The sequence below is a fragment of the Burkholderia sp. BCC0506 genome (assembly GCF_902833145.1).
In the GTDB taxonomy this organism is placed as follows: Bacteria; Pseudomonadota; Gammaproteobacteria; order Burkholderiales; family Burkholderiaceae; genus Burkholderia.
Window position 1 is genome coordinate 224,876 of sequence record NZ_CADFEN010000008.1, and the last position, 55,997, is coordinate 280,872.

54 protein-coding genes (2 of these 54 running past the window's edge) are annotated in these 55,997 nt (G+C 67.1%); 23 read left to right on the forward strand and 31 right to left on the reverse strand.

The features are described from left to right. A protein-coding gene (locus HWX62_RS20155) for a serine hydrolase (RefSeq protein ID WP_175931211.1) crosses the window boundary here: on the reverse strand, nt 1-236 show its start. 1,186 nt of this gene lie to the left of the window's left edge; 236 of the gene's 1,422 nt are visible here — the first part of the coding sequence; the start codon lies at nt 234-236; its stop codon lies beyond the left edge, outside the window. Between the two features lie 243 nt (nt 237-479). On the opposite strand from HWX62_RS20155, the gene HWX62_RS20160 reads away from it, so the two are divergent. The 5 genes from HWX62_RS20160 (at nt 480) to HWX62_RS20180 (ending at nt 4,627) form a co-directional block, all read left to right on the forward strand. Further along, nucleotides 480-899: an HIT family protein gene (locus HWX62_RS20160; protein WP_175931212.1), complete on the forward strand. Its 420-nt coding sequence runs from the start codon at nt 480-482 to the stop codon at nt 897-899. A gap of 254 nt (nt 900-1,153) precedes the next feature. After that, nucleotides 1,154-1,324: a hypothetical protein gene (locus HWX62_RS20165; RefSeq protein WP_175931213.1), complete on the forward strand. Its 171-nt coding sequence runs from the start codon at nt 1,154-1,156 to the stop codon at nt 1,322-1,324. Between the two features lie 155 nt (nt 1,325-1,479). Next, a complete protein-coding gene (locus tag HWX62_RS20170; protein ID WP_175931214.1) occupies nt 1,480-2,139 on the forward strand; it encodes an isoprenylcysteine carboxylmethyltransferase family protein in 660 nt (219 codons plus the stop codon). Between the two features lie 376 nt (nt 2,140-2,515). Continuing rightward, entirely contained in the window at nt 2,516-2,953 is a 438-nt protein-coding gene (locus tag HWX62_RS20175) for a hypothetical protein (protein ID WP_175931215.1), read from the forward strand. 837 nt (nt 2,954-3,790) lie between these two features. Continuing rightward, nucleotides 3,791-4,627 (forward strand): bifunctional allantoicase/(S)-ureidoglycine aminohydrolase, encoded by an 837-nt coding sequence (locus HWX62_RS20180; protein ID WP_175931216.1) that lies wholly within the window; start codon nt 3,791-3,793, stop codon nt 4,625-4,627. A 223-nt stretch (nt 4,628-4,850) separates the two neighbouring features. Here HWX62_RS20180 and HWX62_RS20185 read toward each other — a convergent pair whose 3' ends face one another. Both HWX62_RS20185 and HWX62_RS20190 read right to left on the reverse strand, forming a co-directional pair. Continuing rightward, nucleotides 4,851-5,558: an Imm50 family immunity protein gene (locus HWX62_RS20185; RefSeq protein ID WP_175931217.1), complete on the reverse strand. Its 708-nt coding sequence runs from the start codon at nt 5,556-5,558 to the stop codon at nt 4,851-4,853. Nucleotides 5,559-7,017: 1,459 nt separating this feature from the next. Next, nucleotides 7,018-7,812, reverse strand: a complete 795-nt coding sequence (locus tag HWX62_RS20190; RefSeq protein ID WP_175932184.1) for an aminoglycoside phosphotransferase family protein — start codon at nt 7,810-7,812, stop codon at nt 7,018-7,020. 242 nt (nt 7,813-8,054) lie between these two features. Here HWX62_RS20190 and HWX62_RS20195 point away from each other — a divergent pair, with 242 nt between their 5' ends. After that, nucleotides 8,055-10,190, forward strand: coding sequence for a PBP1A family penicillin-binding protein (locus tag HWX62_RS20195; RefSeq protein ID WP_175932183.1), 2,136 nt, complete (start codon nt 8,055-8,057; stop codon nt 10,188-10,190). An 8-nt stretch (nt 10,191-10,198) separates the two neighbouring features. After that, the gene (locus HWX62_RS20200) at nt 10,199-10,810 is read left to right on the forward strand and encodes a trimeric intracellular cation channel family protein (protein ID WP_175932182.1); all 612 of its coding nucleotides are present in this window, start codon (nt 10,199-10,201) and stop codon (nt 10,808-10,810) included. Between the two features lie 46 nt (nt 10,811-10,856). Here HWX62_RS20200 and HWX62_RS20205 read toward each other — a convergent pair whose 3' ends face one another. The 9 genes from HWX62_RS20205 to HWX62_RS20245 form a co-directional block, all read right to left on the reverse strand. Then, on the reverse strand, nt 10,857-11,687 hold the full coding sequence (locus HWX62_RS20205) for a heme ABC transporter ATP-binding protein (RefSeq protein ID WP_175932181.1): 831 nt from the start codon (nt 11,685-11,687) through the stop codon (nt 10,857-10,859). A 19-nt stretch (nt 11,688-11,706) separates the two neighbouring features. Further along, on the reverse strand, nt 11,707-12,795 hold the full coding sequence (locus HWX62_RS20210; RefSeq protein ID WP_175932180.1) for an iron ABC transporter permease: 1,089 nt from the start codon (nt 12,793-12,795) through the stop codon (nt 11,707-11,709). 15 nt (nt 12,796-12,810) lie between these two features. Further along, nucleotides 12,811-13,680, reverse strand: a complete 870-nt coding sequence (locus HWX62_RS20215) for a helical backbone metal receptor (protein WP_244136075.1) — start codon at nt 13,678-13,680, stop codon at nt 12,811-12,813. A 44-nt stretch (nt 13,681-13,724) separates the two neighbouring features. Further along, nucleotides 13,725-14,816, reverse strand: coding sequence for a ChuX/HutX family heme-like substrate-binding protein (locus HWX62_RS20220; protein ID WP_175932178.1), 1,092 nt, complete (start codon nt 14,814-14,816; stop codon nt 13,725-13,727). Between the two features lie 49 nt (nt 14,817-14,865). Then, nucleotides 14,866-17,136: a TonB-dependent hemoglobin/transferrin/lactoferrin family receptor gene (locus HWX62_RS20225; protein ID WP_175932177.1), complete on the reverse strand. Its 2,271-nt coding sequence runs from the start codon at nt 17,134-17,136 to the stop codon at nt 14,866-14,868. Nucleotides 17,137-17,366: 230 nt separating this feature from the next. Next, the gene (locus HWX62_RS20230; RefSeq protein ID WP_175932176.1) at nt 17,367-17,594 is read right to left on the reverse strand and encodes a hypothetical protein; all 228 of its coding nucleotides are present in this window, start codon (nt 17,592-17,594) and stop codon (nt 17,367-17,369) included. A 121-nt stretch (nt 17,595-17,715) separates the two neighbouring features. Next, entirely contained in the window at nt 17,716-18,099 is a 384-nt protein-coding gene (locus HWX62_RS20235; protein WP_175932175.1) for a DUF6232 family protein, read from the reverse strand. Between the two features lie 124 nt (nt 18,100-18,223). Beyond that, nucleotides 18,224-18,484: a DUF2866 domain-containing protein gene (locus HWX62_RS20240; RefSeq protein ID WP_011548992.1), complete on the reverse strand. Its 261-nt coding sequence runs from the start codon at nt 18,482-18,484 to the stop codon at nt 18,224-18,226. Nucleotides 18,485-18,702: 218 nt separating this feature from the next. Further along, entirely contained in the window at nt 18,703-19,860 is a 1,158-nt protein-coding gene (locus HWX62_RS20245) for a porin (RefSeq protein ID WP_175985215.1), read from the reverse strand. A gap of 309 nt (nt 19,861-20,169) precedes the next feature. On the opposite strand from HWX62_RS20245, the gene HWX62_RS20250 reads away from it, so the two are divergent. Continuing rightward, the gene (locus HWX62_RS20250) at nt 20,170-20,976 is read left to right on the forward strand and encodes a MetQ/NlpA family lipoprotein (RefSeq protein ID WP_175932173.1); all 807 of its coding nucleotides are present in this window, start codon (nt 20,170-20,172) and stop codon (nt 20,974-20,976) included. Nucleotides 20,977-21,129: 153 nt separating this feature from the next. Here the strand turns inward: HWX62_RS20250 and HWX62_RS20255 are convergent, their stop codons facing one another. From HWX62_RS20255 to HWX62_RS20280, 6 genes are all read right to left on the reverse strand, one after another. Further along, nucleotides 21,130-22,245, reverse strand: coding sequence for a succinylglutamate desuccinylase/aspartoacylase family protein (locus HWX62_RS20255; RefSeq protein WP_175932172.1), 1,116 nt, complete (start codon nt 22,243-22,245; stop codon nt 21,130-21,132). Nucleotides 22,246-22,469: 224 nt separating this feature from the next. Further along, nucleotides 22,470-23,252 (reverse strand): ABC transporter substrate-binding protein, encoded by a 783-nt coding sequence (locus tag HWX62_RS20260; RefSeq protein WP_175932171.1) that lies wholly within the window; start codon nt 23,250-23,252, stop codon nt 22,470-22,472. A gap of 225 nt (nt 23,253-23,477) precedes the next feature. After that, nucleotides 23,478-24,398 carry a LysR substrate-binding domain-containing protein gene (locus HWX62_RS20265; protein ID WP_175932170.1) on the reverse strand — a complete coding sequence of 307 codons (921 nt, stop codon included), beginning with the start codon at nt 24,396-24,398 and terminating at the stop codon, nt 23,478-23,480. Nucleotides 24,399-24,590: 192 nt separating this feature from the next. Next, nucleotides 24,591-25,184, reverse strand: a complete 594-nt coding sequence (locus HWX62_RS20270; RefSeq protein WP_175932169.1) for a hypothetical protein — start codon at nt 25,182-25,184, stop codon at nt 24,591-24,593. Nucleotides 25,185-25,396: 212 nt separating this feature from the next. Further along, the gene (locus HWX62_RS20275) at nt 25,397-26,785 is read right to left on the reverse strand and encodes an NCS2 family permease (RefSeq protein WP_175932168.1); all 1,389 of its coding nucleotides are present in this window, start codon (nt 26,783-26,785) and stop codon (nt 25,397-25,399) included. A 530-nt stretch (nt 26,786-27,315) separates the two neighbouring features. Further along, entirely contained in the window at nt 27,316-27,993 is a 678-nt protein-coding gene (locus tag HWX62_RS20280; RefSeq protein WP_175932167.1) for a TetR family transcriptional regulator, read from the reverse strand. Nucleotides 27,994-28,041: 48 nt separating this feature from the next. Between HWX62_RS20280 and HWX62_RS20285 the strand changes: the two genes are divergently transcribed. Next, complete coding sequence (locus HWX62_RS20285; protein ID WP_175932166.1) at nt 28,042-28,707, forward strand: O-methyltransferase; 666 nt, start codon at nt 28,042-28,044, stop codon at nt 28,705-28,707. Nucleotides 28,708-28,829: 122 nt separating this feature from the next. Here the strand turns inward: HWX62_RS20285 and HWX62_RS20290 are convergent, their stop codons facing one another. The 7 genes from HWX62_RS20290 to HWX62_RS20320 form a co-directional block, all read right to left on the reverse strand. Beyond that, nucleotides 28,830-29,348: a DUF3455 domain-containing protein gene (locus HWX62_RS20290; RefSeq protein ID WP_175932165.1), complete on the reverse strand. Its 519-nt coding sequence runs from the start codon at nt 29,346-29,348 to the stop codon at nt 28,830-28,832. Between the two features lie 138 nt (nt 29,349-29,486). Next, on the reverse strand, nt 29,487-30,449 hold the full coding sequence (locus tag HWX62_RS20295) for a cyclase family protein (protein WP_175932164.1): 963 nt from the start codon (nt 30,447-30,449) through the stop codon (nt 29,487-29,489). A 20-nt stretch (nt 30,450-30,469) separates the two neighbouring features. Further along, nucleotides 30,470-31,585, reverse strand: coding sequence for an alkene reductase (locus HWX62_RS20300; RefSeq protein WP_175932163.1), 1,116 nt, complete (start codon nt 31,583-31,585; stop codon nt 30,470-30,472). 69 nt (nt 31,586-31,654) lie between these two features. Beyond that, a complete protein-coding gene (gene dkgB, locus HWX62_RS20305) occupies nt 31,655-32,461 on the reverse strand; it encodes a 2,5-didehydrogluconate reductase DkgB (RefSeq protein ID WP_175932162.1) in 807 nt (268 codons plus the stop codon). Nucleotides 32,462-32,611: 150 nt separating this feature from the next. Next, nucleotides 32,612-33,562, reverse strand: coding sequence for an LLM class oxidoreductase (locus tag HWX62_RS20310; protein WP_175932161.1), 951 nt, complete (start codon nt 33,560-33,562; stop codon nt 32,612-32,614). 13 nt (nt 33,563-33,575) lie between these two features. After that, nucleotides 33,576-33,899 carry an adenylate cyclase gene (locus HWX62_RS20315; RefSeq protein ID WP_175932160.1) on the reverse strand — a complete coding sequence of 108 codons (324 nt, stop codon included), beginning with the start codon at nt 33,897-33,899 and terminating at the stop codon, nt 33,576-33,578. 29 nt (nt 33,900-33,928) lie between these two features. Continuing rightward, nucleotides 33,929-35,131, reverse strand: a complete 1,203-nt coding sequence (locus tag HWX62_RS20320) for an MFS transporter (protein ID WP_175932159.1) — start codon at nt 35,129-35,131, stop codon at nt 33,929-33,931. Between the two features lie 101 nt (nt 35,132-35,232). Between HWX62_RS20320 and HWX62_RS20325 the strand changes: the two genes are divergently transcribed. Then, nucleotides 35,233-36,174, forward strand: coding sequence for a LysR family transcriptional regulator (locus HWX62_RS20325; protein ID WP_175932158.1), 942 nt, complete (start codon nt 35,233-35,235; stop codon nt 36,172-36,174). Nucleotides 36,175-36,244: 70 nt separating this feature from the next. On the opposite strand, the gene zwf is transcribed toward HWX62_RS20325, so the two are convergent. Beyond that, nucleotides 36,245-37,720: a glucose-6-phosphate dehydrogenase gene (gene zwf / locus HWX62_RS20330; protein ID WP_175932157.1), complete on the reverse strand. Its 1,476-nt coding sequence runs from the start codon at nt 37,718-37,720 to the stop codon at nt 36,245-36,247. Between the two features lie 199 nt (nt 37,721-37,919). Between zwf and HWX62_RS20335 the strand changes: the two genes are divergently transcribed. Both HWX62_RS20335 and HWX62_RS20340 read left to right on the forward strand, forming a co-directional pair. After that, nucleotides 37,920-38,498, forward strand: coding sequence for a TetR/AcrR family transcriptional regulator (locus tag HWX62_RS20335; RefSeq protein ID WP_175932156.1), 579 nt, complete (start codon nt 37,920-37,922; stop codon nt 38,496-38,498). Between the two features lie 153 nt (nt 38,499-38,651). Next, nucleotides 38,652-39,527, forward strand: a complete 876-nt coding sequence (locus HWX62_RS20340) for an SDR family NAD(P)-dependent oxidoreductase (protein WP_175932155.1) — start codon at nt 38,652-38,654, stop codon at nt 39,525-39,527. Nucleotides 39,528-39,639: 112 nt separating this feature from the next. Here HWX62_RS20340 and HWX62_RS20345 read toward each other — a convergent pair whose 3' ends face one another. Next, complete coding sequence (locus HWX62_RS20345) at nt 39,640-40,350, reverse strand: IclR family transcriptional regulator (RefSeq protein ID WP_175932154.1); 711 nt, start codon at nt 40,348-40,350, stop codon at nt 39,640-39,642. A 165-nt stretch (nt 40,351-40,515) separates the two neighbouring features. Between HWX62_RS20345 and HWX62_RS20350 the strand changes: the two genes are divergently transcribed. The 10 genes from HWX62_RS20350 (at nt 40,516) to HWX62_RS20395 (ending at nt 51,619) form a co-directional block, all read left to right on the forward strand. After that, the gene (locus HWX62_RS20350; protein ID WP_175932153.1) at nt 40,516-41,214 is read left to right on the forward strand and encodes an RraA family protein; all 699 of its coding nucleotides are present in this window, start codon (nt 40,516-40,518) and stop codon (nt 41,212-41,214) included. Continuing rightward, complete coding sequence (locus HWX62_RS20355; RefSeq protein ID WP_175932152.1) at nt 41,214-42,161, forward strand: hydroxyacid dehydrogenase; 948 nt, start codon at nt 41,214-41,216, stop codon at nt 42,159-42,161. The genes HWX62_RS20350 and HWX62_RS20355 overlap by 1 nt, the downstream gene beginning before the upstream one ends. A gap of 21 nt (nt 42,162-42,182) precedes the next feature. Next, complete coding sequence (locus HWX62_RS20360) at nt 42,183-43,112, forward strand: SMP-30/gluconolactonase/LRE family protein (protein ID WP_175932151.1); 930 nt, start codon at nt 42,183-42,185, stop codon at nt 43,110-43,112. 91 nt (nt 43,113-43,203) lie between these two features. Further along, nucleotides 43,204-44,583, forward strand: a complete 1,380-nt coding sequence (locus tag HWX62_RS20365) for an MFS transporter (RefSeq protein ID WP_175932150.1) — start codon at nt 43,204-43,206, stop codon at nt 44,581-44,583. Nucleotides 44,584-44,629: 46 nt separating this feature from the next. Further along, nucleotides 44,630-45,781 (forward strand): porin, encoded by a 1,152-nt coding sequence (locus tag HWX62_RS20370; protein WP_175932149.1) that lies wholly within the window; start codon nt 44,630-44,632, stop codon nt 45,779-45,781. A gap of 10 nt (nt 45,782-45,791) precedes the next feature. Next, nucleotides 45,792-46,838, forward strand: a complete 1,047-nt coding sequence (locus HWX62_RS20375; protein WP_175932148.1) for an amidohydrolase family protein — start codon at nt 45,792-45,794, stop codon at nt 46,836-46,838. Beyond that, complete coding sequence (locus HWX62_RS20380) at nt 46,835-48,115, forward strand: MFS transporter (protein ID WP_175932147.1); 1,281 nt, start codon at nt 46,835-46,837, stop codon at nt 48,113-48,115. The genes HWX62_RS20375 and HWX62_RS20380 overlap by 4 nt, the downstream gene beginning before the upstream one ends. Further along, the gene (locus tag HWX62_RS20385; RefSeq protein WP_175932146.1) at nt 48,112-49,350 is read left to right on the forward strand and encodes an MFS transporter; all 1,239 of its coding nucleotides are present in this window, start codon (nt 48,112-48,114) and stop codon (nt 49,348-49,350) included. The genes HWX62_RS20380 and HWX62_RS20385 overlap by 4 nt, the downstream gene beginning before the upstream one ends. 11 nt (nt 49,351-49,361) lie before the next feature. After that, complete coding sequence (locus HWX62_RS20390; protein ID WP_175932145.1) at nt 49,362-50,684, forward strand: MFS transporter; 1,323 nt, start codon at nt 49,362-49,364, stop codon at nt 50,682-50,684. 2 nt (nt 50,685-50,686) lie between these two features. Further along, a complete protein-coding gene (locus HWX62_RS20395; RefSeq protein WP_175932144.1) occupies nt 50,687-51,619 on the forward strand; it encodes an amidohydrolase family protein in 933 nt (310 codons plus the stop codon). Nucleotides 51,620-51,810: 191 nt separating this feature from the next. Here the strand turns inward: HWX62_RS20395 and HWX62_RS20400 are convergent, their stop codons facing one another. From HWX62_RS20400 to HWX62_RS20410, 3 genes are all read right to left on the reverse strand, one after another. Then, nucleotides 51,811-52,605: an SDR family oxidoreductase gene (locus tag HWX62_RS20400; protein ID WP_175932189.1), complete on the reverse strand. Its 795-nt coding sequence runs from the start codon at nt 52,603-52,605 to the stop codon at nt 51,811-51,813. 61 nt (nt 52,606-52,666) lie between these two features. Next, nucleotides 52,667-53,521, reverse strand: coding sequence for a type 1 glutamine amidotransferase domain-containing protein (locus HWX62_RS20405; RefSeq protein WP_244136069.1), 855 nt, complete (start codon nt 53,519-53,521; stop codon nt 52,667-52,669). Between the two features lie 9 nt (nt 53,522-53,530). Continuing rightward, a complete protein-coding gene (locus HWX62_RS20410; protein ID WP_175932187.1) occupies nt 53,531-54,244 on the reverse strand; it encodes a type 1 glutamine amidotransferase domain-containing protein in 714 nt (237 codons plus the stop codon). Nucleotides 54,245-54,365: 121 nt separating this feature from the next. On the opposite strand from HWX62_RS20410, the gene HWX62_RS20415 reads away from it, so the two are divergent. Then, entirely contained in the window at nt 54,366-55,274 is a 909-nt protein-coding gene (locus HWX62_RS20415; RefSeq protein WP_175932143.1) for a LysR family transcriptional regulator, read from the forward strand. Between the two features lie 513 nt (nt 55,275-55,787). Here HWX62_RS20415 and HWX62_RS20420 read toward each other — a convergent pair. After that, nucleotides 55,788-55,997: the 3' portion of a hypothetical protein gene (locus HWX62_RS20420; protein ID WP_175932142.1), read on the reverse strand. It continues 414 nt past the right edge of the window; only the last 210 of its 624 coding nucleotides appear in the window; its start codon lies beyond the right edge, outside the window; the stop codon is at nt 55,788-55,790.

Below are 55,997 nucleotides of genomic sequence, written 5' to 3' on the forward strand. Positions count from 1 at the left end.
GGATCGAGCGACGGCCGCACCAGTTTCAGCAGCGGATGGACGCCGGCCATGATGTCGACGTCGATCACGGACGCGGCCGGGCGGCCCGATACGAACACGCCCGAACACAGCGCCTTGGCCGCATAGCCGGTCGCGATCGGCGCGAGCCGGGACAGCATGTAGCCCGTGTAGCCGATCGCGGCGACGAGCGCGAGCGCGACACCGCGCAGCATCAGCTTCTTGAGAGGGATCGTCATGCGCGAAGCGTCCTCGGTGGCGTGCCGGCCGGCAACGATCCGGCAGTGTCGCAGGTTCGGGCGATGCGTTGCAATCGCTGCCGCGTGACGCATGCTGACGGCCGCATGCGTTTGCGCCGCAGCGCGCCCGGCAGGTCGGCCGGCGTCGCGCGTCGGGCGAGTTGATATCGGGCCGGCCATCGGCCGATAATCGTCCGGCATCGCCCTCCCAATCCCTCTATCCAACCGAGACCGGAAAACGCCATGTCCTACGACGACAACAACCCGTTCGCGAAAATCCTGCGCGGCGAACTGCCGTGCGTGAAGGTCGCCGAAGACGACGCGACGCTCGCGATCATGGATCTGATGCCGCAGGCCGACGGTCACGTGCTCGTGATCCCGAAGGAGCCGGCCGCGCAGATCTTCGAGCTGTCCGGCGATGCGGCCGCGGCCGGCATCCGCATGACGCAGCGCGTCGCGGCGGCGGTGCGCGCGGCGCTCGAGCCGGACGGCGTGTTCATCGGCCAGTTCAACGGCGCGGCGGCCGGCCAGACCGTCCCGCACGTGCACTTCCACGTGATTCCGCGGTGGGAAGGTACGGAACTGCGGATGCATGCGCGGGATGTCGCCGATGCGGCAACGCTCGAAGCGCTCGCGCAGCGCATTCGTGCCCGCTTCGTGTAACAGCGCGACTCACTCTCGGCGCAGCGATTGCCCACCGGCCGGCCGCTGCGCGGCCCGAGCCTGTTTCAGCGGTCACGCGAGGTAACACGTGTAACCGCCCGGGAAACTCGGCCGGCCAGGCCCGGCGCTAGACTCCGCGCATTGTTTCATCGAGCGACGGGAAGGGCGGATCGCCTCTTCGTGCCGGCCGCCCGCTGGTGCGGCGGCGCGGCCCTCGCGAGGTGCCATTCGTCTTTCGCGCCGGGAACCGAGCCATGTCCAGACTTCTCATCACGCTTGCCCTGATCGGCGGCCTGTCCGGCTGCTACGTCGCGCCGCCGTACGGCTACGCGCCCGCGCCGGCCTACTACGGCTACGGCTATGCGCCCGCGTATTACGCGCCGCCCGTCACCGTCGGCATCGGCGGGCACTTCCGCATCCGCTGACCCGTTGCAGCGCGCCGGCCTCGGCCGTACGGGCCGGTCGGCCGCGTTCGGCCCGGTGACGCGCGCGCGTCTGCGCGCCGCATGACGGCGGCGCCCGGCACCCGGTGTGCGCGGTTCCTATACTTCACAGGAAAGCGCATCCCCGCGAGGCCGTCATGGCAGTCACCCCGAAGGTCATCGTTCTGTCGAGCCTGTCCACGCTCGTCTATCTCGGGCTCGCCGTGCTCGGCAGCGGCGGGTTCGCTGCATTCTTCTCGCATCCGCAGTTGACCGTCGTCGCGATCGCGACACTCGCGATGGCCGTCGTCGCATTGTTCACCGAAGGCAACATGAGCAGCGGCGAGCGCGAGAGTCGCGACAACCGCTGGGTGCTCGCGGCGTTCGCGGTGAGCGGTTTCCTGCTCGCGTACCTGTCCGCGCTGACCGATCGGCTCGACGTCTGGACCTTCGGCGGCGAGACGGTCCGCTGGATCGGCGTCGTGCTGTACCTCGTGGGCGGCGTGCTGCGCATCTGGCCCGTGTTCGTGCTCGGCAAGCGCTTCAGCGGGCTCGTCGCGATCCAGCCGGGCCATACGCTCGTGACCGGCGGCATCTACAGCCGTATCCGCAATCCGAGCTATCTCGGCCTGCTCGTCAATTCGCTCGGCTGGGCGCTGGCGTTCCGCTCCGGTGTGGGCGTGCTGCTGGTCGCGCTGACGCTCGTGCCGCTCGTCGCGCGAATCCGCTCGGAGGAAGCCTTGCTGCGTTCGCAGTTCGGCGCCGAATACGACGCGTACTGCGCGCGGACGTGGCGATTGCTGCCCGGTGTGTACTGACCCCGTCACCTTTTTCCAGACCGCCGTTCGGTGCCCGTTCGCGCTATGTGCGGATGTGTTGCCACGTGTGTCTCGAACGCGCGGATCGTCCGCATCGCGGCTCTGCCGGAAGGCGGGCCGGGCCCTCGGTGGAGCCAATGCCGGCAAGGGTTTCAGCCGGATCCGGCAGGCAAATTCGACGTCTGTTATTCGTAAACAACTTGTTACCAGAATGTCCACGGCAAGGACGCGGGACCGGTGCTATTCTTCGCCGCAAGCTCATTGAAATGAATTGGTCCGCGGTTCGGCACAATGCCCGGCTCGACGTCGATCGATTCAGATCGCCGTACCGAGCGGACCTCGATAACCAGAATTGCGAACAAGGAAGAATACGGGAATGTGGAAGAAAATCGCCCCCGCTCTCGTCGTCGCCGCGTTGACCGGCGCGACTGCACTGCCGGCAATGGCCGGTGACTTGAACAACGCGCTCGGCGGCGCGCTCGGCGGGGTGGCCGGCGCAGCGGTCGGCGGTGCGGTCGGCGGCAGCACGGGCTCCGTCATCGGCGGCGCGATCGGCGGCGGCGCCGGCGGCGCGGTGACGTCGAACCGTCGCGAGCGCACCGGCGCGATCATCGGCGGCGCCCTCGGCGGCGGCGCGGGTACCGCGGCCGGCAACGCGATGGGCGGCCGCACGGGCGGCCTGCTGGGCGCGGCGGTCGGCGGCGGCGCCGGCGCCGCGCTTGGCGGCAACATGTCGCGCAACTCGTACGATCGCGATTACGGCGACCGCGGCCACCGTCACCGCAAGCATCGCCACCACCGCGACTGGGACTGATCGCCGCTGGCGCGGCACGGTGCGCGACGCGCGCACCGGCGCGCCGACGGCGTCGACATCCCGACGCGAGTCTCTGCCCGGCACGCTGCCGGGCCGCTTCGCCGGCCGGGCCGGCGATTCTCTTCCGGCTTCATCAGCCGATGCCATGGGCCCGATCGACGGGTCGGCAATCCTCCCCCCGCTGCTTCTCCGCTTTTCGACGACATCGCCTGCCGCGCCCGAGTGTGCCCGGACAGGGTCGGCGAATGCCATCTGCTTTCGTCGAAACGTCGACGCTTTCCAGTCTGACCGGACTGTCTCGTGCGACCTTGACGCAGCGATCCCCTGCCGCGTGCGTATCGACCTCTTCCGCTCGACCCGCGTAACGCGAGGCATCGAGACCCGCGCGTGTATCCCCCGCGTTGCCGTGCGCCGACGCATCGCGCGAACATTGCAGCCGTCAGGATTTCCCTGATAGTCAGCGTGCCGCGCACCGGCCCCGGACCGCGCGCCACCGGTGCCGGTGGGCAGTGGGAAATCGAATGGATGCCATCGCAACATTTAATTGGTCGATCGCGATCGACTTCGCTATCGTCGGCGATGCTCGCGTACGGAGCCGAACCGTACCGCCGCCGCGCGTCGCTGCCTGATCGCGAGCGCCGCGGCCCGGCCGCCGGCCCGCCGCGTCCGCTGCACCGGACGGGCCCGACGCGAAGCCTGGCCGACCGACCGAAGGCGCATGCGCTTTCAAGCCACCCCGGTAACGATGTCCCGCCGTCGCACGCGTGCCCCACGCGCATGCGAACCGCCCGATGCCGTTTGCGCCGGGGCCGGACCAACCCATTGCCTGGATGCAATATGTCTAAGACAACGTATTACGCGCCGCATGGCGGCCACCCGCCGCAGACGGACCTGCTGACCGATCGCGCGATGTTCACCGAGGCGTACGCGGTGATCCCGAAGGGGGTGATGCGCGACATCGTCACGAGCTGGCTGCCGTTCTGGACCCACACGCGCCTGTGGGTGATCGCCCGCCCGCTGTCGGGTTTCGCGGAAACCTTCTCGCAGTACATCGTCGAAGTGAATCCGGGCGGCGGCAGCGACAAGCCCGAGCAGGACAAGCACGCCGAAGCCGTGCTGTTCGTCGTCGAAGGTGAAGCCGAGCTGACGCTGCAAGGCAAGAAGCACACGTTGAAGCCGGGCGGCTATGCGTTCATTCCGCCGGGCGCGGACTGGACGCTGCACAACGTCAGCGATGCCGCCGTGCGTTTCCACTGGATCCGCAAGCACTACCAGGCCGTCGACGGCATTCCGCTGCCGGAAGCGTTCGTGACGAACGAGCAGGACGTCGAGCCGATCCCGATGCCGGGCACCAACGGCGCATGGGTGACGACGCGCTTCGTCGACATGAGCGACATGCGTCACGACATGCACGTGAACATCGTGACGTTCGAGCCGGGCGGCGTGATTCCGTTCGCCGAAACGCACGTGATGGAGCACGGCCTGTACGTGCTGGAAGGCAAGGCCGTCTATCGGCTGAACCAGGACTGGGTCGAGGTGGAAGCGGGCGACTTCATGTGGCTGCGCGCGTTCTGCCCGCAGGCTTGCTATTCGGGCGGGCCTGGGCGGTTCCGTTATCTGCTTTACAAGGACGTGAACCGGCACATGAACCTGACGCTGAACCCGGCGCGCTGAAGCGCGGCGCAAGTCGGACATGAAAGCCCGCCGGTGTTTGCCGGCGGGTTTTTTTTGGTTCTGCGGGGCGTCGAATGTCGGGTGCCGACCCGAAGCAGACAATCGCGTCGTCACGATACGGTCATTGGCTGCGCGTCAGTCCGGGGCACAGCGAGAGAATTTGTCTCGGTCTGGATGGGTAGGCGCGCGTCCGCTCATTCTTAACCCAGTCAGCCGTGAGGCATTAAATGCTTTCATTCGCGGACGAACACGGTTCGACACGTGTCACGGTTGCAGCACGGCAGTAGAGCAGAAGGGAGAAGCCAGTCGACGGATACAGGTCGATCTGGGTGAGGCCATCATCGCAGCGAGAAAACCGGAGGTCATAAATCCACGACGGGTAAGAAACGTTTTCAGTTGTGAACTCGCTTCCCTCTACATCCTCGAGAAGGAACGTAATCCTACAAGGCACCTGTTGTCCGTTCCATGCCGGATTATCCTGTCCGCTGTGACGGATCGTGAGTTCCATATCAGTACGCCATGCTCCGTTCGAGTTGACCCGACGCAGCGTCACAGCAAGCACCTCGGCATCGTGAAACTGAGGCCAGTAGCCAAAGATACTTCGTATCAACCAGGCATATTTGACCGCGCTCTCGTCCGTTTCCTTGCGGTTCCTGTATCGGTCTGATTCCCACGATTCCGGCAAACCCTCTACCATCTCCTCCAGCTTCTTTATCAGGTATCGTTCTGCCTCTTCAGGCGAGCCGCGGAAATCGAGCGCGCTCGCGGCGCTACCGATGCGACCGTCACTCAGCTCCTGCACGATCTCGTAACCGTATATGAACGTACCGTCGTCACGCTGATTGATGTGGTAGCCAATGTCATAGGGCAAGCGGCGTTCGTTCTGCCGAACGTACCTGAACGTCTTGGCGTAGTTTGACTGAAGCTGCATTTTTTGACTCTCTCGCTATTGTCAACCGCCTGGTCCTTCGTTGATTGTCGACGCTTTTTGTGCCGATGTCGAATGACAGAAACTGGCCGAAATGAAGCGGACACCACCTTACGAACCTCGGACGTCGACGCGAGGCAAAAAATCCGCGCCTTCCGAAAAAACGCTCCGAAGCCACATTTCCCTGGGTAACCATCGCACAGCATTCGGAATGATCGAGCGCCGATAATGTAGCCAGTGCGGCATCAAGCAACGTTCCGGCTGTGCCTGACTTTTGATTGGCGGGAACTGTGGCTACGACAGCTATTACCGGGCATCCATAAGGCTGATAGTCGCATACAAGGCAAGCCGACTGGAGACCGTCCGTCTGCTCAACTATCCACGATGCGTCGGAGATCCATTCTCCATACCGTCCACCAAGGATCGCCTTTGCCTTTAACACATACTGAGTTTCGGTCTGCCCGGCATCGTCGATCGTTCCATGAAAGGCCGCGAAGAAAAGCTGCCCGAGCGCCGGTACGTCACCAGGCTGTACGTGGCGGACACTGGCCGACAACGCAACAGGCGGATGGCGGCAGTCGGACAGCGTACGCTTCCAAAGTTGCGCGCTACGCTCGCGGGTCGAGCCTGGCATCACGGGGCCCTTTACATGAGAAGGTTACTTTGACGACTCGCAGATTGTCGACGATGTAGACGCCGTCGTCGACTGTCTCTTCATGGCCGACAGCAGTCATTCGAATGCGACACCATGTGCACCCAATTCCATCGACTATTCCGCCGAGCTAGAGCCGCAAGGGACTCCTCGTAACCGGAGCTTTCGGCAAATCGTGTCCAGCCGAGCGTCGTTGTCTCTGGAGCCGACAAAATAGCGCTCGTTCTGCAGTGCGTCCAATCCAGACTGGAACGCGAACACTGGAGAGTCTTCGTTTCTCACCGACCCCTCAAGGTAGTAACTGTATTTGCCCTCCCGGTCCTCGAGCGAATAGACACACTCGAGGCTATTTAGCCAATCGCCAAAAGCCAGACAGACGCGATGAAGTTCGGGGTACCTTCTTCGAAGCCCGCTCGTCAGAAAGTGCACTTCGCCTACCGTCCATAGCGATGCGTGAGTGGTACGAGGAGGCACAACCGTTACTATCGGAGATGCCAGAGCATCGACCGTCTTACCGTCTTCCTCATAGTTCAGCGGCCCCAAGTGCGCGAAATACAAGACGATTTGCCGCTCGCCCACCACTTCACAAGGCGGCTCTTTTAGCTGACGAAACCAGGCCAACACAACCTCACTTTGGGCTGGGTCTGAAAGAAAGCGATAAGACGTTCCCATGAGCGAATACCAAAGAAGGGGCCGTTGATGATACTCGTTGTAAAACCGACCGAGTGGCGGCTTTTGGCCGAAAGGTGCCGATCGCCCCCGCACTCCCCGGCAACTCCGGATGAATCTGTTTGATCGGCATGCGTATCGCTACAGCCCGAGCGCCCCCGCCGCAAGCATCGCAACCTCCAGCCGCGTATCCGCCGGCAGCTCGTCTTCCATCAACCACACGGCCGACAGCCCAGCCCACGCGAGTATCCACTGCAGCAATCGCCGTCGATCGAGCTGTGCGGCATCGGCCACGACCGCGACGCGCCGCTCGAAGCGCACGGGATCGACCGCGATGTCGTGTGCGGGATTGCAGAACAGGTTCGCGTAGTCGAAGGTGCGTTCGCCGCGCAGCCCTTTCGGGTCGATCGCGCGCCAGCCTCGATCGCCGAAATGAAGGATGTTGCCGTGATGGATGTCGCCGTGCAGCACCACTTCGGCGACCGAAGGGCCGCCCAACAACTGACGGGCGATCGTTGCCGAGCGGCGCAGCGTGTCGTTGTCAGCGTCGTTCGACAGCAGTGCGTAGAACCAGTCGTGCAGCGGCACGACCGGTGGCAGCCGCGGCGCACGATGCGCATGCAGCCGCGCGACGACGTCGCAGGCGATGCGCATCGTGTCGTCGTCGTGGCCCGCCGCCGACAACGCGGCGAGCGTGGGCGCCGGCTGCGCGCGATCGAGCAGGATCGCGTCGCCGTCGTGCTGCCACACCTGCGCGGCGCCTTGCCCGTTCCACCAGGCCATCACCGCATTGCCGCGCCGCTCTTCGTCGCATGTGGCGACTTTCAGCATCGCAGGTCGCGCGTGCCAGACGACCGGCAACAGGCCGCCGCTCGCGGTCAGGATTGGGCCGCCGTCAGGAACGAGGCCCCACAGGTCGAGGTATCGATCGAACATCCGAAGATGGTACAAGCGAACCGGCTCGCGTGCCCGGCGCGCCCGGCCGCGACGACACGCCGCAGATCCTCGTACGTGGCGCGAGCAGCCCCCGAAGCGATTTCCTAAATAAAATTTAGCCAACCAAACTTTGGCTAAAGAATGTTCCGGTTTCGCGCCATCCCTTCGACAATGCGCGCCTTTCGTGACCGATCGGTGCCTGTCGCGCGCCGGCCGTCGCGGCACTGAAGAAGGAGCCCGACATGACCGACCCTACCGCCAACCCGCCGCCGCCCGCGCCGCCATCCGCCCCGCCGCGTCGCCGCCGCGTCTGGCGCACGCTCGCGGGCGCGCTGCTCGGCCTGACGCTCGCGTGCGCCGGCATCGGCGCCTGGACGATCGATCGCATCTGGACGCAGTTGCCGTCCGTCGAACATCTGGCCGTCTATCGTCCCGCGCTGCCGCTGCGGATCTTTTCGCGCGACGGCGACCTGCTGGCCGAATACGGCGTCGAGCGGCGCGAGTTCGTACCGCTCGAACGCATCCCGCCGCTGATGCGGCACGCGCTGCTCGCGGCCGAGGATGCGAAGTTCTACGAGCACGGCCCGGTCGATATCGGCGGCCTCGCGCGCGCGACGTTCGCGAACGTGGTGACGGGGCAGCCGGGGCAGGGCGGCAGCACGATCACGATGCAGGTCGCGCGCAACTTCTACCTGACGCGCGACAAGGTGCTGAGCCGCAAGCTCGCCGAGATCCTGATGGCGGCCAAGCTCGAACGCGCATACAGCAAGGACAAGCTGCTCGAGCTGTACATGAACGAGATCTATCTGGGCGAGCGCGCGTACGGCTTCGCGGCCGCCGCGCACGTGTACTTCGGCAAGCCGCTCGACGCGCTGAACGCGGGCGAGGCGGCCGTGCTCGCCGGGCTGCCGAAGGCGCCGTCCGCGTTCAACCCGGTCGTCAACCCGGCGCGCGCGACCGCGCGGCGCAACTACGTGCTCGGCCGGATGCATGCGCTCGGCCAGCTCGACGACGCGACGTTTCGCGCGGCTGTTGACGCGCCGATCGCACTGGCGACCACGCCGCCGCCCGGCATCGTCGCGGCGCCGTACGTCGCGGAGCGGGCGCGCCGGATGATGGTCGAGCGGTTTCATGACGACGCGTACACGCTCGGCCTCGACGTGGCGACGACGATCTCGATGCGCGACCAGCGCGCGGCCGAAGCCGCGCTGGAACGCACGCTGAGCCGCCAGTCGCGCGCGAAGCGCGACACGCGCAACGGGCTCGAAGGCGCGCTCGTGTCGCTCGATGCGGCCACCGGCGACATGCTCGCGCTGGTCGGCGGCGCGGATTTCAATCGCAACGTGTTCGATCATGCGCTGCAGGCGTATCGCCAGCCGGGGTCGAGCTTCAAGCCGTTCGTCTATTCGGCGGCGCTGGAGAAGGGCTACTTTCCCGGCGTGCTCGTCGACGATACGCAGCGCACGCTCACGCACGCGGAAACCGGCGCGCGGCCGTGGCGTCCGCGCAATTTCGGCAATCGCTACGAAGGCTTCATCCCGGTGCGGCGCGGGCTCGTGCGCTCGAAGAACCTGGTCGCGGTCAGCCTGATGCAGGCCACCGACGCGCGCTACGTGCAGCAGCACGCGGTGCGTTTCGGCTTCGACGCGCAGCGCAACCCGGCGTCGCTGCCGCTCGCGCTCGGCGCGGGCGCCGTGACGCCGCTGGAGCTCGCGAGCGCCTACGGCGTGTTCGCGAACGGCGGCACGCGGATGGAGCCGCGCCTGATCCTGTCGGTGAAGCAGCGTCACGGCGGCGCGATGTACGAGGCGACCGTGCCGGCGGGCGAGCGGGTCGTGTCGGCGCGCAATGCGTTCGTGATGGACAGCATGCTGCGCGACGTCGTGCGGGCCGGCACCGCGCGCGGCGCGCTCGCGCTGCGGCGTGACGATGCGGCGGGCAAGACGGGCACGTCGAACGGGTCGAAGGACGTGTGGTTCGCCGGCTATTCGTCGGGCGTCGTCGCGGTCGCGTGGCTCGGCTACGACACGCCGCGGTCGATGGGGCGCGCGACCGGCGCGACGCTGGCGCTGCCGGTCTGGCTCGACTACATGAAAACGGCCGTCGACGGGCGCACGCCGGTCGATGCGGCGCCGCCGCAGGACGTCGCGCTCGTCGACGGCGATTTCGTCTACGCCGAATACACGCGCGGCGCGTGCACGGCCGACGTGCCGGCGTATATCCGCAGCCGTTTCGCATGCGGCGGCGCGGCGGCCCTCGATGCGCCGGATGCGCCCGGTGCGCCGGCCGACCGCGGCAAGCGCGACGAACCGATGCCCGCCGCCGTCGATGCGGCCGAGCGCGAACGCGTGCTCGACCTGTTCCGTACCGACGACTGACGCGCGCGATGCATACGCTCTATCTGATTGCGATCGTCGCGGAAGCGATGTCGGGGGCGCTGATGGGCATGCGCCGCGGGATGGACCGCTTCGGGCTCGCGCTCGTTGGCGCGGTGACGGCACTCGGCGGCGGCACCGTGCGCGACGTGCTGCTCGGCCACTATCCGCTCGGCTGGATCGCGCACCCCGAATACCTGGTGATCACGCTCGTCGCGGCGACCGTCGCGTCGTGGGTGGCACGGCATGTCGCGCGGATGAAGGCGCTGTTCGTCACCGCCGATGCGATCGGCCTCGCGGCGTTCACGATCATCGGTTGCGACATCGGTGCGTCGACCGGCACGGCGCCGATCATCGTCGTGCTGGCCGGCGCGATCACGGGCGTGTGCGGCGGGATGCTGCGCGACTTGTTGTGCAACGAGATGCCGTTGATCCTGCGCGAGGAACTGTATGCGAGCGTCGCGTTCGTCACGGGCGCGCTGTATGTCGGGATGCAGCATCTCGGTATCGACGCGGGATTCGCGACGCTCGTTGCGCTGGCGGCCGGTTTCTCGATGCGGATGCTCGCCGTGCGGCTCGGCTGGAAGATGCGGACCTTCGGCGCGGCGGACGTCGAGCATTGAGCGCCCGCATTCAGTCAGGCTGCATCAACTGAAAGACGTGCCCGCGTTACGCAGGCACCATCACCGGCGGCGTCCCGTCGCCGGTGTCCACCATCTTCACCGCGAATCCATAGCAGCGCGCGACATGGGCGGGCGTCATTACGTCGCGCGGTGCGCCATGCGCGACGATCGTGCCGTCGGCGAGCATGGCGATCGTATCCGCATGCCGTGCGGCGAGATTCGGATCGTGGACGATCGCGAGCACGCCGAGCCGCCATTCGCGCGCGACGGCGCGCACGGTATCGAGCAGCCGGTGCTGGTGCGCGAGATCGAGCGCGGCGGTCGGCTCGTCGAGCAGCAGGTAACGCGGGTCGGTCTCCATCGTGTCGTGGTCCGGCCAAAGCTGCGCGAGGACACGGGCGAACTGCACGCGCGCGAGCTCGCCGCCCGACAACGTCGTGACGTCGCGGCCGACGAGCGCGTCGGCGCCCGCGCGTTCGAGCGCGCGCCATGCGATGTCGCGATCGCGGTGCGCAATGACGTGGCGGGCTCCGCTGCGCCGCGCATGCGGATAGCGGCCGAGCAACACGATTTCGTCGACGCTGAACGGGAAGGCCGGTTGCGCGGCCTGCGGCAGCACCGCGCGCAGGCATGCGAGCCGCGGCGCGTCGATGCACGCAAGCGGTTCGCCGTTCAGCGTGACGTCGCCCGTCACGCGCACGCCGTTCGGTGCGACGCTGCCGGTCAGCTCGCCGGCGAAGGTTTTCAGCAGCGTGCTCTTGCCGGCGCCGTTGCGGCCGAGCAGCGCGGTCACGCGGCCGGGTTCGATCGACAGCGACAGGTCATGCAGGATCGTGTGATGCCGGCGGGCGACGTCGAGGTGGTGGGCGGTCAGCATGGTCATCGTGAAGAAGGGATCACCCGCCGAGCGCGCCGCGATTCTTCCACAGCAGCGCGAGGAAGAACGGCGCGCCGAGCAGCGCGGTCAGCACACCGAGCGGAATGTCGGCGGGCGCGGCGAGCGTGCGCGCGGCAAGATCGGCCGAGAGCGTCAGCAAGGCGCCGAGCAACGCGGCGCCGGGCAGCACGACGCGCTGGTCGGGGCCGCACGCGAGCCGCACGCAATGCGGCGCGACGAGCCCGATGAAACCGATGATGCCCGCGCACGACACGAGCGCGCCGACCGCGAGCGCGACCGCGACGAGCACGCGCCGCTTCAGTCGCTGCACGGGCACGCCGAGATGCAGCGCTTCGGTTTCGCCGAGCTGCAGCGCGTTCAGCGCGTCGCGTTCGCGCGCGAGCAGCGCGCAGCCGATCGCGACGCACGGCGCGACGGCCGCCAGCGTCGACCATTGCGCGCCGCCGAGACTGCCGAGGCTCCAGAACGTCAGCGAACGCAGTTGCGCGTCGTCGGCGACGAACGTGAGCAGTCCGATCGCCGCGCCGACCAGTGCATTGATCGCGATGCCGGCGAGCAACAGCAGCGGTAGCGCGAGCCGGCCGCGCGACGCGGCCAGCCGGTAGACGAGCGCCGCGACCGCGAGGCCGCCGGCGAACGCGGCTGCCGGCAGCGCGGCCGCGCTCGCGTGCGCAGCGAAGAGCGCGGGGCCGAGCACGATCAGCGTGGTCGCGCCGAGCGCGGCGCCGCTCGACACGCCGACGAGCCCCGGATCGGCGAGCGGGTTGCGGAACAGCGCCTGCATCGCGGCGCCGGCCGCGCCGAAGCCGCCGCCGACCAGCAGCGCGAGCCCGACGCGCGGCGCACGGATGTCGAGCAGCACCGCGCGCGCCTGCCGCGCGGCGGCGTCGCCGCTCAACGCGGCCCAGGCTTCCGCCAGCGGAATGCGGTACGCGCCGACGCACAGCGCGACGACGGACATCGCAACCACCAGAACGGCGAGCGCGGCCAGGACGAACGGCGCGAAGCGGCGCGACGTGCCGAGGCGCGCGGCGCCGGCGCGCGAGGCGGGCGACGGCGCATTGAAGGGCGAAGCATGAGCGGGCATCGAGTCGGTCCGGAATCAGGCGAGCGCATCGGACAGGCGTCGATGCAGGGTCGTGACGGCGAGCGGCAGGCGTGGGCCGAAGCCGAGCAGGAGCAGCGCGTCGAGCGACACGACGCGCCGCGCGCGGCCGGCCGGCGTCGCGCCGAAACCGGGCGTCGCGAGCAGCGCGGCTTGACCGCCGACGGCCGCGAGCCCTTCGTCGGAAATCAGCACGACGTCGGGTGCGGCCGCCGCGAGCGCCTCGGTCGTCAGCGGCTTGTAGTGATCGAAGCCCTGCATCGCGTTGCGCGCGCCCGCGTAGCGGATCATCGCGTCGGCGGCCGTGCGCTGGCCGGCGACGAGCGCCTGGGCGCCGGTATGGTTCAGCACGAACAGCACGCGCGGCGGCTGCGCGCCGCCGGGCACGCGTGCGGCGACCGCGTCGCGCGCGGCCTGCCAGTCGCGATCGAAACGCTGCAGCAGCGCGGCGCCTGCATCGCGCACGTCGAGCGCCCGCGCGACGCCGGTAATCTTCGCGCGCACCGATTCGACGTCGTGGCGCTCGTCGAACGTCGTCACCGCGACGCCGGCGCCTTTCACCTGCGCGATCGCCGTCGGCGGGCCGGCTTCCGCCGAGGCCAGCACGAGATCGGGCCGCAGCGACAGCAGCCCTTCGGCCGACAGCGCGCGCTGGTAGCCAACCTTCGGCAGGCGCTTCGCGGCGTCGGGATACGTGCAGGTCGTGTCGGCGCCGACGAGCCGGTAACGCGGCGTCTCGGCACCGCCGAGCGCGAATGCGGTTTCGGCGAGCGCGCCGCCGATCACGATCACGCGCTTCGGGCCGGCCGGCGCGACCTGGGCGAGCACGCTACCGGGTAGCGCACCCGCGAGCGCACCGGCCGCCACGCCGGCCAGCAGCGTCCGGCGGCGCGGATCGAACGGCCGCGCGCTCACCGCGCGGCCCCGCGTGCGGCCGCCGGCAGCGTCGCGACGAGCGAGCGCCAGTCGTCGCGCTCGACCTTGCCGGGCTTGCGCTCGCCGAACAGTAGCGCGACGTGGTCGCCCTGCCGGTCGAACAGCTCGAGCGACGTGACGATGCCGTCGCTCGTCGGCTTCTTCACGACCCATGCGGCGGCGATCAGGTCTTCGCGCACATGCAGGTTGAAGCCCGGATCGAGGACGTTGATCCACGCGCCGACCTCGCGCACGTTCGCGACGGGGCCCGTATGGATCTGGATCATCCCCGCGTTGCCGACGAACACCATGATCGGCTGGCCGCTTTTCGCGGCCCGTTCGAGCACGTGGCGCAACGCATGCGCGGTTTCGACCGGATATGCGTAGTGCGGATCGGCGAGGCGCAGCGCCTGCATGCGGCTCACGCCGAAGCGCTGCGTGATGCCGAAGAACTGGTGCGTGTCGGTCATCGCGTCCCACGCGGCGCGAAAGCCCGCGATGTCGATCTCGGTATCGGCGCGCTCGGGCGTTTTGGGCGAAGCGGGCGCGACCTCGAGGCCCGGCTCCTGCGACGGCGCGCGCCAGCGTCCGACGAACGCGTCGTACGCGGCGTGATCGCTGTGCGCGCGCAGGTAGACCTTGTGGATCGCATGGCCTTGCGCGTCGAAGAACTGCAGGCTTTTCAGCGGACCGTGCGCGGTCTCGTCGCGTACCGCGAACGCCGATGCCCAGTGACGATAGAAGATGCGCAGGTCGATGTCGCCGAGCGCGAGGCCGACGGGGCCGTCATGGCTCATCTGCGCATATTCGCCATCTTTCTCGTGGACCGCCGTGTCGTTGCGCGTGAGCGCCATCACGCGGCCGAGGCGCGGCATTTCCTCGAACATCGCCGGAAAGCGCGCGTCGAGCCGCACGACGTGCTCGCCGACGAACGCGGCGAGCGCCTCGCCTTCGCTGACGCCGAGCGCTTGCGCGACGTCGCGGTTGCGCAACTGGCGCTCGGTCTTGAGCTTGATGAACGCGTCGCGCAGCGCGGCGGCCGCGCGGGCCGGCGTGACCGATTGGCCGGGAAGGGCGGATTGCATCATGTCGGACTCCTTCGAGTAACGGTTGGGGCGGACGCGCGGGCAGCGCGCATCAGAAATCCACTTTCATGCTGACGGCGACCGTGCGGCCGGGCGACGAATATGCGTCGAGCACCTGCGAATCGGCCGCGATACCGCGCACGTCCGACCAGTTCCAGTACTTGCGGTCGAACAGGTTGCGAATGCCGATCGTCGCGCTCACGTGCTTGTTGAAGCGGTAGCCGCCGCGCAGGTCGACGACGAACGACGACGGCGGCGTGAAGCACGCCTTGTTCGAGCAGTCGGACTTGTCGACGTCCTTGTCGCGTTTGGCGGCCTGGAACAGCAGGTCGGTCTGCACGAACCAGCGTTCGCCCGGCTCGTACCGCACGCCGAACACGGCCGAGAACGGGTTCACGGTGTTCAGCGGCTGGCTGGCCGCGCCGTCGTTCTGCGTCGAGCCCTTCGTGAACGCCATCGCCGTCTTCAGCGTGATGCCGTTCGGCATCGCCCACTCGGCGCGGCCTTCGAGGCCATGGATGCGCGCGTCGGCGAAGTTCACGTACTGGAACACGAACGGGTCGGCCGGGCGGCCGCTGCCGGCGATCGTCGTGCGCGAGATGAAGTTGCGGTAGCGGCCCGTGAACGCGGCCGCGCTGTAGCGCACGACGCCGTAGCCGGTGCCGGCCTTGCCGCGCAGGCCGGCTTCGAACGTGTCGCTGGTTTCGGGCTTCAGGTTCGGATTGCCGATCGACGTGTAGCCGTACACCGGGTTCGAGAAGCTGCTGTTCACCTGGTCGGGCGTCGGCGCGCGGAAACCGTGCGCGTACTGCAGGTACGGAATGACGGCGGGCGTGATCTCGTAGAGCACGGCGACGCGCGGCGACAGTTCGTTCGCGCTCGTCGACACGGCCTGGCCGGTGAACAGCGGATCGTTTTCGGTCGGGCTCAGCCGGTACGTGTCGAAGCGCAGGCCCGGCGTGACGAGCAGGCGGCCGTAGCCGATCTGGTCCTGCACGAACGCGCCGAACAACGTGTAGTCGGTGTCGGGGAACGCCTTGTTCGGGAACGCTTCGCCGACGCCCGGCACCGTGCCGTCGCGTAGGTTCGTCACGCGCGACACGCTGCCGTCCACGCCGTAGAGCAGCTTGTGCGCGAGCGGGCCGGTCGCGAAGCCGCTTTCGGCGAACGCCGAGCCGCCGAACGTGCGTTCCTTGTACTGGTTGTCGCGCGAACGCGAGGGCAGTCTGCCGCGCGTCTCGAACGCGTGCTGGTCCTGCTTCGCGTCCTGATAGTAGAACTGCACGTGCGCGGTCTGGAACCAGCGGAATGCGTCGCCGCGGAAGTCGTAGTCGACGCTGAAGCGGTTGCGCTCGAGCCGGTCGTAGGTCGTGAGGCCGAGCGTGGCCGGCGCATTGATCGCCGACAGCACGTCGGTGCTCACGCGCCGCTGCACCGTTTCGGCGGTGAACTTGATCGTGTCGCGCGGGGTGGGCGTGAGCACGAGCTTGCCGAGCAGCGATTCCGAGTAGACGTCCTGCGGGTTCGACGTCGTGCGCAGCGTGCTCGCCGTGTTGTTGCCGCCGCGCGTGTCGACCTCGTGGCCGCGCCGGCCGTCGGCGACGATCATCCCCTGGATGCGATCGTTGCCGCCCGCGGCCGACACGGTCGCGCCGATGCTGCGGTCGGTCGAGTCGTAGCTCGGCCGGAACGAGAAGTAGTAAGGCTTTCCGTAGATCGACAGCAGGTCGCGCGGGTCCTTCGTGATGAAGTTCACCGCGCCGGTCAGCCCGTCGCTGCCGTAGAGCGCCGACGCCGGCCCGCGCACGATCTCGATGCGCTTGAGCGTGTCGAGATCGGCGTAGTCGCCGCGGCCCGCTTCGAGCGGACCGAACGAGAATGCGTACGGCAGGCGGATGCCGTCCTCCATCAGCAGCACGCGATTGCCTTCGAGGCCGCGGATGTTGATGCTCGAATCGCCGTCGCGGCCGCCGCCGAGCGCGGCAGTGCCCGGCCGGTACGCGGTGCGGCGCACCGTGATGCCCGGCTCGTAGCGCAATGCGTCCTTGATGTTGGTGACCTGCTGCTCGTCGAGATCCTCGTCGGTGATCACCGACACGGACGCCGCCGTGCGGCTCGCCGCGGTGGCGGTGCGGGTGGCCGTGACGGTGACGGGGTCGAGCAGCGCCGCATCGCCGCGCGTGGACGCGGCGGCAGTCGGAACGGCGGAAGGCGGGGTGGCGCGTTGTGGCGACGAATCGGCGTGAGCCGTGACCGCGGACAGGCCGAACGCGCCGAACAGCGCGGCCCGGATCGGCCGCCGCGCCAGCGTATAGCAATGCACAGGTGGTCTCCCATTGACGATAACAAGCCCGAAGGCTGGCTGGGTGACGCGTTCACCTGGCTGGCCCGGTTGCGTGCGCTACGCGCGGCAAACGGCGATTTGAAAGGCAACTGACAACTTTACCAGTGTAAATGAGAATTATTATCAATACAAGGACGCAAAGCGGGCCGTGCGAGTGAGCGCTCGCCTGCGCGGCTCGGGCGAGCCGTGGCGGACGGTCCTGACGGCGCTCAGGCCAGCGCTTCGAGGCGAATCAGCAGGTTGCGCGCATGCGCGATGAACGCGTCGTGCGTGGCGCGATCGCTGTGGCTTTCGATACCGGCCTGTTCGGCGAACGCGATCTGCTCGGTGTAGAGCTCGACGAGCGCGCGGCGTGTGTCAGGGGGAAGCGCGCGGATCATCGACACGATCAGCAGTTCCTGCGCGCGAAGCATGCCGGACAGCGATTGAGCGTTCATGCTGGCCTCCTCGGACGATGCGGCGGCGAGCCGCTCTTTCCATACTAGGCGGTTGGCGTTGCGGGTGGAGGCGAGGTGCGTGCGGCCCGCGCGAACGGGCGCGTGACGGATGCGAAGGAAATCAGCCGGCCGCGGTGGCGGACTGCGCATCGCGCACGACCTGCGCGACGCGTTCGACGAACTCGGCGTCGACGCTCGACAGCGCTTCGCGCTTGCCGTCGGGCATCTCGACCATCAGGCGATACGTGACGTCCTGCGTGGTCCACGCGAGATAGCCGACGACGACGAGCATCACGCCGACCACGAGCGCGGCGCTCGATGCGCCGATGTCGCCTGCGACGGCGACGGCCGCGCCGATCAGCGAGATCAGCGACGGCACGAGACGGTTCTTCGGAATCTTGACGACGTCGACGTGGCGAATGTCACGCAGCGCGAATATCTGCCCGGCGGCCGACAGGCCGTTGCGCGTGACCATCACGCCACGTTCGTTGAATGCGTTTTCCATCGTGTGTTGCGTGGACGAAAACGCGCAGCGTAGCAGGTTTCGTTGCCGCGTCAAACGAGACCGACTGCCGCACGATGCGTGCGGCGCGGCCGAAACACGGCACGCGGGTGGAGCGGAAACGCGTTCAGAACTGCAACCGGCCGTCGCCGTAGAGCCGACCCGGCACGTGCGACGCGACGACCTCGGCGATTTCCTCGTCGGTCGATTCGGCCGGCACGATCTGGCGCCGCGCGGGCGCGTCGAGATGCATCGTCCATTCGACGAGGCGATACGGGCGGCCCCAGGGGCGCTGCATTTCAACCGAGACGCGGCAGCTCTGGACCGGCAGCGAGTGTTGGCACGTCAGAATCGCGTGCAGATGGCTGAAAACGGTATCTTCGATCATCATGGCCTCCGATCCGGTCTTGTGGGCAATCGATGGCGGCGCCGTCGGCGTTTAAAAAAAAAGCCGCCGATGCTCAGGCGGCCAACAGGGGGGGTGAGAGCATCCTCTCAGCCCAGAATTAAGCGAAACTTAAAAGCCCCATAAAAAAGCGCCCCGCGTGGAGCGGGGCGCTTCTTGCCGTCGTATCCGCGAGTGACGCGGACAGTTAAGCGAACGCTTTAGAACTTGTGGCGGATACCGATGCGTGCGGCGATCTGGTTCTTCGAACCCGTACCCGACGTGTTGAAGTAGCTCGTGCTCGAGCCGATCTGCGCTTGCACACCCTTGCCCGATGCCTGCTGGTACACGACCAGGCCGTACACGTCCGTACGCTTGCTGAGCGCGTAGTCGGCGATACCGTTGACCTGGTTCCAGTGCCACGAGTTGCCGTTCTGCGTCGCGTTCGTGTACGTGTAGCCGAGGCCGCCCGACAGTGCCGGCGTGAATGCGTACTTCGCGCCTGCTTCATACGCGTTGTAGAACGTGCCGCCCGCGCCCGACACCGTCGAGAACTGCGTACGCGTCCACAGCAGCCATGCCGTTGCCGGGCCCCACACGTAGCGGCCGCCCACGCCGTACGTGCGCAGGTCGCGGACGTTGCCGGTGCTCAGGTTCGCGATCGTCGTCGAGAAGGCCGGCGTCGACTGGCTCGGGAAACGGATGTCCGTGTACGCCGCGCCGACCGAGACCGGGCCGTTCGCGTAGTTCAGGCCGAAGCTGTATGCGCGCGACGAGCCGGCGGTCGTCGTCGTGCCCGTCGTCGTGGCCGGTGCGCCGGCGAAGTCGGTCGAGTTCGAGAAGCCGTACAACGCGCCGAACGTGAAGCCCGAGTAGTTCGCGCTCTGGAACTTCACGGCGTTGTTGATGCGGCTCGACGTGAGCTGGTCGATGTTGTTCACGTGGTACGCGTAGTTACCCGCGACCGTGTTGCCGCCCGTCGAGTAGTTCGAACCGAGGATGTCGGTCGAGAACGAGTACTGGCGGCCGAACGTGACCGTGCCGTATTGCGACTGGCTCAGGCCGACGTAAGCCTGGCGGCCGAAGATCGCGCCACCCTGGCCGATCGTGCCGTTGCCGCTGTTGAAGCCGTTTTCGAGCACGAAGATCGCCTTCAGGCCGCCACCGAGGTCTTCGGTGCCGCGCAGGCCCCAACGGCTGCCCTGGGCCACGCCGTCGTCGTACTTGAACAGCTTGCCCGTGCCGCCGTTGGCGGTCTTGCTGTGGTTCACATAGCTGATACCGGCATCGATGACGCCGTACAGGGTCACGCTGCTTTGTGCGTGTGCCGTGCCGGCCGTTGCTGCCAGGGCGGCGATGGTCAACAGTTTCTTGTTCAAAGGATTCTCCGAGCGAATGAATGGCGTGTCCAGTTGCGGTTCCGGCGCTCTCTATGGGCGCTTTCACGGACCGGCGCAACTTTATCGGCGGGCCACGTAATGAATATGACAGTTGCTGTCATATGAAGAATGTGTGGTGCCGATGCGACACTGAATTCTGCCCGGGTTGTATATCGGTGGTTATACCGAATTCGCCTGTCGTTCGATCCCTATCGGGAATATGCACATGAAATAAGCTTGGTTTGCGGCGTCCGCGCCCCGTGCCACGATCCGTGCTCCAACAAACGACATGGGACAAGAGGACACCACATGCGACGTTCGATCCTGACCGGCCTCGGCGCACTCGCCGCCGCGCTGGCATTCGCCGCGCCCGGCGCGCACGCCGACCCGCAAACGCTGAAGATCGGCACGATGAGCGGCCCCGACGCGCAAATCTGGACCGAGGTGACGAAGGTCGCCGCGCGCGAAGGCCTCGCGATCAAGGTCATCGAATTCAACGACTACGTGCAGCCGAACGCGGCGCTCGATGCCGGCGACCTCGATGCGAACGGCTTCCAGCACCAGCCGTTCCTCGACAGCCAGATCAAGCAGCGCGGCTACAAGATCGTCAACGTCGGGCTTACCTACACCGCGCCGATGGGCTTCTATTCGAAGAAGCTCAAGTCGCTGAAGGACCTGCCGGTCGGCGCGAAGGTCGGGATCCAGAACGATCCGTCGAACGGCAACCGCGCGCTGTTGCTGCTGCAGAAATACGGGGTGATCAAGCTGAAGGCCGGCGTCGGCACGAACGGCGTGAACGCGACGCCGCTCGACGTCGCCGAGAACCCGAAGAAGATCAAGATCGTCGAGCTCGACGCCGCGCAACTGCCGCGCGCGCTGCCCGATCTCGATGCCGCGTCGATCAATACCGACTACGCGGTGAAGGCCGGGCTCACGCCGGTGAAGGATGCGATCGCGATCGAGGACCTGCGCGGGCCGTACGCGAACCTGATCGCGGTGCGCGCGCAGGACAAGGACAAGCCGTGGGTGAAGAAGCTCGTCGCGGCCTATGAATCGGACGACGTGCGCAAGTTCATCGACCAGAAGTTCGGCGGCGCGATCGTGCCGGCGTTCTGAACGGCATTCGCGCGTCGCGGCCGGCGGCGCGGTATCGGCCGCCGACGCGCGCGCCGAAAAGCTAATCGCCCGCGCAAGCGGGCGATTTCGTTGGGGCAGGCGATTTGCCTGCGCTGCACGCCGTAACCCGGCGCGCGGGCCGGGCGCTCGGGCTCAGGCCGACAGCAGCGAACCGGTGCGGATCGCGGTCGCGCCGGCGATGCGCGCGACTTCCATGCCGGCCGTCGCGAAGCGCACGATCTGGCGCGCGTACAGCACGCCCGACACGCTGCTCTTCAGCGTGACGACGCGATCGGTCAGCGGATCGACGATGTCGGCCACGGCCTGGCCGGCCTCGATCATCACGCCGACCGGCGTGCGGAACACGATCACGCCCGACACGGGCGCGACGAGCGGATCGGTGCCCGCGAGCGGCGTGGCCGGATGCGCGAGCGGCGGCAGCGGCGCCGGCGTGCCGTCGACGATGCCGCGCTCGGTCAGGTACTCGACGATCGCCTGCGCATCCTGTTCGGCGAACTCGTACGACACGTCGCGTTCGCTGCGCAGTTCCACCGTCACGGAAATCGCGCCGTTCGGGATCGGGAAGCGGTCGCCGAAGCGGCTGCGCAGATCCGACCAGCAGAAGCTGTGGATTTCGTCGAACGGGTTGCCGACCGAATTCAGCGCGAGCAGCGATGCCTTTGCATCGAGATAGCGCGCCAGCGGTTCGACGTCTTCCCAGAGGTCGGGATTCGTGTAGAGGTGCATCACCGCATCGCTGTCGCAGTGCAGGTCGAGCACGATATCGGCGTCGAACGACAGTTTCTGCAGCGCGAGGCGCTGCGAGTCGAGTTCGGTGCGCGGCTTCTGTTCGTCGAGCGCTTCGCGCATCGCGGCGCGCACGACGGCGAGGTTGCGCTGCGCGTCGTTCGTGAGGCGGCTTTCGACGCGCGGCAGCACGAGCGCCGCGAGATCGTAGAAATTGCGGTTGAAGTTCTGCATCGAGCCGAGCTCGAAGCGGCCGAGGTGATCGCCGAACACGTGTTGCGACAGGCCGATCGGGTTGGGCACGGGCACGATGACGATTTCGCCGCGCAGCTTGCCGGCCGTCTCGAGCGCGGCGATCTTGCGGCGCAGCAGCGTGGCGACCAGCATGCCGGGCAGCTCGTCCGCGTGCAGCGACGACTGGATGTAGACCTTCTTGCCGCCGCGCGGGCCGTAGTGGAAGCTGGTGATCTGGCGTTCGGTGCCGACGGCGGGGGAAATCAGCGGATGGGTCTGCGTTTGCATGATGAGGGGAGTGCGGCGCAGCCGCGAATGATCCGTGTGCGTGGAAGATCGATTGTACGTTGCCTTCGTCGCCCCCATCAAACCGGCGCCAGATCGTGCGGATTTCCGTTGAGAATCATCGGGTTGGCACGAAAAAAATAACGCCGGCCGTGCCGCGCGCAAAAAAAACGGGCTCCTTGCGGAGCCCGTCGGTGTCGCGCTCGATCGCGCGTCGGTCGGCCGGATTACTTGCCGTAGACGTCGAAATCGAAGTACTTCTTCGCGATCTTCTGGTACGTGCCGTCCTTGCGCATGCCGGCGATCGCGCCGTCGATCTTCGCCTTCAGGTCGGTGTCTTCCTTGCGCAGGCCGATGCCGGCGCCTTCGCCGAGCGTCTTCGGATCGTCGAGGTCCTTGCCGGCGAAATCGAAGTTCGCGCCGCGCGGCGTCTTCAGGAAGCCGATCTCGGCCTGCACCGCGTCCTGCAGCGCGCCGTCCAGACGGCCCGAGATCAGGTCGGCGTAGACCTGGTCCTGGTTCTGGTAAGGCACGACGGTGACGCCCTTCGACGCCCAGTACGTCTTCGCGTAGGTTTCCTGGATCGTGCCCTGCTCGACGCCGACCGACTTGCCCTTCAGCGATTCGGCCGTCGGCTGCAGGCCGGCGCCCTTCTTCGTGACGAGGCGCGTCGGCGTGTTGAACAGCTTCGACGAGAACGCGATCTGTTCAGCGCGCGCCGGCGTCATCGACATCGACGACAGCACGCCGTCGAACTTGCGGGCCTTCAGCGCCGGGATCATCCCGTCGAAGTCGTTTTCGATCCACACGCACTTCGCGTTGATGCGGCGGCAGATCTCGTTGCCGAGATCGACGTCGAAACCGACGACCTTGCCGTCAGCGCCTTTCGATTCGAAAGGCGGGTAGCTTGCGTCGACGCCGAAGCGTACGGTCGTCCAGTCCTTCGCGTAAGCCGTGCCGGCCGATACGGCGAGCAGGGCCACGGTCACAGCCGCAAGAATCTTTTTCACTCGGTGACTCCTCGTTTTGTTCGATGGGTGCGCGGTTGTGCCGCGCCGTAAACCTTCGGCCCGCCGCGGCTTCGCGTCGGACTGTCCGTTTCGCCCGCCCGATGGGGGCGCGCGACGTGCGCAAGATTATCAAGACAAAATACCGGCAGGGCGCCTAGGACAAGCCCCGATACCGGGCCCGGCGGCGGCGCGTCGGTGCGCCGCCGTTTCACTCACAGGAACGATTCAGCCGAGCGTTTCGTTGACCGCGCGCTGCAGGCACGTGACGAAGTGCGACACGGCCGGCGTCGGCAGCAGGTCGCGCCGCGCGATGATCGACAGGTCGAAGCGCGGCATGCTTTCGTCGAGTTCGGCCGTGCGGATGCCGAGCGGCGCGACCATCGCGGCGAGCGGGCGCGTGAAGCAGCCGATCACGTCCGAGCGTGCGACGAGCCCGAGCGTCACCGCGAACGACATCGGCGAGCGCAGCAGGCGTTTCGGCAGCGGCAGCCCGTGCGCCTCGAACATCCCGACCATCACGCTGTGCGGAAACTGTTCGGCGCCGACGGTGACGATCCATTCGGCGTCGAGCAGTTCCTCTAACCGGCGTGCGTGCGCGAGCGGGTGACCGTCGCGCATCACGATCGTGAACTCGGTCGACAGCAGCGGCAATTGCGTGAAATCGCGGTCGAGCGCGGGCACATGGTGCATCGCAGCGATGTCGAGCGTGCCGTTGCGCAACCGCGCGAGCGCATCGGGCACCGTCAGTTCCTCGAGATGCAGGCTGACGTTCGGCATCGATTCGCGGAACGCCGTCACCGCGAGCGGCAACGCGGTCAGCGCGATCGACGGCATCGTGCCGACCGCGACACGGCCCGACATCTCGCCTTTCACCTGCTCGACGGCCTCGACCGTGCGGCGGACGTCGCCGAGCAACTGCTCGGCGCGCGGCAGCAGCGCCTCGCCGCAGGCGGTCAGTTCGACGCCGCGTACGCTGCGCGCGAGCAGCTCCGCGTTGAGCGCCGTTTCGAGCTCGCGGATCGTGTGCGTGATCGCCGGCTGCGTGACGCCGAGTTCGCGCGCGGCGGCGCGCAGGCTCTTCAGGTGCGCGGCGGAGACGAACGCCTGGAGCTGCGCGATGTTCAGGGGGTTGCGGATGCGGGTCATCGGTCGGGTCCGGTTGGCGCGAAAGGGGGCGGTAGGTTCATGCGGCGATCCGGATGAACATCACGCCTCGGCGCGCGCATTGAGCGGGCACGGGTTCGGCGCCGTCGCTCGGGCAGGCCGGCGGGCGCGGTGATCGTCGCGACGGCGATCGTCGCCGGGCGGGCCGTGCTCGAGCCGTTGCGGCGGGGCGAATCAGGCGAGCGCGATCTCCACCGCCGCCAGCGTACGACGCCGGATCCAGCCGCTGCCCAGCCGGATTGCGAGCCAGTACGGCGTGAACAGCCGGCGCGTGTGCGCGCTCGGGCAGTGGACGAAGGTTTCGGTCCGCAGGATGTGCGCGCCCGACGCGAGCCCGACCACCTCGAACCGGAGCACCAGCTTCGCATCGCGCGGGTCGTCGTGCCGGACGAAGGCGTCGGCATCGGCGAGGGGGCGCACGTCGGGCGTCGGGCGCCAGAAGCGGCCGACCAGGCCGAGCGACAGCGACGTGTCGTCGCGATGGAGCGGCGTGAACGTGTCGAAGCCGAAGCGCGCGCGTTCGGGGCGGGCCGGCGCGTTGCGCAGCGCGGCCGCGATGGCCGCCGGGAATTCGCGCACCGTCAGCAGCGTGTCGATCACGGGATCGGCGCGCATGTCGAGCGACGCGACGACATCGATGATGCGCGCGGGCGGCGCGCCGATCGGCTGCGATTCGTGGACCTCGTGGAAGCCGAACGACGGAATGAACGGCGGCTTGCGCGCCGAGGTCCGGGTGCTCGATTCGGAGACGATGCCAAGTGTGTTCATCGCGACGCCTGAAGGCAAAACGCGATCGTAGCACCGGGTGCGAACGGGTGTCGCGCCGTTTTCGCGCCCGGCGTCGCGCGGCGCCGCACCGACAAAAAGAGCCTGGGAACTCGCGTTCCCAGGCCGGGAGACCATCGTCGACGATGGTGGAGGAGACGATCTCGTCCCGATGCGCGCCGTCCTTCCGCAGGCGACGTCGCGGATGGCTTGGCTCAGATCGCCCAGCCGCCGAGATAGAACGTGACGAGCACGGCCGCGATCAGCACGGTGCCGACGTTGAGCTTGCGCAATTCGCCGCTGGCGATGCGGCCGATCACGAGCGTCGAGAAGCCGAGCATGATGCCCGTCACGATGTTCGCGGTCAGCACGATGAACACCGCGCACACGAGGCCCGACATCGCGTCGACCATGTCGTCCATGTGCAGCTTGCTCACGCTGCCGAGCATCAGCAGGCCGACGTACATCAGCGCCGGCGCGGTGGCGTACGACGGCACGAGGCCCGCCAGCGGCGAGAAGAACATCACGACGAGGAACAGCAGGCCGACCACGGCGGCCGCGAGGCCCGTCTTCGCGCCGGCGGCCACGCCGACGCTCGACTCGATATAGGCCGCCGCCGGCGCGCCGCCGAGGAAGCCGGAGAAGATCGAGCTGATCGAATCGGCGGTCAGCGCGCGGCCGCCGTTGATGATGCGGCCGTTCGCGTCGAGCTGGCCGGCCTGTCCGGCGACCGCGCGAATCGTGCCGGTCGCGTCGAACACGGCGGTCATCACCAGCGCGAGCACGCTCGGCAGCACGGCCATCGACAGCGCGCCCTTGACGTCCATCGCGCCGATCAGCGACGCGTGGCCCGGTGCGCTCAGCGACGGCAGCGCGAAGATGCCGCGGTACTTCACGCCCGGATCGAAGATCAGGCCGACCAACGAGATCGCGATCACGACGAGCAGGATGCCGCCCGGCACGCGACGCTTCTCGAGGCCGAAGATCGCGGCGAGCCCGACGACCGACATGATGACCGGGAACGCGGTGATCTGGCCGAGCGAGACCGGCAGGCCGGCGCCCGGGTTCTTGATCACGAGGCCGACGTCGTTCGACGCGATCAGCAGCAGGAACAGACCGATGCCGATCCCGGTGCCGTGCGCGACGCCCGCGGGCAGGTTGCGCAGGATCCACGAACGCACGCCGGTGATCGAGATGCCGGTGAACACGAGGCCCATCAGGAACACGGCGCCGAGTGCGACGGTCGGAGGCAGCCCCTTGCCGAGCACGAGGCCGAACGCGGTGAACGCGGTCAGCGAGATCGCGCAGCCGATCGCGATCGGCAGCTTCGCCCACAGGCCCATCAGCAGCGAGCCGAACGCGGTGGTGACGCACACCGCGACGAACACGGCGCTCGTGTCGAAGCCGGCCTTGCCGAACATGCCGGGCACGACGAACACGGAATAGACCATCGCGAGGAAGGTGGTCACGCCGGCAATGATCTCGCGGCGCTGCGTGCTGCCGCGCGACGAAATGCCGAAGTAGCGGTCGATGACTCCCTGGGTGCCGAAGTCCGTTTCTGCCGCGCCGACGCCGACCGTCGGCTGCACCGGGGTATCACTCATGAGCTTGCTCCTTTATCAGCATGCTGAAACGGCCCGTTGCGAACCGTCGTCAGGGTGTCTCGTATCTGGTTGGGATTGTTCGGCAACGTCGTGGGGACGCATGACGCGCGATACGTGTCGTTACGTGCGAATCGAAACGTCGCGAGGGTGGTCGCGTCGGACGACGCGTGGTGCGGTCGACCCCGTCACGTGCGCTTTGCCGTAGCGAAGGTTAGGCGAGCCGCCCATCACGTCCCATCGGGAGAAGAGCATGCAGCGCATGTCGCAGCGCTTATATCGGCGTGCAACGGGGCTCCGTCGCGCCGACACGCGTGTATACGCCTAGTTCGAATCCGTTAAGGCGACTATTCGAATGCAGGATCGGCGGGCGGGGCGCAAGCGGGCGGCGCACCGGATATTACGAAGTGCTTTCGGCGTGGCCCGAAAGGCCGGCGCGAACCGGAGCGGGTGACCCGGTTCGCGATCGCGCGCAATCCGCACCCGGACGATACGACCGGCGCGCACAGGCGGCTTCCGTACGGGCGCCGGCCTCAATCGTGCGCGAGATGCGCGAGATACGCGCAGAACATGTCGGCCATCGCGGCCGAGTAGGCATCGATTTCCGCCGGTGTGCGCGCCGTTTCGGAGAACGCCTTGCCGCCCGTCGTGAGCGTCGTCAGGATCAGCTCGCACGCGAGCGCGTGCGTGGCGTCGGACACGCCGGGCAGCGCTTCGCGCATGAACGCGCTGAACACCCGGTTGCCCTCGGCCTTCACCGCCTGCGCCTCGGGGGCGTCGCGATAGAGCGGGGCGGCGTCGTCGAGCGCGATGCGCATCGGCGCCTCGTCGCATTCCGAGCGGATGAACGCGTGGACGGCGCTGCGCAGCCGCTCGGGCGGCGTCTTCGTCGTGTCCTGCAGCATCCCGCACAGCATGTCGTGCGTCTGCCGCCACTCGTCGTGCTGGAGCCGGAACAGCACGGACGCCTTGTTCGGGAAGTACTGGTACAGCGAGCCGACGCTCACGCCGGCCCGCTCGGCGACGCGCGCCATCGTGAAGCGCTGCGCGCCTTCGCTCGCCAAAACCTGAACAGCCGCCTGCAGGACGTCCTCGACGAGGCGGGTCGAGCGCGCCTGCCGAGGCTGCTTGCGCGTAGCGATCGGGGCGTTTCGGCGGTCGGTCATGAGCGGTTGGCCAATGCGAATAGTAAAACCTGAATAGTTCGTCATATTCTAGTCGGGCGCACCGACGCACTCAACCTGACACCGGAGATTCGCATGACTACCCTGATGCTCGACCCGCTGGCCTCGCTGCTGGCGCGCCTGTTCGACGAAGCCGACGCGTCGTCTCCCGCGACGAGCCCGGCCTTCGCCGACGTGTCGCGCGACGAGCAGGCGCGGCTGATGCGCAGCAAGACGGACTACGTCGATCTGTATGCGCGCCTGAAGGACTATCCGCTTCCCGTATCGCGCGAGACGGGCACGCTGCTGTACATGCTCGCGCGCGGCGGCGGCGCGACGAACATCGTCGAATTCGGCACGTCGTTCGGCATTTCGACGCTGCATCTCGCGGCCGCGTTGCGCGACAACGGCGGTGGGCGGCTGATCACGAGCGAGTTCGAGCCGTCGAAGGTCGTGCGCGCGCACGCGAACCTGGCGGCGGCCGGGTTGGACGATCTCGTGGAGATTCGCGAAGGCGATGCGCTGCGCACGCTGGCCGGCGATCTCCCGGATTCGGTCGACCTGCTGCTGCTCGACGGGGCGAAGGCGCTGTATCCGGAGATTCTCGCGCTCGTCGAGCCGCGGCTCAGGGGCGGGGCATTCGTCGTGGCCGACAATGCCGAATACAGCCCCGACTATCTTGCCTACGTGCGTGCGCCGGAAAACGGCTATCTGTCGGTGCCGTTCGGCGGCGACGTCGAATTGTCGATGCGGACACGCTGACCGGACGGAACGAGGGCGCCGGCGATTTCACGATTTCCCGCTTCAAATATAGGAAAGCTTAGTAAATGAAGGCGTGGCGAAAGGCGACAGGATGATGCCCGCCGCTTGCGACGCCGTGCGCGTCACTTCAGGAACACGTAGCGCGCGAAGTACGGGAAACGGCCGATCGCATGCTCGGTCGCGCATGTCGCCGCCGGCGGCATGCCGCCCGCGGTATCGAGCCGCTGCACGAAGCGCACGCCGGCGAGCGTGCCGGTTGCGGCCGGCGTCGCTGCGAGCAGTAGCTGCGGAACGCTGGCCGCGCTTGCACTCGGCATTTCCGCGAGCTTCTTGCCGGTAATGCGGCTGCCGTCGAGCGCTTCCCACGACGGCCCCGCACCGTGTCGGACGACGAGCGTGCCGCCGCCGTCGAACAGCATCGCCTCCGGACGCTCGAAGACCCACGCGAGCCGGTGGTCGGCATCGTATTCGCACGAATAGATCTGCACGCCGGTCGCGGTGGTCGTCAGCACCGGCGTGGCCGGCGCCGGCGGCGTGAGGCCGGCGGCCGCGTCGGCGTGTGCGGGCGCGGTCAAAGCCGCCAGGGAAAGACCGGCCGCAACGGCCAGCAGCATATTACGTGTCGGGGAGCGGCTTGGCATGTCGGGGCGTCCTTTCAGGTCGGCTGACGGTGGTACGTATCGATCCCGTCAACGTTAGACGCCGATCGCCCAGGCTGCAATGCGGAAATGACAATCGCGGCGATAGTCGCCGCGATTGTCGAAGGCGCGGGCCCGCGATCAGCGGATCGCGACCGGGTTGATGTTGACCTGCGTGGAGCCGACGTACAGCGGCTGGCCGAGCACGAACAGGAATTCCCACGCGTGGTCGCGCACCAGCGCGCGGCTGTCGATCAGCTCCAGGTTGTAGATGCCGCGCTTCGCGAGCATGTACTGGTTGACCGGGAATTCGTCCGGCGTGTGCGGATTCGGATAGACCTCCGACGCCCACGTGTCGCCGCCGAACGCAACGATCCCCTGGTTGGCCAGCCACTTCGCCGCGTCCATGCCGATGCCGGGCTCGACTGCGAGGAACTGCTTGTCGTCCTTGCCGATCAGCTCCAGCCAGCCGGTGTTGAACAGCACGACGTCGCCCTTGCGCAGCGTCAGCCCCTGCTTCTTCAGCACGGCCTGGATGTCTGCGACCGTGAACTCGGTGCCGCCCGGCACGATCGGCTTGCCGTAGTGGGCGGTCATGTCGAGCACGACGCCGCGCGTGACGATCGGCGGCACCTTCTCGACGCCGAGCTTCTTCACGCCGTCGACGGTCACGAAATCGGCCGCCCGGTTGCCGTTGTAGTACACGTTGTCGATGCCGATGTGGCCGATGCCGTTCAACTGCGTGCCGACGCCGGTCCACGCGTTGACGAGTTCGTCGTTGAACGTGAACTTGTTCGGGCCGAGGCTCTTGCCGGCCTGCTGGCCGACCTGCACGTTGTACAGCCGAAAGCTGCGATGGCGGAACGCCGGCAGGTTCTTGTCCACCGGCACGGCCAGCGGGTAGGTCTTGCCGGCCTTCACGAGGCCGACCGCCTGCTTGACGACGTCGGGCGTCAGCAGGTTGGCCGCGCCGATTTCGTCATCGGCGCCGTAGACGGACGGATACCAGCCGGCTGCCGCGGCGGACGGGGCCGCGTGGGCCGCTTGCGCGGCCGCGAACGGCAGGATCGCGGCGAGCGCGAGCCGGGCGAGCGTTGCTTTCATTACGGATTCCTTCGGTTCGATTACGCTGCGGCTTGCGCGAGCGTCGGGTAGTCGGTCAGGCCGCGAGCGCCGCCGCCAAACAGCGTGTTGCGATCGTGCGGCGCGAGCGCGGCGCCGGTACGCAGCCGTTCGGGCAGGTCGGGGTTCGCGACGAACGGGCGGCCGAAGGCGACGAGGTCGGCCCAGCCGGCGGCGATCGCTTCGCGGGCGCGTTCGGCGGTGTACGCGCCGGCATAGATCAGCACGCCCGGGAACGCGGCGCGCAGCTGTTGCTTGAAGGCGACCGGCATCAGCGGCGCGTCGTCCCAGTCGGCTTCCGCGATGTGCAGGTAGCCGACGCCGAGTTCGCCGAGCAGCTTCGCGGCGGCGAGGTAGGTCGTCTCCGGATCGTCGTCGACGCAGCCGTTCAGCGTGGTCAGCGGCGCGAGACGGATGCCGACGCGCGACGCGTCGCCGGTCCCTTCGATCAGCGCCTGCGTCACTTCGCGCAGGAAGCGCAGCCGGTTCTCCAGCGAGCCGCCGTATTCGTCGGTACGCGTGTTCGCGTTCGAGTCGATGAACTGGTTCACGAGGTAGCCGTTCGCGCCGTGCAGCTCGACGCCGTCGAAGCCGGCTTCGATCGCACGACGGGCGGCGGCGCGGTACTGGTCGACGATCTCGCGGATCTCGTCGACGGACAGCGCGCGCGGCTCGGACGCCTGCACGAAGCCCGGCGTGCTGCCGTCCTCGCCGGCGACGAACACGTTCACGCCCTTCGCCTGGATCGGCGACGACGATACCGGTTGCTGACCGCCGAGCAGGCTCGTGTGGCTCAGCCGGCCGACGTGCCACAACTGCGCGAACATGCGGCCGTGCGCGGCATGGACGGCGTCCGTTACCTTGCGCCAGCCGGCGACCTGCGACGGCGTGTGGATGCCGGGCGTCCACGCGTAGCCCTTGCCGAGCGGCGCGATGTAGGTGCCTTCGCTGACGATCAGGCCCGCGCTCGCGCGCTGCGCGTAGTACGCGGCCATCAGTTCGTTGGCTTCGTCGCCGGGCTGGCTCGCGCGCGAGCGCGTCATCGGCGGCATCACGATGCGGTTCGGCAGCGTCAGCGCGCCGAGTCGCAGCGGTTGGAAAAGCGGATCCTGGGTCATGGTGGTGTCCTTGCGGTGCCGCGGCCGGCGGGCCGCGGGCGGGTCATATCGGATCAGGGCGGGGCGCGCTCAGTCCCACTTCGGCGCGAGGCCGGCCGGATCGACTTCGCGGCCGTTGCGTTCGAGCGCGGCGATCTGCGCCATGTCTTCGTCGGTCAGGCGCAGCGTCTGCGCGAGCAGGTTGCTCGCGAGGTTCTCGCGCTTGGTCGACGACGGGATCACCGAGTAGCCGAGCTGCAGCGCCCACGCGAGCGCGACTTGCGCCGGCGTCGCGTCGTGACGTTGCGCGATCGCGCCGATCACGGGGTCGCCGAGCACCTTGCCGTACGCGAGCGTCATGTACGACGTCACGTGGATGCCTTCGGCATTCAGGAACTCGACCAGCTTGCGGTTCTGCAGGTACGGGCTCAGTTCGATCTGGTTCGTCGCGATCGCGTCCTTGCCGACGGCCGCGATCGCTTCCTTCGTCAGTGCGATGTTGAAGTTCGAGATGCCGATCCGGCGCGTGAGGCCCTTCGCCTTCGCATCGGCCAGCGCGGTCATGAACGCGTCGATCGACACGCCGTTGCCCGGGGCCGGCCAGTGGATCAGCGTCAGGTCGACACAGTCGGTGCGCAGCTTGCGCAGACTTTCCTCGAGGCTGGCCGCCAGTTTTTCCGGCGCGTAGTTGTCGACCCAGATCTTCGTCGTGAGGAACAGGTCGTCGCGGCGCACGCCCGATGCGGCGATCGCTTCGCCGACTTCGGCTTCGTTGCCGTAGATCTGCGCGGTGTCGATCGCGCGGTAGCCGACTTCGAGGCCGTTGCGGACCGAGTCGATGACGACCTGGCCTTGCAGCCGGAACGTGCCGAGGCCGAATGCGGGAATCTTGCTCATCATGTGCTCTTGAAAAAGGTGGAACGGTTGCGGTATGGAAGTCATTCTGGCGCCTGATACTGATGAAATAAACGCCTTTAGATGACAAAAATATTTGATTTGAAATCAAATATCGAGCGCGCCGCGGCCATGTGCGGGCCGTATCCGGCCTTATGCGACGCGCGCCTGCGGATGCGTTTTCGGATGGAACGCGGGCAGCACGTCCGACGCGATCTCGGCCATCGTCTCGTCGAGCGGCCGCCGGTTGCGGCGGAAATGCAGGCCGATGTGCTGCACGCCGGCGTCGCGCATCGCCGCGAGTTCTTCGGTCAGCGCGATGCGCCCCGCGCGGGCGCCGAAGCGGTGCGGCTGCAGCGGTTCGTGCGGATCTTCCGCGAGGTCGAGGTGGATGAAGCTCACGTACGGCTTGTTGCCGGCCACCGCACGCCAGTTCGCGGCGCGCTGCACGTGGTCGGCCGGCGTGCCCGGATAAGCCAGGCAGCCGTCCATGTGCTCGCCGATCCACGCGGGTGTCTGCTGAGCGAGACCCGCGACGAGCAGCGGCACCGGCGAGCGGGCGGCGGGCAGCACGTCCAGGCCGGGCGGCAGATGCCCGCGCGCGCCGTCGCGCAGCAGCGCGACCTGGTCGCGGAAATTCGCGCCGCGCGATGCGAAGTCGCGACCGAACAGCGGATATTCGACCGGCCGGTCGCCGCTCGCGACGCCGAGCAGCAGGCGCCCGCCGCTCAGTTCCTGGATCGTCGCCGCCGATTTCAGCGTCAGCAGCGGTTCGCGCAGCGGCAGCACGACGGCGGCCGTGCCGAGCAGGATGTCGCGCGTGATCCCCGCGAGGTAGCCGAGATACGAGAACGTCTCGAATACCTGCGCGGCATCGCCGAACGACGGGTCGTACACCGGCACGTCGCGCACCCAGAGCGCGCGAAAGCCGAGCGTGTCGGCCAGTTGCGCGAGCTCCGCGTGGATTTCCAGGTCGGGCACGCCGGCGTGGCGGCCGTCGCGCCGGCGCTTCGCATCGCCGGACGCGGTCCAGTCGTTGTCGAGCGGCAGTTCGACGCCGACGCTGAAGCCGCCGTCGACGAGTCTGTCGAGTGAAGAGGACATGGCCGGGCTCCGTTCAGGCCGCGCGCAGGCTGCCTTCGAGCCTGTAGAAATCGAGCGATGCCGCGGTGAAGAACGTGCGCGACGTGCCGGCGGCGAAATCGTCGATATGCACGACGGTGGCGCGATCGGCTTCCTGCCACGAGATCGCGTAGGTCTCGCCGGCGACGCGCTGCCACGTGTATTCGACTTCGCCCTTCGCGCCCGCGTACGGGCCTTCGGTGATCTCGTAGCGCATGTGAAGGCCGTCCTCGTCGTACGCGTTGAGCGCGGTGAGGCCGTCGTAACGGACTTCGAAAGTCTTGCCGGCGAACGGCGGACGTTGGGTCGATGCGTTCATGCTGGTGGCTCCTGTAAAAAAGGTGACGTTCAATGTGCGAGTTCGACGGGTTCGGCCGTACGTTCCGGCAGCCCGTGGCGGCGGTCGAGACAGCCGCTCAGCGCGGTGAGCGCGAATGCGCCGAGCGTGACGACGGCGGCGATCCACGGCGTGTGGCCGAGGCCGACGTTCGCGACGATCAGCCCGCCGAGCGACGAGCCGCCGGCCACGCCGAGGTTGAAGGCGGCGATGTTGAAGCCCGACGCGACGTCGGTGGCGTCCGGCGCGAAGTGGCGCGCCTGCTTGACGACGTACACCTGCAGCCCGGGCACGTTGCCGAACGCCACGGCGCCCCACGCGAGCATCGTCAGCACCGCGAGCCATTTCACGTGGATCGTGAAGGTCAGCGCGAGCAGCACGATCGCGAGCAGCAGGAAGATCCGCTTGAGCGCCTGCACGGGGCCGACGGCGTCCGCGAGCTTGCCGCCCCACACGTTGCCGACCGCGACCGATACGCCGTAGCCGACGAGCACGAGGCTGACCTGCGACGGCGTGAAGCCGGCGATCTGTTCGAGCAGCGGCGCCATGTACGTGAACGCGATCAGCGAGCCGCCGTAACCGACCGCCGTCATCGCGTAGACGAGCAGCAGGCGCGGCTGGGCCAGCACGCGCAGCTGGCGGGCGAGCGGCGCCGGCGGCGTCTGCGGCAGCCCGCGCGGCACGAAGGCGACCGCGCCGAGGAACGCGACGAGGCCGAACAGCGCGACGATCAGGAACGTCGCGCGCCAGCCGAAGTGCTGGCCGATGAAGGTGCCGAGCGGAATGCCGGCCACGAACGCGACGGTCATGCCGCTGAACATCGTCGCGATCGCGCTGGCGGCCTTGTCCTTCGGCACGAGCGTGGTCGCGATGATCGAGCCGACCGAGAAGAACACGCCGTGCGCGAGGCCGGTGAGGATGCGCGCGACGATCAGCGATTCGTAGCCCGGCGCCTGCCACGCGACGAGGTTGCCGACGGTGAAGAGCGCCATCAGCCCGGCGAGCAGCGTCTTGCGCGGCACGCGGCCGGTGAGCGCGGTGAGGAGCGGCGCGCCGATGGCGACGCTCAGCGCATACAGGCTGACGAGCAGGCCGGCGGACGGCAGGCTGACGCCGAGGTCGGCGCCGATCGTCGGGATCAGCCCGACGATCACGAATTCGGTGGTGCCGATGGCAAAGGCGCTGATGGTCAGCGCAAGCAACGCGAGTGGCATGACGGGATCCGGGTTTCAGTAGGAATGGATCGCAGTGTGCCGCCTTTACTTTTGCTGAAAAACTCGTCTATAAACCAAATTGTTTTGATTTCAGATCAACAATGAAGACCACCCTAGACGAACTCCAGGCCTTTATCGCCGTGGTCGATACCGGTTCGATCACCGCCGCCGCCCAGCAGCTCGACCTCACCGTGTCGGCGACGAGCCGCACGCTCGCGCGGCTCGAGGAAAAGCTGAAGACCACGCTGCTGCGCCGGACCACGCGCCGGCTCGAGTTGACCGAGGAAGGGCGCGCCTTCCTGCAGGACGCGCGCGCGATCGTCGAATCGGTCGAGAGCGCGGAAGAGCAGATGCTCGCGCGGCGCGAGATGCCGTCCGGGCGACTGCGCGTCGACGCCGCGACGCCGTTCATGCTGCACGTGATCGTGCCGCTCGTGCGCGGCTACCGCGAACGCTTCCCGAAGGTCGAGCTGGAACTGAACAGCAACGAGGGCATCACCGACTTGCTGGAGCGGCGCACCGACGTGGCGATCCGGATCGGCCGGCTGAAGGATTCGACGCTGCACAGCCGGCGGATCGGCAACAGCCGCGTGCGCATGCTCGCGAGCCCCGCCTACATCGAAGCGCATGGCCAGCCGCGCAAGGTCGAGGATCTCGCGAAGCACACGCTGCTCGGCTTCACGCAGCCCGAATCGTTGAACGTATGGCCGATCCTCGGCGCGGACGGCGAAGCGTGCCGCATCGAGCCGGACGTGTATTCGTCGAGCGGCGAAACGCTGCGGCAGCTTGCACTGGAGGGCACGGGCGTCGTCTGCCTGTCCGATTTCGTGACCGCGCGCGATCGCGAGGCCGGGCGGCTCGCGCAGGTGCTCGCGCGCCAGACGCTCGACGTCCAGCAGCCGATTCACGCGGTGTACTACCGGAACACCGCGATCTCGTCGCGGATCGCGTCGTTCGTCGACTACCTGATCGAGGTGTTGGGCGGCGGCAGCGGCGGCGACGCGCAGGCGCGGCGCAAGGCCGCGTGGATGGTGCCGCAGTAGCGGCGCGGGGCGGGCGGCGCTGCCCGTCGGGAGCGGGCGTGCCGCGCGGCGGCACGCCGTCGTGCTGCGCTTACGCCTCTTCGGCCCACGACATGCCGTCGCGCGCGAGCAGCGCCGACGAAGCCGCGGGCCCGAACGTGCCGGACGTGTACAGGCGAGGCCGGTCGCCGAGCTGCTTCCAGCCGTCGAGGATCGGCTCGACCCACGACCAGGCGGCTTCGAGCTCGTCGCGGCGCATGAAGTGCGTGAGGCGGCCGCGGATCACGTCGATCAGCAGCCGTTCGTACGCTTCCGCGCGCCGTTCCGGAATCGCCTGCTGCAGGTCGAGGTTCAGGCTCACGGGCACCATGTTCATCCCGCTGCCCGGCTCCTTCGCGAGCATCTGCAGCTGGATCGACTCTTCCGGCTGGAGCTGGATCACGAGGCGGTTGCCGTAATTGCGCGGGCCGGTCGGGATGATCGAGAACGGCATGTCCGCGAACTCGATCACGATTTCCGACTGGCGGCGCTGCAGCCGCTTGCCGGTGCGCAGGAAGAACGGCACGTTCGCCCAGCGCCAGTTGTTGATGTACGCACGCAGCGCGACGAAGGTTTCCGCGCGGCTGTCCGCCGGCACGTTGTCTTCCTCGAGATAGCCCTTGACCGGCTGGCCGTCCACCGCGCCGGCCGTGTACTGGCCGCGCACCGTGTCGCGCGCGACGTCCGACAGCGACATCGGCCGCAGCGAGCGCAGCACCTTCAGCTTCTCGTCGCGCACCGCGTCCGGGTCGAGCGACACGGGCGGCTCCATCGCGACGATGCACAGCAGTTGCAGCAGGTGGTTCTGCACCATGTCGCGCAGCGCGCCCGTATGGTCGTAGAAGCCCGCGCGGCTGCCGACGCCGACCGTTTCCGCCACCGTGATCTGCACGCTGCGGATGTTCGGCGCCTGCCACAGCGGCCCGAAGATCGGGTTGCCGAAGCGCAGCACCATCAGGTTCTGCACGGTTTCCTTGCCGAGATAGTGGTCGATCCGGTAGATCTGCGATTCCTCGAAGTGCTTGCCGACCGCATCGTTGATCGCCTTCGCGGACGCGAGATCGTGGCCCAGCGGCTTTTCGAGGACGACGCGCGAGTGCGCGTCGACGAGGTGCGCGGCCGCCAGGTTGTCGCAGATCGTCGTGAACAGCTCCGGCGACGTCGACAGGTAGAACACGCGGATCGCCTCGCTGCGCGCCGCTTCGGCGAGCCGCCGGTAGTCGTCCGGCGCGTTCACGTCGATCAGCACGTACTTGAACAGGTCGAGGAAGCGGCTCCATGCGTCGGCGTCGAACGCCTTCTCGTCGATGAACGGGCGCGACTGCTCGTCCATGAACTTGCGATAGCCGTCGATGCCCCAGTCGCGGCGGCCGACGGCGATGATGCGCGTCTCGGGAGGGAGATTGCGGTGCAGGTGCGCCATGTACAGCGCGGGCAACAGCTTGCGGGCGGCCAGGTCGCCACCGCCGCCGAAAATGATCATGTCGACGGGCCGGTCGGCCGCGGTCTGGGAAGGCTGATTCGTCATGGGAGGTTCGCGGTTTGAAACGGTGAACGTGGAACGAACGTCGAGGGCATCGGGCGCCGGATGGCCGGCGCCGGTACGGCAAAACGCAATAGTGCACCGTTTTGATGGATTGCGTATGCGTTCCCCGGATGTAACAGGGCTTGCATTCCCGATGACGGCTCGATTATGATTGAGTGCTCACTCATTAAAGGAATCGAACGTGGCCCGACCGCGCAGTCCCGACAAGCACGAAGCCATCCTCGCCGCGGCCGCGCGCGCGCTCGCCGAGGACGGCGCGAGCGCGACTACCGCGCGCATCGCGCGGCTCGCGGGCGTCGCGGAAGGCACGGTGTTCACGTACTTCGAGACCAAGGACGCGTTGCTGAACGCGCTGTACCTGAGCCTGAAGGCTGAGCTGCGCGAAGCGATGATGACCGGATTTCCCGAGCACGCGCCGGCCGAGCAGGCGGTGCGGCATGCGTGGAACGGCTATGTGTCGTGGGGCGTCGCGAATCCGGACGGGCGGCGCGCGTTGCAGCAGCTCGGCGTGAGCGGGCGCATCGACGACGCCCATCGCGCGGCCGGCGCCGAAGGCTTCGGCGGGATCGGCACGCTGTTGCGCGAGCAGGTCGCCGCGTCGGGCGCGCTGAACCGCGACGAAGCGCATGCGTTCTGCTCGGCGTTGTTCACGTCGATCGCGGAAACCGCGATGGAGTCGATCGCACGCGATCCGGCCCAGGCCGATGCGTACCGGGAAGCCGGGTTTCGGGCGTTGTGGGCGGTGTTGCACGCGGTGTGAGTCAAGGATTGGCGTCGTGGCGGCGCGTGCCGCCACGACAGGCAAGGCGTTTCAGGCAGGGCGATGCCGGTCACGAAGGATCGACGCATCGTTCATATTAATGAGTGAGTAATCATTCATTTTAATCGTTTCACCACGATCAAGGAGTGGAAAATGTCGAAAGTCTGGTTGGTAACGGGGGCCGCACGCGGCCTGGGCCGAGCGATTTCGGAAGCGGTGCTGGCCGCGGGCGACCGGCTGGTGGCCGGCGCGCGCGATCCGGCGCGACTGGCCGATCTGGCCGAACGGTACGGCGACCGGCTGCTGCCGGTCGAACTCGACGTCACCGACGAAGCGGCGGCTGCACAGGCCGTCGCGGCGGCACGCGCGGCGTTCGGCCGCATCGACGTGCTGGTGAACAACGCGGGCTACGGCCACACGGCGCCGTTCGAGCAGATGGGCGCCGACGTGTTCCGCGACCAGATCGAAACGAACCTGTTCGGCGTGATCAACCTCACGCGAGCCGTATTGCCGACGATGCGCGCGCAGCGCGCGGGGCACATTTTCCAGGTGTCGTCGGTCGGCGGGCGCACGGCGACGCCCGGGTTGTCCGCGTATCAGGCCGCGAAATGGGCGGTCGGCGGATTCAGCGACGTGCTCGCGAAGGAAGTCGCGCCGTTCGGCGTGCGCGTGTGCACGCTCGAACCGGGCGGGATGCGGACCGACTGGGCCGCGCAGGCGAAGCGCGGCCTCGACGACCTGCTGCCCGACTATCAACCGTCGGTCGGCAAGATCCTCGAGCTGCTCGGTGCATATGGCGGCCAAGAGATCGGCGACCCCGCACGGATCGCGGCGCTGATCGTCGACCTGTCGCGCCGCGACGACGTGCCGATGCGCTTGCTGCTCGGCGGCGATGCGCTGTTCGTCTGCGAGCAGGCGGAGCGGCAGCGTGCGGAAGAGGCGGCGCGGTGGCGGGACGCAACACTCTCGACGCAGTTTCCGGATGCGAAGCTGCCGGACGGGCTGGAGGCGTTGAAGGCGATCGAGTAACGGCGGCCGTGGATCGGTTCCGCTCAGGTCGACCGGACGGCTTGACGACCGATGGCGCCCGGTTTCTCGGCGCCCAGGTCGTCGACCTGGGCCTCCTGCGTCAAAGCGGCGATCAGGCGCCGTAGACGTGCTCGCAGAGCGCGACACTCGCCCCCAGCTTGCGCGATAGATCGGCGGCTGCATCCAGTTGCGGCCGATCCAGCTCGCCCGTCTCGTGCGCGACGCTGAGGCGAGACGCAGGACCGGACAGCGTCAGCGCCGCCATGAACTTGTCGCCGGCGCCGAAGATCGGCACCGCGAACGCCGCCGTGTGCACATCGCGTGCACCCGCGGTGAAGAGGGGCAGCGCAGGCGGCTTGTCGTAGATCGGTTCGTCGAGCCCCCAGAACCGGATCACGTGACTGATGGCCGTGTCGTCGAGGGGCAGCATCGTCCCCGCGAGCCGCGTTTCACGGAGACCTTCGGACGGCTCGGCGCGAAACAGGCAAAGCCGCTGCCCGTTGTCGTGCACGTAGTACGATGCGCTTTCCTTCGTCAGCGCGGCCAGCGCATGCAGCGCCGGTTCGACCACCGTGGACAGGTGGAACGACTGCTCGTACAGCTTGCCGAGGTACAGCACGCGATGTCCGAGCGAATAGTTGCCGGATTGCGCGCGCACGACATAGCCCATTCGCTCGAGCGAATTCATCAGCCGATAGACCGTCGTCTTGTGCATGCCGGATGCCTGCGACAGCATCGCGAGCGATTGCGATTCGGCGCCCGGCTTGAAGCAGTCCAGCAACGAAAGCGCCTTTTCCACGGCGACCACGCCGTCATTTCCCATTCGTTCTCTCCCGTCGGTACACCACGGGAATTGTACAGAGTAAAACGCCGGTTTACCACGTAAAAGGGTAAACGCCAGTGCCATGGTGCCCGTTCTCTGGTTATAGTGATTTCACTACGTACACCAATGTTGTACAGAGTACAACGCATAACCCGAGGTCGAGTCATGAGCAAGCCATTCGTCAGCACTTCTCCGATCAATCGCGACATCGAGCGCGTGCCGCCCGAACTCGTTCGGGCCGCCGCGCGCTATCAGGCGGCGATTCTGGCCGATGTCGCCGGCCGCCGCGGCACGGTGCATGGCCGCGTGCGGCCGCTGTCGCCGAAGATGAAGGTCGCGGGACCCGCGGTCACGGTCGAAGTCCGTGCGGGCGACAACCTGGCGATCCATGCGGCGCTCGCCGTCGCGCAGCCGGGCGACGTCGTCGTGGTCGACGGCAAGGGCGACATCTCGTGCGCGCTGCTCGGCGAAATCATGGCGGCGCAGGCGAAGGCGAGCGGCATCGCCGGCATCGTCATCGACGGCGCGGTGCGCGATGCGCACGAGCTGGCGAACGGCGACTATCCGATCTTCGCGGCCGGCCTCAATCCGTGCGGCCCGACCAAAAGCGTCGCGGGGCGCGTGAATGCGCCGATCTCGCTGGGCGGCACGACGGTCAATCCGGGCGATCTGGTGGTCGGCGACGCCGATGGCGTCGTCGTCATTGCGCGCGCCGACGTCGCGCGCATCGTCGATCTCGCGCAGAAAAAGCTCGACGTCGAAACCGCGCGTATCGCAGCGATCCACAAGGGTGACCTTCGTCCGGGCTGGATCGAGAAGGAGTTGCGCGCAGCCGGCATGCTGGCCGAAGGCGAGGCGCTGTGATGCAGACCGCTTCGCACAAGCCCGTGGTGCTCGTGACCGCCGCCGACCTTGCGCCGCAAGCGCTCGAGATGCTTGCGCAGTTCGACGTCGTGTTCGCCGGCAAGCAACCGACCGAAGACGACATCGTCGCGCTTTGCACCCGGCACAAGCCGGTCGCGATCGTCGTCCGGTACGGCAAGATCAACGCCCGCATCATGGACGCCGCCGAAAACCTGCAGGTGATTTCGAAGCACGGCAGCGGCATCGACGTGATCGATCAGGATGCTGCCGCCGCACGCGGCATCGCGGTGCGCGCCGCGGTAGGCGCGAACGCGGCGGCCGTCGCCGAGCACGCATGGGCGCTGCTGCTCGCCTGTGCGAAGTCGGTTCCGCAGCTCGATATCCGCATGCGCGAAGGCCATTGGGACAAGTCGACGCACAAATCCGTCGAGCTCGACGGGCGCACGCTCGGCCTCGTCGGCCTCGGCGCGATCGGCCGGCGCGTGGCCGCGATCGGCACGGCGTTCGGCATGAAGGTAGTCGCGTTCGATCCGTTCGCGAAGGACGCGCCCGCCGGCGTGAAGCGGGTGCCGCTCGACACGCTGTACGCGGAGTCGGACGTCGTGTCGCTGCATTGTCCGTTGACGGCCGACAACCGCCGGATGCTCGACCGTGCCGCGCTCGCGCGTTTCAAGCGCGGCGCGATTCTCGTCAATACCGCCCGGGGCGGCTTGATCGACGAAGCCGCACTTGTCGACGCGCTGGCGAGCGGCCAGTTGCGCGCGGCCGGGCTCGACAGCTTCGACGTCGAGCCGATGACGGTGCCGCACCCGTTCCAGCAGATCCCCAACGTGATTCTGTCTCCGCATGTCGGCGGCGTGAGCGATGCCGCGTACGTGAACATGGGGAAAGGCGCGGCCGCCAACATTCTCGCGGTGCTCGACGAACGCGCGCACAGCGCGGCTTGAATCCAGAACATCGAGGTACGCATGTTTTATCTGACGAGTCCCGACGTGCGCGAAGCCGATGTGTTCACGCGCATGCCGGAGAAGTTCCGGAAGCCGGATGTGCGCACGGAATGGGCGCGCGCGAATCGCGGCGGCATGGTCACCGATTCCTTTCTCGAAGGGCCGGTGTGGGATCCGGACGGCTATCTGTTCGTCACCGACATTCCGCACGGACGCATCTTCCGTATTTCGCCGTCGGGCGACTGGGAACTCGTCGTCGAATACGACGGCGAGCCCAACGGGATGAAGCGCTTCGACGCATCGCACCTGATCATCACCGACTACCGGAACGGCCTGATGCTGCTCGATATCGAGCGCGGTGAAGTGCGTCCTTATCTCGAGCGCCGCAACACCGAGCGCTTCAAGGGCGTGAACGACCTGACGTTCGATTCGGCCGGCAACCTCTATTTCACCGACCAGGGACAGACCGGGCTGCACGATCCGACGGGCCGCGTCTATCGGCTGTCGCCCGGCGGCAAGCTCGACATGCTGCTCGGCACCTGCCCGAGCCCGAACGGGCTCGTCCTGTCGCGCGACGAGAAGGTGCTGTTCGTCGCGATGACGCGCGGCAATGCCGTGTGGCGCATGCCGCTGCAGGCCGACGGATCGGTTACCAAAGTCAGCCAGTTCTTCACGTCGTACGGACCGAGCGGCCCCGACGGCCTCGCCGTCGATCTCGAAGGCCGCCTGTTCGTCGCGAACCCGGGGCTCGGCCGCGTGTGGGTGCTCAACCACTGCGCGGAGCCCGTCGAGATCCTGACCGGGCCGAAAGGGGCGTCGCTCACGAGCGTGTGCTTCGGCGGCCCGGACATGAAGACGCTTTTCATCACCGAATCGACGTCCGGTTCCGTCCTGAAAGCGGAGATGAGCATTGCGGGTCCGCTGCCGAAACAGGTAGCGAAGCAGGACTGAGATCCACGAGCCGAGCCGGGACGCCGCTCGCGGGCTTCCCGCCCGCATGCAGAAAAATCGCGCCGTCAGCCGCGCGACGAAGGAGACAAGCATGACCATTTCGCACGCGCTGCGTGCCGGCGACGACGCACCGCGCGCCGACGCGCCGTCCGCGGAGCGCCTTGCCAGCGACGATTACGCGGCCAGCGAGCGCACGCTCGCCAAGGCGTTCCGGCGCATTCTGCCGTTCATCTTCGTCTGCTACGTGATCAGCTATCTCGACAGGACCAACGTCGGTTTTGCCGCGCTCACGATGAACAAGGATCTCGGTCTCACGGCCGAGCAGTTCGGAGTCGGCGCGGGCCTGTTCTTCATCGGCTATTTCCTGTTCGAGATTCCGAGCAACCTGATCATGCAGAAGGTCGGCGCGCGCCTGTGGATCGCGAGAATCATGATCACGTGGGGCCTGTTCTCGATGGCGACTGCGTTCGTCGTCGGACCGAAGAGCTTTGCGGCCGCGCGTTTTCTGCTCGGTCTCGCCGAGGCAGGGTTCACGCCCGGCATCTACCTGTATTTCACGCACTGGTTTCCCGGCAAGTGGCGCGCGAAGGTGACAGCCGCCTTTCTCGTCGGCATTCCGGTCGCCAACATGATCGGCTCGCCGGTTTCCGGTGCACTGCTCCAACTCGGCGGCCTGCATGGGCTGCGCAGCTGGCAGTGGCTGCTGCTGATCGAAGGCATTCCTGCGGTGATGCTCGGCATCGCGTGCCTGTTCGTGCTGGCCGACCGTCCCGAGAAAGCGGCGTGGCTCAGTGACGAAGAGAAGGCGTCGCTCGCGAAGCGCCTCGCGTTCGAGCAGCGCGACATCGGTGCAAAGCATGGCAGCAAGCTGCGCGACGCGATGACGAACTGGCGCGTGTTCGTGCTCGCGTTCGTCAACTTCTGCGGGATCGTTGGCTCGCTCGGCGTCGGTTTGTGGATGCCGCAGATCATCAGGCAGTTCGGCGTCGAACACGCGGTGATCGGCTGGCTGACGGCCATTCCGTATGCGATCGGTGCCATCGTGATGCTCTGGTGGGCGCGCATCGCCAATCGCGCGGTCAACCGCATTCCGTACGTCGCCGGTGCACTCGCCATCGCCGCCGTGGCGCTGTGCGCGAGCGCCTTCATTCATGCGCCGGCTTTCAAGCTGATCGCACTGTGCGTCACAGTGAGCGGGATCCTCGCGTTCCAGGCGACGTACTGGGCCATCCCGTCGGGATTCCTCACCGGACGGGCCGCCGCGGGCGGACTCGCGCTGATCGTGTCGGTCGGCAATCTCGGTGGCTTCGTCGGGCCGTCGATGATCGGTGCGATAAAGCAATACTCCGGCGGCTTCACCGCGCCGCTCATCGCCGTGTCAGGTGTGCTGCTGCTCGGCGCGTTGACCGTCGCGTGGCTCGGCGATCCGGGCTCGGGCGCCGGCGAAGCGCCTGCCGCCCGCACGACGTGAAATTTTCTTCGTCAGACCCACCCACAAAAATCAGTTTGGAGACTCCATGTTGTCGAATCAGGCCCGCCAGAATGCCCGCCCGAAACCCCGTTTCGCGTTCGGCGCCGTCACCGTCGCGAGCGCGACGTTGTGGTGCGGCGCCGCGCATGCGCAAAGCAGCGTCACGCTGTACGGCATTGCCGACGTCGGCATCGAACACATCAACAATACGAGTACCGGCGGCGCGCAGACGCGCGAAGCGTCGGGCAATCTGTCCGGTTCGCGCTGGGGACTGAAGGGCGTCGAGGAGCTCGGCGGCGGCATGAAGGCCATTTTCCAGCTGGAAAACGGCTTCAACATCAATGACGGCACGACCGCGCAGTCGACGAAGGGCCTCGGTTCGAACGCCGCCACGACGTCGCGGATTTTCGGGCGGCAAGCGTGGGTCGGGCTGTCGTACCGCGGGCAGCAGCTGACGTTCGGCCGCCAGAACGCGCTTTTCTACGAACAGGCCGTGGCGTTCGACCCGATGGGCGCGTCGTCGCGATACTCGGTGCTGTCGCTCGATTACGCGGCGGCCGCGCGTATCGACAATTCGGTGAAGTACACCGGCGTGTTCGGTCCGCTGACGGCGCAAGCGATGTACAGCACGCGCTACGACACCGGGTACGGCGCCGAGGTGCCGGGCGCGCAACTCACCGGCCGCTTCTTCAGCGGGGCGTTGATCTTCGCGCAAGGGCCGTTCGCCGCGAGCGTGTTGTACGAGCAGCGCAACAGCAACACCGTTGCGACGAACACGGGCACCGAGCGGCGCGCCACGGCGGCCGCGTCGTATGCGATCGGGCCGGTGAAGGGATTCGCCGGCTATCGCTATCTGCATGCGTCGAACGCGTTCCTGCCGGCTAACCCGATCCGCATTGCGAACGGTTCCGAAGCCAGCGCGGCGAACCTGTACTGGGCCGGCGCGCAATACGCGGTTTCGCCGGCGTTCGTGATTACGGCAACGGCCTATTACCAGGACGTGCACTCGACCAGTGCCGATCCGTGGCTCGCGGTGCTCTGTGCGGACTATCTGCTGTCGAAGCGCACCGATATCTACGCGACGGCCGGTTTCGCGCGCAACAAGGGCGGCTCCGCGCTCGGCGTGAACGGCTACGGCACGGTCGCACCCGATCACAACCAGACGGGCGTCGTGATCGGCATGCGCCAGAAGTTCTGAGGCGACTGCGATGCAGACCGTTCACGCGCCCCATCTTCCCGTCAGGCCCGAGTGGCTCGCATTGCGCGACGAGCCGGTGCTCGAACCCGAGCTGGCCATCGTCGACGCCCATCATCACCTGTGGGATCGCCAGACCGGGCGCTATCTGGCGGACGAGTTCGGCGCGGACGTGCGCAGCGGGCATCGGATCGTGTCGACCGTCTACGTGCAGTGTCGGTCGATGTTGCGCGCAAGCGGGCCGGATGCGTTCAAGCCGGTCGGCGAAGTGCAATTCGCGAGCGGCGTCGCCGCGATGTTCGAAAGCGGCGCATACGGCCCCGCGCGATGCTGCGAGGCCATCGTCGGCGGCGCCGATCTGTCGCTCGGCGCGGCGCTCGATGCGGTGCTCGGCACGATGCTGCAGGTGTCCGGCGGGCGGCTGCGCGGGATCCGCAATCCGCTCGCGTGGCATGCGAGCCCCGACGTGCGATCGAGCCCGGTGACGCCGCCGCGCGACCGGATGTCGGACCCGGCTTTCCGGCAGGGCGTGACGACGCTCGCTCGCTACGGGTTGTCGCTCGACGCGTGGGTCTATCACACGCAGCTCGACGACCTGTACGAACTTGCGCGCTCATGCGAGGACGTCGTCGTCGTCATCGACCATTTCGGCGGCCCGGTCGGCGTGGGGCCGCATGCCGGCCAGCGTGCGGAAGTCCATGCGGAATGGAAACGGCAACTCGCGCGTCTCGCCGCACTGCCGAACACGCGCATGAAGCTCGGCGGTGCGGGCATGACCGTGTTCGGTTTCGACTTCGCCGCGCGCGACCTGCCGCCGTCGTCGCAGGAACTGGCGGCGGCGTGGCAGCCGTATTTCGACACCTGCGTCGAACGCTTCGGCGTCGATCGATGCATGTTCGAAAGCAACTTCCCCGTCGACAAGGGGATGTTCGGCTATCGCGTGCTGTGGAACGCCTTCAAGCGACTCGCATCCGCGGTGTCGGTGGACGAAAAGGCGGCGCTGTTCAGCCGGACGGCCGCATCGACGTATCGCATCGCGATTCCCGGAGACAACCCATGAAGACGAGTGCAACCGCGGCGACGCAGGACATCGATTCCGCCGCCGCGGAAAAAGGACTGACGCGCGTGACCGGTATCGAGTGGCGTTCGCTGTCGCTCGCCGGCCTCGGCTGGACGTTCGAGAGCTACGACTCGTTCCTGCTTTCGCTGTTGCTGCCGACGCTCGCGCTGCAGTTCGGGCTGAGCAAGGCGCAGCTCGGCGTGTTCACGAGCGTCACGGCGGCCGGGCAGATCGCCGGCGGCATTCTGTTCGGCTTCGTGTCCGACCGGATCGGGCGCGTGCGCACCGCGCTGCTCTGCGTCGGCATCTATTCGCTGTTCTCCGGCCTGATCGCGTTTGCGCCCGACGCGCACTCGTTTGCCGCGCTGCGCTTTTTCGGCGCGCTCGGCATGGGCGGAACCTGGACCGCCGGCGCGGCGCTCGTCGCGGAAACCTGGCACCCGAGCCGGCGCGGCAAGGGCGGCGCGCTGATGCAGATGGGCCTGCCGATCGGCGCGATTCTCGCGATCGTGATCTCGGGCATCGTCGGCGCCGCGCATGGCGGATTGGCCGGCGACGGCTGGCGTCTGCTGTTCCTGATCGGCGCGTCGCCGTTCTTCATTCTGTTCTGGGTCGCGCGCAAGACGCCCGAATCGGCGATCTGGCTCGAACGCAGGCACGCGAAATCCCACGCCCGCAAGCTCGACACGGCCAGTCACGAGAAGCTGAACGTGCGCGGCCTGATCACCGCGTTCTGCTTCATCTTCTTTCTGCAGTACCTGTACTGGGGCGTATTCACGTGGACGCCGACGTTCCTCGTCACGGTGAAGCACCTCGACTTCGTGCATAGCCTGAAGTTCGTGCTGGCACTGCAGTTCGGCGCGATCACCGGGTTTCTGCTGTTCTCGGCATGGGTCGACCGGCTCGGCCGGCGCCCGATGTTCCTGGCCTATCTGCTGGTCGGCGCGATGGCCGTCGGCGTGTACATCGTGTCGGCGAATCCGCTGCTGCTGATGACCGCGATCTTTCTGACCGGCTTCAGCGTGAACGGCATCTTCGCGGGCGCCGGCCCGTTCCTCGCGGAGATCATCGGCAACACCGCGTCGCGCGGATTCTTCATGGGCGTCGCGTACAACGGCGGCCGGCTCGGCGGCTTCATCGCGCCGTTGGTCATCGGTTCGCTGGCGTCGACGTCGGGCGGCTTCGTGCTCGGGCTCGCGACGACGATCGTCGCGTTCGTCGCCGCAGCCGCGGTCGTGCTGTGCGCGCCCGAGACGCGCGGAAGGGCGCTGTCATGAACGTGGCGACGCAAGCGGGGTGGGTGAACAGGCTGTTTCCCGCGCTGTCGGAAGCATCGTTGCGGCGCTACCTGAGCGGGCAGGTCGCGTCGGTGCTCGGCAGCTGGACGCAGAACGTCACGCTGAATCTGTTGATCTATCACCTGTCCGGCTCGGGAGCGATCCTCGCGCTGCTCAATTTTCTGCTGTACGGGCCGCAGCTGATCGTCGCGCCGGTGGCGGGCGCCCGCATCGGCTCGGCCAATGCTCGCCGCGTGACGCTGTGCGTGCTGACGACGTCGCTGCTGCTGACGGGCAGCCTCTTCACGTGGTCGCTGCTCGGCCTGCTCGGCGTGAAGCTGATCCTCGCGCATGCGCTCGCGATCGGCGTGTCGAGCGCGGTGGAAACGCCCGCGCGGCAAGTGCTGCTGCTGACGAGCCTGCAGGATGCGACGCACACGTCCAACGCGGTCGCGATGAACACGATGGTCTACAACGTCGGGCGCATGGTCGGCCCGACCATCGCCGGGTTCGTCTATCCGACGTTGGGGCCGAGGACGTCGTTTGCGATCTATGCACTCGCGCTGTGCTTCATGGCGACGTGCGTGCGGTCGATCCGGACCGCGTCGGCGGACCGCCCATCGCGCGCGGAGAGCGGCCTGCGTGACGCGGTCGGCTACGTGCTGTCCGATGCGTTCTCGGCGCGCTATCTGCCGATTCTCGCGTGCATCGGCCTGTTCGCCGGCAGCTACCAGACGCTCGTGCCGCTGCTCGCCGACCAGGGCTTTCACGACGCGGCGCGCTTTACCGGCGTGTTCTTCGCATGCGCGGGCGCCGGCTCGTTGAGTGCGGCGGTGCTGCTGTCGTCGGCGTTCGGGCCGCGCGCGTCGCACCGGTTGATCGCGTATGCGCCGTGGACGGCGGTCGGCGCGCTGGCCGTGCTGGCCGCGACGACCGATGCGGCGGGATCGATTCCGGCGTTCTATGCACTCGGCTTCAGCCTCACGTTCGCGGCCACGTCGACGAACGCGACCATTCAGCGCCAATGTCCGGAACACGTGCGCGGCGGACTCGTCGGGATGTACGGCATGGCCTACAACGGCACGATGCCGTTCGGTTACCTGCTCGTCGGAAGCGCATCCGAGGCGCTCGGCGTGCGGCACACCTTCGCCGCCATGGCCGCCGTGCTCGCGTGCGGCGTCGTCGCGGTCATCGCGTGGCAACGATTCACGGAAACGCGCCCCGGCGCACAATAAACGGAGACAGCATGCAAACCGATTTCATGGAAGCGTCCGCGATCGAGCGCCGGACCATACGAAAAGTCGTCTGGCGACTCATTCCCTTTTTGATGGTCTGCTACCTGCTGGCTTTCATCGACCGGGGCAACGTCGGGATGGCGTCGCTGCAGATGAACCATGACCTCGGGATGTCGGCGCAGGTCTTCGGTTTCGGCAGCAGCCTGTTCTTCATCTCGTACTTCTTTTTCGAAGTGCCGAGCAATCTCGCACTGCAGAAATACGGCGCGCGGATCTGGATCGCGCGGATCATGATCACGTGGGGCATCGTGTCGGCGGCGACCGCGCTCGTGCACAACGCGACGACGTTCTACGTGCTGCGCTTCCTGCTGGGGGCGGCCGAGGCCGGCTTCTTCCCGGGCGTGCTGCTGTATTTGTCGTACTGGATTCCCGCGCAGTATCGAGCGCGGATCGTCGCGACGTTCATGGTCGCGATTCCGGCCGCGAGCTTCATCGGCTCGCCGATCTCCGCGCTGCTGTTGCAGATGGACGGCGTCTGGGGCCTGCGTGGCTGGCACTGGCTGTTCATCCTCGAGGGCATTCCGACCGTGCTGCTCGGCGTCGCGTGCCTGTTCATGCTGCCGAACCAGCCGCAGAACGCGACGTGGCTCGCCGACGACGAGCGCGCATGGCTCTCGAGCGCGCTGGCTGCCGGCCACGAGACACGCAAGAAGGTGCCGTCGCTGCCGCTCACGCAGCTGTTTCGCAACCGCTACGTGCTGTGCCTCGCGCTCGTCGACACGTGTGCTTCCGCGGCAGGCAGCACGCTGTCCGTGTGGCAGCCGCAGCTGCTGAAGTCGTTCGGCTTGACCGTCATGGAAACCGGCCTGCTGAATTCGGTGCCGTACGCCGTGGCTTCCGTCCTGATGGTTTACTGGGGCCGGCGCTCGGACCGCCTTGGCGAACGCCGCTGGCACACGGTCGTGCCGATGCTGCTGATCGGCGTGGGCCTGTTCGCGACGTCGCTGAGCGGATCGCTGCTGCCGACGGTCTGCATGCTGTGCGCGGTGCTGGTCGGCGCATATTCGTTCAAGGGCCCGTTCTGGGCGCTCGCGACCGACATGCTGTCCAACAGTACCGTGGCGGCCGGGCTCGCGACGGTCAATGCGATCGCGAACCTGCTCGGCGGCGGGCTGATGGTGAACGTGTACGGGTGGGTGAAGGCGGCGACGGGCAGCTACGCACTTGCATTGATGCCGCTCGCGATCCTCACGCTTGCGAGCGTCGCGACGCTGCTGCTGCTCACGCGCGATCACACGGGCGGCAGGCTGGTCGCCAAGACGGAGACCCTCTGATCATGGCGTACATGGCAAGGCGCGGGTTCCTGCGGATCGCCGGTGCGACGCTGGCTTCGGCTGCATTGCCGAGGCCGGTCGCTGCCGGCGAAACGTGGTCGAGCGGCATCGAGCGCCCGGTGTTCCGGCTACCCGAAGGAGCGGTCGACTGTCACATGCACATCTACGACGACCGGTTTCCGGTCGCGCCGGGCACGACGCTGCGACCGCCGAACGCGACCGTCGCGCAATACCGGAGCGTGCAGACGCGTATCGGCGTGAAGCGCAACGTGGTCGTGACGCCGTCGACGTACGGGACGGACAATCGCTGCACGCTGGCGGCGCTCGCGCAGTTCGGTGGCGACGCGCGCGGCGTGGCCGTCGTCGACGGCACCGTGAGCGACGACGAACTTCGGGCGCTCGATCGCGGCGGTATTCGTGCGATCCGGTTCAACCTGAGCTACCCGGGCGCGACGACGCTCGACATGCTGGCGCCGCTCGCCGCGCGCATCGCGAACCTCGGATGGCATATCGAGCTGGTGGTTCAGGGCGCGCGGCTGCCGGAGCTGGAGCCACATCTTGCGGTGCTGCCTTGTCCGCTCGTCATCGACCATATCGCGCATGTGCCGCAGCCCGGCGGGCTGTCGTCGGCCGCGTTTCGTACCGCGCAACGCCTCGTTGAAAAGGGCCGTACGTGGATCACGTTATCGGGGCCGTACGTCGACAGCAAGACGGGCGCGCCTGCCTACGACGACGTCGCACCCGTCGCGAAGGCGCTGATCGACATGGCGCCGGAACGCATGCTGTGGGGCACCGACTGGCCGCACCCGACGCAGAAGACGGACAAGCCGGACGACGCAAGCATGCTGGACGTGATCGCCGGCTGGATCGGGCGTCAGGACTGGCAGCAGCGGATATTCGTCACCAACCCTGCGAAGCTGTACCGATTTGCATAGCGCAGGGAAGGTATCGGAAAACCCGAAGCTGCCGACGAAACGATGTCGTCCCCAATCGGGGGATACGTTTGAAGGCGGATGGAGCCAGCGGCTGCTCGACGGCGGCTAGCGCCGACCGCGTCGCGCGCTATCCGGCCGGACGCGCGCGTCGACGGCGACGCAGGCATGTGCGCCCACAAGCGGCCCGCGGCTCAGAGAATCGACCGGTAGGTGCCGCCCTCGACGCGCACCGCGGCGCCATTGGATGCCGCGCCCAAAGGGCTGGCAAGCAGCGCCACCATCGCGGCAATCTCGTCGGCCTCGATCATGCGGGCGATCAGCGAGCTTGGACGATACGTGTCGAAGAAGTGCGATTCGATTTCCGCGTCGGTCATATCCGGCCGAGGCGCGGTTTGCCGAAGATACGCGACGATGCCTTCGGATCGCGTGGCGGACGGCAGTACGCTGTTGACGGTCACGCCGGTTCCCTTCGTCAGTTCGGCCATGCCGCGCGAGACCGCGAGTTGGGCCGATTTGCTGACACCGTAGTGCACCATGTCCGGCGGCGTGAACGCACCGACTTCGCTGGACATGAAGATCACCCGCCCCCAGTTCTTCGCAAGCATGCGGGGAAAGTAATGCCGTGACAGCCTGACACCCGACATCACGTTGACGTCGATCATTCGCAACCAGTCGTCGTCGGTGATCTCCGCGAACGGCTTCGCTTCGTAGTAGCCGAGATTGTTCACGAGAATATCCGTGTCCGGCTGGGCATCGATCAGTGCCGCGACGCCTCGCTCGCCGCTCACGTCGGCGACGATGCCGCGTACGCTGCCGCGCGGCGCGGCAGCGCAGAGCTCGGCGACGGCTGCGTCGAGCTTGTCTCGTTGCCGCCCCGTGATCGTGACCGCGACGCCTTCCGATGCCAATGTTCGCGCGATCGCCATCCCGATGCCGGCGGTGGCGCCGGTGACGATCGCGGTTTTTCCTTCAAGTTGCAGATCCACGGTTTGCTTCTCCTTTGCTTTACTCATCGAGGAGCCGGCACGGCCGGTCCGTTGCACGGCATTACTTGAGCCGCTTCAGCATTTCGCCGGCGACGTCCAGCGCCGACGCCGGATTCTGTCCGGTGATCAATTCGCGGTCGGTCACCATGTGCGCGGTAAACGGCACCTCGTTGCTGCTATAAACGCCACCCGCGCGTTGCAATGCGGTCTGCGGATAGAACTTCATCGCGCCGCCGCCGAGCAGCCCTTTGGCTTGCTCTTCTTCCGCGTTGCTGATCACCGTCATCCGGTAACCGGCGTAGATCCATTTCGTGTCGCCGTCGCCCGCGTTTCCCGCCGCGAGCTTTCGCGTGAAGCCCGGCGCATCGGGCAGGGTCGACAGCAGCGCAATCGGGCCGTGGCAAACGAGCGCCGTGGTCTTGCCGCGCGCGTGAAAGTCGGCCAGCAATCTGCCGACGGCGGCACTGGTCAACAGGTCCTGCATCGGCGCATGGCCGCCGGGCACATAGACGGCATCGAAGTGCGCGTAACCGATCTGCTCCACCCGCGACAGGCTGATCACCGGAGAGTGCGCGCGCGACGTGATTTGCAGCCGGTCGAGCAAGGCGCGGTAGTCGCGCATCGCGTTTTCGTCGCCGTTGAAGTACATCTTGTCGGTCGACGTGACGTCCAGCGTCGGCGCCTTGCCCTCCGGCGTCGCGAAGGTCACCTGGTGGCCGGCATCGAGCAGCGCCTTCACGGGCTGCATCAGCTCGTTCAGGTAGAAGCCCGTCGCGAAGACCTTGCCGTCCTTCAGGTCGAGGTGGTCGGAATCCGACAACACCACGAGCACGTTGGCAGCGTGGGCGCCGTATGCGGTAATGCCGAGGATTGCCGCAACGGCGAGCTTGCGCATCGAATACATCGCTTTCTCCATCGGGAAGTTTCAGGCTTGTCGTGAACGGGTGAGCAGCAGATGACGCATCGCGGCGCCCACGCCGGAAGCCGACTGCGGGTTCTGGCCGGTCACGAGCCGTCCGTCGACGACGACCTTCGCGGTCCAGTTCGGCGCGGGATCGTGAAGTGCGCCACGCTGCGCCAACGTACTCGCGAGCAGGAAGGGGACGACGCGATCGAGCTGGACCGCCCGTTCTTCTTCGTCCGTGAATGCGCTCAGATTCTTGCCGGCGACGAGATAGGTACCGTCGCCGAGCTTCACGTCGACCAGTGCGGCCGGACCGTGACATACGGCACCGACCACGCCACCCGCTTCATGGATCGTGCGCGTCACCTTCTCCACGTCGGCGTTGCGGGGAAAATCCCACATTGCGCCATGACCGCCGGCAAAGAAGACCGCCGCATATTTCGACGCGTCGACGTCGCCGAGCCGCTGCGTGTGGCGCAGTGCGTCGCGGAATGCGGCATCGTTCCAATACCGGGCGTTGATTTCGTCGTCGAGATCGAGCCCGTCGACGGGCGGTTCGCCGCCCTGAATCGATGCGAATTCGACGGGAATGCCGGCCGCGTCGAGTTCGGCCAGCGGATGCGTCACTTCGCCGAGATAGAAACCGGTCGGCTCGCCGGTCGAGCCTTTCTTCGCGTGGCTCGTGAGTACGAATAGAACCGACAGATCCTGCCGGTCGCGATGGTCGCCATTCATGCTGTGCTCCTGGATTTCAATGGGTGACTCGACGATGCAGTCACGACGCACGCACTTTATTTGGCTCGTTCGCGGAGATAAACTGGCGGAAAAGTAAAGCTTTTGTTCTTTGGGGGACAAGATGGCGCGCAAATTCGACCATCTCGGTGACGTGGAAGCATTCGTGACGGTGGTCGAAAAAGGCTCGATGACTGCCGGCGCGGTGGCATTGGGCAGCACGCCTTCCGTGTTGAGCCGGGCCATCACACGCCTGGAAGCCCGGCTGGGCACGCAGTTGCTGCGTCGCTCCACGCGGCGCTTGAGCCTGACCGAGCACGGCCGGCTCTATCTGGAGCAATCGCGCGCGGCGTTCCTGCTGATCGATGACGCCGAGCGGGCCATTCAGGGGCACGGCGGTACCTTGACCGGCCATGTCCGGCTGAGCGTACCCACGACGTACGGGCACTATCGTCTGCCGCCGCTGCTTCGGCGGTTCACGCGGGAGCACCCGCACGTTCGCGTGGAGTTGAACATCGCGAACCGGAACGTGGATCTCGTGGCCGAGGGTTTCGACCTGGCGATCCGTCTGGGCGAATTGCCGGACAGCGGCCTGGTCGCGCGCAAGCTCGAGGATGCGGCACTGTGCCTGGTCGCGTCGCCCGAGTACGTCGCGCACGCCGGCACGCCCGGAAGCGTGGGCGATCTGGAGCACCATCTTTGTTTGCCGTTCATGCTGCCCAGCAGCGGCCGTATCGCGCCCTGGGTATTCCGCGACGGCGATCGGGACATCGATTGGCTGCCGGCTTCGAACGTCGCGGTGTCCGACGATGTGCTCGGTGTCGTGTCGATGGCGCAGAGCGGCGCCGGGATTTGCCAGACCTACGACTTCATCGTTCAGGACCGGATCCGGGCCGGACATCTCGTCGAAGTGTTGCCCCATCTGCGCGGGCGCACACGGCCGTTTTCGGTCGTCTATGCGCCGCATCGCCGCCTGTCGGCCGCGTCCCGCAACTTGATCGACATGTTGGTCACGTCGGCATCCGAGGCTTGAAGTGCCGGCGATGCCGACGCGAGATTCGGCGTGGCGTGACGGGTGCTGCATCGGAAGCCTGTATTCGCATCTCATCGAAAGCGACACGAGCCGGTGTTGCTTTCGATTAGATGCGGATATGATTTTCGATTAGATCTGGATATGAGCCCGGAAACCCTTTGCTCACGGGGCTTTGCGAGGGATGGAATGCGCACGGAGCGCAACTGTGCAGCGATGGGTATGCTTGGCGCACGTTGAGAACGGATTTTTTGATTAGATGCAGATATGGGACCAAAGAGTCCGGCCGAACCACCTTCGCAGGACGCGCACGAGGTATCCGCCATTCCGTTCGAGAGGATCGTTGAGAGGCGGATTCCGAAGTTGCCAGATTGCGCGCGAGCAGCGCTGGTCTTCAGGCCGCCTCTTCTAGAGTCCTGGCGAACTAGGCGATGGACAAGATTGCGATGCAACGTGGGGCTCGTCCATGTCAGCTCATGAGCCCCTCGCCTCTCAAATGGTTGCGTATCGAAACCGTCACTTCGTGCTCAGATAGGCCTCTTCCATACGCCGAGCAGCGGCCGCCAACGGGTCGTCCATATCCTCCACGTCGTCCCATTGTGGTTGATTTGCCGGAGCCGGCTGTTTGTCCGAGGAGGGGAGGTAGATAGAGCGCTCGATCTCCGCGAATTCGCTGGCCCGAGATGCCCGTCCGTTCTGTTTCGCCTGCGTTCTTGTTACACCAAC

What these genes read in the sequence shown, in the direction of transcription:
- HWX62_RS20345 (WP_175932154.1), bottom strand. Translation starts at nt 40,350, where the DNA reads ATGGGAAATGACGGCGTGGTCGCCGTGGAAAAGGCGCTTTCGTTGCTG.
- HWX62_RS20365 (WP_175932150.1), top strand. Translation starts at nt 43,204, where the DNA reads ATGACCATTTCGCACGCGCTGCGTGCCGGCGACGACGCACCGCGCGCC.
- HWX62_RS20385 (WP_175932146.1), top strand. Translation starts at nt 48,112, where the DNA reads ATGAACGTGGCGACGCAAGCGGGGTGGGTGAACAGGCTGTTTCCCGCG.
- HWX62_RS20320 (WP_175932159.1), bottom strand. Translation starts at nt 35,131, where the DNA reads ATGCCACTCGCGTTGCTTGCGCTGACCATCAGCGCCTTTGCCATCGGC.
- HWX62_RS20210 (WP_175932180.1), bottom strand. Translation starts at nt 12,795, where the DNA reads ATGCCCGCTCATGCTTCGCCCTTCAATGCGCCGTCGCCCGCCTCGCGC.
- HWX62_RS20295 (WP_175932164.1), bottom strand. Translation starts at nt 30,449, where the DNA reads ATGAAAGCAACGCTCGCCCGGCTCGCGCTCGCCGCGATCCTGCCGTTC.
- HWX62_RS20290 (WP_175932165.1), bottom strand. Translation starts at nt 29,348, where the DNA reads ATGCCAAGCCGCTCCCCGACACGTAATATGCTGCTGGCCGTTGCGGCC.
- HWX62_RS20195 (WP_175932183.1), top strand. Translation starts at nt 8,055, where the DNA reads ATGACCGACCCTACCGCCAACCCGCCGCCGCCCGCGCCGCCATCCGCC.
- HWX62_RS20310 (WP_175932161.1), bottom strand. Translation starts at nt 33,562, where the DNA reads ATGTCCTCTTCACTCGACAGACTCGTCGACGGCGGCTTCAGCGTCGGC.
- HWX62_RS20180 (WP_175931216.1), top strand. Translation starts at nt 3,791, where the DNA reads ATGTCTAAGACAACGTATTACGCGCCGCATGGCGGCCACCCGCCGCAG.
- HWX62_RS20170 (WP_175931214.1), top strand. Translation starts at nt 1,480, where the DNA reads ATGGCAGTCACCCCGAAGGTCATCGTTCTGTCGAGCCTGTCCACGCTC.
- HWX62_RS20315 (WP_175932160.1), bottom strand. Translation starts at nt 33,899, where the DNA reads ATGAACGCATCGACCCAACGTCCGCCGTTCGCCGGCAAGACTTTCGAA.
- HWX62_RS20350 (WP_175932153.1), top strand. Translation starts at nt 40,516, where the DNA reads ATGAGCAAGCCATTCGTCAGCACTTCTCCGATCAATCGCGACATCGAG.
- HWX62_RS20280 (WP_175932167.1), bottom strand. Translation starts at nt 27,993, where the DNA reads ATGACGAACTATTCAGGTTTTACTATTCGCATTGGCCAACCGCTCATG.
- HWX62_RS20285 (WP_175932166.1), top strand. Translation starts at nt 28,042, where the DNA reads ATGACTACCCTGATGCTCGACCCGCTGGCCTCGCTGCTGGCGCGCCTG.
- HWX62_RS20370 (WP_175932149.1), top strand. Translation starts at nt 44,630, where the DNA reads ATGTTGTCGAATCAGGCCCGCCAGAATGCCCGCCCGAAACCCCGTTTC.
- HWX62_RS20405 (WP_244136069.1), bottom strand. Translation starts at nt 53,521, where the DNA reads ATGGAGAAAGCGATGTATTCGATGCGCAAGCTCGCCGTTGCGGCAATC.
- HWX62_RS20200 (WP_175932182.1), top strand. Translation starts at nt 10,199, where the DNA reads ATGCATACGCTCTATCTGATTGCGATCGTCGCGGAAGCGATGTCGGGG.
- HWX62_RS20395 (WP_175932144.1), top strand. Translation starts at nt 50,687, where the DNA reads ATGGCGTACATGGCAAGGCGCGGGTTCCTGCGGATCGCCGGTGCGACG.
- HWX62_RS20190 (WP_175932184.1), bottom strand. Translation starts at nt 7,812, where the DNA reads ATGTTCGATCGATACCTCGACCTGTGGGGCCTCGTTCCTGACGGCGGC.
- HWX62_RS20340 (WP_175932155.1), top strand. Translation starts at nt 38,652, where the DNA reads ATGTCGAAAGTCTGGTTGGTAACGGGGGCCGCACGCGGCCTGGGCCGA.
- HWX62_RS20230 (WP_175932176.1), bottom strand. Translation starts at nt 17,594, where the DNA reads ATGAACGCTCAATCGCTGTCCGGCATGCTTCGCGCGCAGGAACTGCTG.
- HWX62_RS20275 (WP_175932168.1), bottom strand. Translation starts at nt 26,785, where the DNA reads ATGAGTGATACCCCGGTGCAGCCGACGGTCGGCGTCGGCGCGGCAGAA.
- dkgB (WP_175932162.1), bottom strand. Translation starts at nt 32,461, where the DNA reads ATGAGCAAGATTCCCGCATTCGGCCTCGGCACGTTCCGGCTGCAAGGC.
- HWX62_RS20300 (WP_175932163.1), bottom strand. Translation starts at nt 31,585, where the DNA reads ATGACCCAGGATCCGCTTTTCCAACCGCTGCGACTCGGCGCGCTGACG.
- HWX62_RS20410 (WP_175932187.1), bottom strand. Translation starts at nt 54,244, where the DNA reads ATGAATGGCGACCATCGCGACCGGCAGGATCTGTCGGTTCTATTCGTA.
- HWX62_RS20255 (WP_175932172.1), bottom strand. Translation starts at nt 22,245, where the DNA reads ATGCAAACGCAGACCCATCCGCTGATTTCCCCCGCCGTCGGCACCGAA.
- HWX62_RS20165 (WP_175931213.1), top strand. Translation starts at nt 1,154, where the DNA reads ATGTCCAGACTTCTCATCACGCTTGCCCTGATCGGCGGCCTGTCCGGC.
- zwf (WP_175932157.1), bottom strand. Translation starts at nt 37,720, where the DNA reads ATGACGAATCAGCCTTCCCAGACCGCGGCCGACCGGCCCGTCGACATG.
- HWX62_RS20240 (WP_011548992.1), bottom strand. Translation starts at nt 18,484, where the DNA reads ATGATCGAAGATACCGTTTTCAGCCATCTGCACGCGATTCTGACGTGC.
- HWX62_RS20175 (WP_175931215.1), top strand. Translation starts at nt 2,516, where the DNA reads ATGTGGAAGAAAATCGCCCCCGCTCTCGTCGTCGCCGCGTTGACCGGC.
- HWX62_RS20380 (WP_175932147.1), top strand. Translation starts at nt 46,835, where the DNA reads ATGAAGACGAGTGCAACCGCGGCGACGCAGGACATCGATTCCGCCGCC.
- HWX62_RS20390 (WP_175932145.1), top strand. Translation starts at nt 49,362, where the DNA reads ATGCAAACCGATTTCATGGAAGCGTCCGCGATCGAGCGCCGGACCATA.
- HWX62_RS20415 (WP_175932143.1), top strand. Translation starts at nt 54,366, where the DNA reads ATGGCGCGCAAATTCGACCATCTCGGTGACGTGGAAGCATTCGTGACG.
- HWX62_RS20325 (WP_175932158.1), top strand. Translation starts at nt 35,233, where the DNA reads ATGAAGACCACCCTAGACGAACTCCAGGCCTTTATCGCCGTGGTCGAT.
- HWX62_RS20270 (WP_175932169.1), bottom strand. Translation starts at nt 25,184, where the DNA reads ATGAACACACTTGGCATCGTCTCCGAATCGAGCACCCGGACCTCGGCG.
- HWX62_RS20265 (WP_175932170.1), bottom strand. Translation starts at nt 24,398, where the DNA reads ATGACCCGCATCCGCAACCCCCTGAACATCGCGCAGCTCCAGGCGTTC.
- HWX62_RS20205 (WP_175932181.1), bottom strand. Translation starts at nt 11,687, where the DNA reads ATGCTGACCGCCCACCACCTCGACGTCGCCCGCCGGCATCACACGATC.
- HWX62_RS20235 (WP_175932175.1), bottom strand. Translation starts at nt 18,099, where the DNA reads ATGGAAAACGCATTCAACGAACGTGGCGTGATGGTCACGCGCAACGGC.
- HWX62_RS20185 (WP_175931217.1), bottom strand. Translation starts at nt 5,558, where the DNA reads ATGCAGCTTCAGTCAAACTACGCCAAGACGTTCAGGTACGTTCGGCAG.
- HWX62_RS20250 (WP_175932173.1), top strand. Translation starts at nt 20,170, where the DNA reads ATGCGACGTTCGATCCTGACCGGCCTCGGCGCACTCGCCGCCGCGCTG.
- HWX62_RS20375 (WP_175932148.1), top strand. Translation starts at nt 45,792, where the DNA reads ATGCAGACCGTTCACGCGCCCCATCTTCCCGTCAGGCCCGAGTGGCTC.
- HWX62_RS20360 (WP_175932151.1), top strand. Translation starts at nt 42,183, where the DNA reads ATGTTTTATCTGACGAGTCCCGACGTGCGCGAAGCCGATGTGTTCACG.
- HWX62_RS20160 (WP_175931212.1), top strand. Translation starts at nt 480, where the DNA reads ATGTCCTACGACGACAACAACCCGTTCGCGAAAATCCTGCGCGGCGAA.
- HWX62_RS20220 (WP_175932178.1), bottom strand. Translation starts at nt 14,816, where the DNA reads ATGATGCAATCCGCCCTTCCCGGCCAATCGGTCACGCCGGCCCGCGCG.
- HWX62_RS20355 (WP_175932152.1), top strand. Translation starts at nt 41,214, where the DNA reads ATGCAGACCGCTTCGCACAAGCCCGTGGTGCTCGTGACCGCCGCCGAC.